Source organism: Lactococcus sp. KTH0-1S (genome assembly GCF_052544945.1).
On sequence record NZ_CP195165.1, the window covers coordinates 1960828 to 2016002 of the forward strand.

The 55175-nt window shown below is 36.6% G+C and carries 67 protein-coding genes, 8 tRNA genes, 3 rRNA genes, 2 pseudogenes and 1 riboswitch (1 of these 81 running past the window's edge); of the genes and pseudogenes, 8 read left to right on the forward strand and 72 right to left on the reverse strand.

Features of this window, described 5'->3' with window-relative positions; genetic code table 11:
- The 17 genes from ACRYLU_RS09435 to ACRYLU_RS09515 all read right to left on the reverse strand — a co-directional run.
- On the reverse strand, positions 1-422 hold the start of the coding sequence (locus ACRYLU_RS09435; protein ID WP_445080908.1) for a phage tail tape measure protein. It extends 3670 nt beyond the left edge of the window; only the first 422 of its 4092 coding nucleotides appear in the window; its start codon is at positions 420-422; the stop codon falls past the left edge of the window.
- Between the two features lie 112 nt (positions 423-534).
- A complete protein-coding gene (locus ACRYLU_RS09440; protein ID WP_098403449.1) occupies positions 535-1332 on the reverse strand; it encodes an FxLYD domain-containing protein in 798 nt (265 codons plus the stop codon).
- 101 nt (positions 1333-1433) lie between these two features.
- Positions 1434-1646 carry a hypothetical protein gene (locus ACRYLU_RS09445; protein ID WP_098403450.1) on the reverse strand — a complete coding sequence of 71 codons (213 nt, stop codon included), beginning with the start codon at positions 1644-1646 and terminating at the stop codon, positions 1434-1436.
- Entirely contained in the window at positions 1643-1960 is a 318-nt protein-coding gene (gene gpG / locus ACRYLU_RS09450; RefSeq protein ID WP_023189088.1) for a phage tail assembly chaperone G, read from the reverse strand. Before gpG ends, ACRYLU_RS09445 begins: the two co-directional genes overlap by 4 nt.
- Positions 1961-1963: 3 nt before the next feature.
- A complete protein-coding gene (locus ACRYLU_RS09455) occupies positions 1964-2578 on the reverse strand; it encodes a major tail protein (protein WP_118263429.1) in 615 nt (204 codons plus the stop codon).
- Between the two features lie 18 nt (positions 2579-2596).
- A complete protein-coding gene (locus ACRYLU_RS09460) occupies positions 2597-2986 on the reverse strand; it encodes a hypothetical protein (RefSeq protein ID WP_118263428.1) in 390 nt (129 codons plus the stop codon).
- Positions 2983-3387, reverse strand: a complete 405-nt coding sequence (locus ACRYLU_RS09465) for an HK97 gp10 family phage protein (protein WP_098403453.1) — start codon at positions 3385-3387, stop codon at positions 2983-2985. Before ACRYLU_RS09465 ends, ACRYLU_RS09460 begins: the two co-directional genes overlap by 4 nt.
- On the reverse strand, positions 3380-3766 hold the full coding sequence (locus ACRYLU_RS09470; RefSeq protein WP_098403454.1) for a phage head-tail adapter protein: 387 nt from the start codon (positions 3764-3766) through the stop codon (positions 3380-3382). The genes ACRYLU_RS09465 and ACRYLU_RS09470 overlap by 8 nt, the downstream gene beginning before the upstream one ends.
- Positions 3763-4068 (reverse strand): hypothetical protein, encoded by a 306-nt coding sequence (locus ACRYLU_RS09475; protein ID WP_098403455.1) that lies wholly within the window; start codon positions 4066-4068, stop codon positions 3763-3765. The genes ACRYLU_RS09470 and ACRYLU_RS09475 overlap by 4 nt, the downstream gene beginning before the upstream one ends.
- Before the next feature lie 9 nt (positions 4069-4077).
- Positions 4078-4233, reverse strand: coding sequence for a hypothetical protein (locus ACRYLU_RS09480; RefSeq protein ID WP_179884686.1), 156 nt, complete (start codon positions 4231-4233; stop codon positions 4078-4080).
- A gap of 10 nt (positions 4234-4243) precedes the next feature.
- Positions 4244-5389 (reverse strand): phage major capsid protein, encoded by a 1146-nt coding sequence (locus ACRYLU_RS09485; RefSeq protein WP_098403456.1) that lies wholly within the window; start codon positions 5387-5389, stop codon positions 4244-4246.
- Positions 5390-5391: 2 nt separating this feature from the next.
- Positions 5392-6177, reverse strand: a complete 786-nt coding sequence (locus ACRYLU_RS09490; protein WP_182407464.1) for a head maturation protease, ClpP-related — start codon at positions 6175-6177, stop codon at positions 5392-5394.
- Positions 6164-7357 carry a phage portal protein gene (locus tag ACRYLU_RS09495; RefSeq protein ID WP_179884688.1) on the reverse strand — a complete coding sequence of 398 codons (1194 nt, stop codon included), beginning with the start codon at positions 7355-7357 and terminating at the stop codon, positions 6164-6166. The genes ACRYLU_RS09490 and ACRYLU_RS09495 overlap by 14 nt, the downstream gene beginning before the upstream one ends.
- A 191-nt stretch (positions 7358-7548) precedes the next feature.
- Positions 7549-9288: a terminase TerL endonuclease subunit gene (locus tag ACRYLU_RS09500; protein WP_098403459.1), complete on the reverse strand. Its 1740-nt coding sequence runs from the start codon at positions 9286-9288 to the stop codon at positions 7549-7551.
- On the reverse strand, positions 9278-9589 hold the full coding sequence (locus ACRYLU_RS09505; protein WP_023189099.1) for a P27 family phage terminase small subunit: 312 nt from the start codon (positions 9587-9589) through the stop codon (positions 9278-9280). Before ACRYLU_RS09505 ends, ACRYLU_RS09500 begins: the two co-directional genes overlap by 11 nt.
- Positions 9590-9731: 142 nt before the next feature.
- Entirely contained in the window at positions 9732-10031 is a 300-nt protein-coding gene (locus tag ACRYLU_RS09510; protein ID WP_098403460.1) for an HNH endonuclease, read from the reverse strand.
- Between the two features lie 48 nt (positions 10032-10079).
- Positions 10080-10271, reverse strand: coding sequence for a hypothetical protein (locus tag ACRYLU_RS09515; RefSeq protein ID WP_445080909.1), 192 nt, complete (start codon positions 10269-10271; stop codon positions 10080-10082).
- Between the two features lie 349 nt (positions 10272-10620).
- On the opposite strand from ACRYLU_RS09515, the pseudogene ACRYLU_RS09520 reads away from it, so the two are divergent.
- Positions 10621-11778, forward strand: a pseudogene (locus tag ACRYLU_RS09520) (IS3 family transposase).
- Positions 11779-12121: 343 nt separating this feature from the next.
- Here ACRYLU_RS09520 and ACRYLU_RS09525 read toward each other — a convergent pair.
- Positions 12122-12358: a hypothetical protein gene (locus ACRYLU_RS09525; protein ID WP_445080910.1), complete on the reverse strand. Its 237-nt coding sequence runs from the start codon at positions 12356-12358 to the stop codon at positions 12122-12124.
- Between the two features lie 514 nt (positions 12359-12872).
- Here ACRYLU_RS09525 and ACRYLU_RS09530 point away from each other — a divergent pair.
- Complete coding sequence (locus ACRYLU_RS09530; protein WP_445080911.1) at positions 12873-13106, forward strand: hypothetical protein; 234 nt, start codon at positions 12873-12875, stop codon at positions 13104-13106.
- A gap of 134 nt (positions 13107-13240) precedes the next feature.
- Here the strand turns inward: ACRYLU_RS09530 and ACRYLU_RS09535 are convergent, their stop codons facing one another.
- The 16 genes from ACRYLU_RS09535 to ACRYLU_RS09610 all read right to left on the reverse strand — a co-directional run bounded on the left by ACRYLU_RS09535 (position 13241) and on the right by ACRYLU_RS09610 (position 20989).
- Entirely contained in the window at positions 13241-13558 is a 318-nt protein-coding gene (locus ACRYLU_RS09535) for a hypothetical protein (protein ID WP_058208328.1), read from the reverse strand.
- Positions 13559-13562: 4 nt separating this feature from the next.
- Positions 13563-13877, reverse strand: a complete 315-nt coding sequence (locus tag ACRYLU_RS09540) for a hypothetical protein (RefSeq protein WP_445080912.1) — start codon at positions 13875-13877, stop codon at positions 13563-13565.
- Complete coding sequence (locus ACRYLU_RS09545) at positions 13874-14029, reverse strand: hypothetical protein (protein WP_445080913.1); 156 nt, start codon at positions 14027-14029, stop codon at positions 13874-13876. The genes ACRYLU_RS09540 and ACRYLU_RS09545 overlap by 4 nt, the downstream gene beginning before the upstream one ends.
- Positions 14010-14327: a hypothetical protein gene (locus tag ACRYLU_RS09550; protein ID WP_445080914.1), complete on the reverse strand. Its 318-nt coding sequence runs from the start codon at positions 14325-14327 to the stop codon at positions 14010-14012. Before ACRYLU_RS09550 ends, ACRYLU_RS09545 begins: the two co-directional genes overlap by 20 nt.
- A gap of 2 nt (positions 14328-14329) precedes the next feature.
- Positions 14330-14749 carry a dUTP diphosphatase gene (locus ACRYLU_RS09555; RefSeq protein ID WP_445080915.1) on the reverse strand — a complete coding sequence of 140 codons (420 nt, stop codon included), beginning with the start codon at positions 14747-14749 and terminating at the stop codon, positions 14330-14332.
- On the reverse strand, positions 14746-15261 hold the full coding sequence (locus tag ACRYLU_RS09560) for a DUF1642 domain-containing protein (RefSeq protein ID WP_445080916.1): 516 nt from the start codon (positions 15259-15261) through the stop codon (positions 14746-14748). The genes ACRYLU_RS09555 and ACRYLU_RS09560 overlap by 4 nt, the downstream gene beginning before the upstream one ends.
- Positions 15254-15463 carry a hypothetical protein gene (locus tag ACRYLU_RS09565; protein WP_445080917.1) on the reverse strand — a complete coding sequence of 70 codons (210 nt, stop codon included), beginning with the start codon at positions 15461-15463 and terminating at the stop codon, positions 15254-15256. Before ACRYLU_RS09565 ends, ACRYLU_RS09560 begins: the two co-directional genes overlap by 8 nt.
- 8 nt (positions 15464-15471) lie before the next feature.
- Positions 15472-15981, reverse strand: a complete 510-nt coding sequence (locus tag ACRYLU_RS09570) for a hypothetical protein (protein ID WP_445080918.1) — start codon at positions 15979-15981, stop codon at positions 15472-15474.
- 10 nt (positions 15982-15991) lie between these two features.
- The gene (locus tag ACRYLU_RS09575; RefSeq protein ID WP_445080919.1) at positions 15992-16324 is read right to left on the reverse strand and encodes a DUF7339 family protein; all 333 of its coding nucleotides are present in this window, start codon (positions 16322-16324) and stop codon (positions 15992-15994) included.
- A gap of 104 nt (positions 16325-16428) precedes the next feature.
- Positions 16429-16839, reverse strand: a complete 411-nt coding sequence (locus ACRYLU_RS09580; RefSeq protein WP_025017293.1) for a hypothetical protein — start codon at positions 16837-16839, stop codon at positions 16429-16431.
- Positions 16829-16993 carry a hypothetical protein gene (locus ACRYLU_RS09585; RefSeq protein ID WP_445080920.1) on the reverse strand — a complete coding sequence of 55 codons (165 nt, stop codon included), beginning with the start codon at positions 16991-16993 and terminating at the stop codon, positions 16829-16831. The genes ACRYLU_RS09580 and ACRYLU_RS09585 overlap by 11 nt, the downstream gene beginning before the upstream one ends.
- A gap of 8 nt (positions 16994-17001) precedes the next feature.
- On the reverse strand, positions 17002-17892 hold the full coding sequence (locus ACRYLU_RS09590) for an ATP-binding protein (RefSeq protein ID WP_445080921.1): 891 nt from the start codon (positions 17890-17892) through the stop codon (positions 17002-17004).
- A gap of 9 nt (positions 17893-17901) precedes the next feature.
- Positions 17902-18702 (reverse strand): phage replisome organizer N-terminal domain-containing protein, encoded by an 801-nt coding sequence (locus ACRYLU_RS09595; RefSeq protein WP_445080922.1) that lies wholly within the window; start codon positions 18700-18702, stop codon positions 17902-17904.
- Positions 18703-18929: 227 nt separating this feature from the next.
- Positions 18930-19844: an AAA family ATPase gene (locus ACRYLU_RS09600; protein WP_445080923.1), complete on the reverse strand. Its 915-nt coding sequence runs from the start codon at positions 19842-19844 to the stop codon at positions 18930-18932.
- Entirely contained in the window at positions 19844-20650 is an 807-nt protein-coding gene (locus tag ACRYLU_RS09605) for a PD-(D/E)XK nuclease-like domain-containing protein (protein WP_445080924.1), read from the reverse strand. The genes ACRYLU_RS09600 and ACRYLU_RS09605 overlap by 1 nt, the downstream gene beginning before the upstream one ends.
- Positions 20651-20752: 102 nt before the next feature.
- Complete coding sequence (locus tag ACRYLU_RS09610; protein WP_445080925.1) at positions 20753-20989, reverse strand: DUF1408 domain-containing protein; 237 nt, start codon at positions 20987-20989, stop codon at positions 20753-20755.
- A gap of 101 nt (positions 20990-21090) precedes the next feature.
- On the opposite strand from ACRYLU_RS09610, the gene ACRYLU_RS09615 reads away from it, so the two are divergent.
- Positions 21091-21480: a hypothetical protein gene (locus tag ACRYLU_RS09615; protein WP_445080926.1), complete on the forward strand. Its 390-nt coding sequence runs from the start codon at positions 21091-21093 to the stop codon at positions 21478-21480.
- On the opposite strand, the gene ACRYLU_RS09620 is transcribed toward ACRYLU_RS09615, so the two are convergent.
- The 5 genes from ACRYLU_RS09620 to ACRYLU_RS09640 form a co-directional block, all read right to left on the reverse strand.
- Positions 21473-21637, reverse strand: a complete 165-nt coding sequence (locus tag ACRYLU_RS09620) for a hypothetical protein (protein ID WP_278215734.1) — start codon at positions 21635-21637, stop codon at positions 21473-21475. The genes ACRYLU_RS09615 and ACRYLU_RS09620 overlap by 8 nt on opposite strands.
- Positions 21638-21729: 92 nt before the next feature.
- Positions 21730-21999 carry a hypothetical protein gene (locus ACRYLU_RS09625; protein ID WP_023164536.1) on the reverse strand — a complete coding sequence of 90 codons (270 nt, stop codon included), beginning with the start codon at positions 21997-21999 and terminating at the stop codon, positions 21730-21732.
- A 12-nt stretch (positions 22000-22011) separates the two neighbouring features.
- The gene (locus ACRYLU_RS09630) at positions 22012-22755 is read right to left on the reverse strand and encodes a phage antirepressor KilAC domain-containing protein (protein WP_445080927.1); all 744 of its coding nucleotides are present in this window, start codon (positions 22753-22755) and stop codon (positions 22012-22014) included.
- A gap of 14 nt (positions 22756-22769) precedes the next feature.
- Positions 22770-22955: a hypothetical protein gene (locus ACRYLU_RS09635; RefSeq protein WP_445080928.1), complete on the reverse strand. Its 186-nt coding sequence runs from the start codon at positions 22953-22955 to the stop codon at positions 22770-22772.
- A gap of 11 nt (positions 22956-22966) precedes the next feature.
- Entirely contained in the window at positions 22967-23212 is a 246-nt protein-coding gene (locus ACRYLU_RS09640) for a helix-turn-helix transcriptional regulator (protein WP_445080929.1), read from the reverse strand.
- Positions 23213-23309: 97 nt separating this feature from the next.
- Between ACRYLU_RS09640 and ACRYLU_RS09645 the strand changes: the two genes are divergently transcribed.
- From ACRYLU_RS09645 to ACRYLU_RS09660, 4 genes are all read left to right on the forward strand, one after another.
- Positions 23310-23999 (forward strand): DUF4145 domain-containing protein, encoded by a 690-nt coding sequence (locus ACRYLU_RS09645; RefSeq protein ID WP_445080930.1) that lies wholly within the window; start codon positions 23310-23312, stop codon positions 23997-23999.
- A gap of 386 nt (positions 24000-24385) precedes the next feature.
- Positions 24386-24967: a helix-turn-helix domain-containing protein gene (locus ACRYLU_RS09650; protein WP_445080931.1), complete on the forward strand. Its 582-nt coding sequence runs from the start codon at positions 24386-24388 to the stop codon at positions 24965-24967.
- A 5-nt stretch (positions 24968-24972) separates the two neighbouring features.
- Positions 24973-25407 (forward strand): zinc peptidase, encoded by a 435-nt coding sequence (locus tag ACRYLU_RS09655; protein WP_445080932.1) that lies wholly within the window; start codon positions 24973-24975, stop codon positions 25405-25407.
- Between the two features lie 183 nt (positions 25408-25590).
- Complete coding sequence (locus ACRYLU_RS09660) at positions 25591-26772, forward strand: tyrosine-type recombinase/integrase (protein ID WP_445080933.1); 1182 nt, start codon at positions 25591-25593, stop codon at positions 26770-26772.
- A 299-nt stretch (positions 26773-27071) separates the two neighbouring features.
- Here the strand turns inward: ACRYLU_RS09660 and ACRYLU_RS09665 are convergent, their stop codons facing one another.
- The 15 genes from ACRYLU_RS09665 to ACRYLU_RS09735 form a co-directional block, all read right to left on the reverse strand.
- Positions 27072-27578: an Asp23/Gls24 family envelope stress response protein gene (locus ACRYLU_RS09665; RefSeq protein WP_012898444.1), complete on the reverse strand. Its 507-nt coding sequence runs from the start codon at positions 27576-27578 to the stop codon at positions 27072-27074.
- Positions 27579-27598: 20 nt separating this feature from the next.
- Complete coding sequence (locus ACRYLU_RS09670) at positions 27599-27787, reverse strand: DUF2273 domain-containing protein (RefSeq protein WP_012898445.1); 189 nt, start codon at positions 27785-27787, stop codon at positions 27599-27601.
- A 10-nt stretch (positions 27788-27797) separates the two neighbouring features.
- Positions 27798-28358, reverse strand: coding sequence for an alkaline shock response membrane anchor protein AmaP (gene amaP / locus ACRYLU_RS09675; protein ID WP_038602014.1), 561 nt, complete (start codon positions 28356-28358; stop codon positions 27798-27800).
- Between the two features lie 27 nt (positions 28359-28385).
- A complete protein-coding gene (locus ACRYLU_RS09680) occupies positions 28386-28628 on the reverse strand; it encodes a GlsB/YeaQ/YmgE family stress response membrane protein (protein WP_038602017.1) in 243 nt (80 codons plus the stop codon).
- 175 nt (positions 28629-28803) lie between these two features.
- Positions 28804-29763 (reverse strand): methionyl-tRNA formyltransferase, encoded by a 960-nt coding sequence (gene fmt, locus ACRYLU_RS09685; protein WP_038602020.1) that lies wholly within the window; start codon positions 29761-29763, stop codon positions 28804-28806.
- Positions 29760-30224: a VOC family protein gene (locus ACRYLU_RS09690; RefSeq protein ID WP_003131474.1), complete on the reverse strand. Its 465-nt coding sequence runs from the start codon at positions 30222-30224 to the stop codon at positions 29760-29762. Before ACRYLU_RS09690 ends, fmt begins: the two co-directional genes overlap by 4 nt.
- A complete protein-coding gene (locus ACRYLU_RS09695) occupies positions 30190-30711 on the reverse strand; it encodes an NUDIX hydrolase (RefSeq protein WP_038602023.1) in 522 nt (173 codons plus the stop codon). The genes ACRYLU_RS09690 and ACRYLU_RS09695 overlap by 35 nt, the downstream gene beginning before the upstream one ends.
- Positions 30712-30723: 12 nt before the next feature.
- Positions 30724-31098, reverse strand: coding sequence for a nuclear transport factor 2 family protein (locus ACRYLU_RS09700; protein WP_038602026.1), 375 nt, complete (start codon positions 31096-31098; stop codon positions 30724-30726).
- Positions 31099-31156: 58 nt separating this feature from the next.
- The gene (locus tag ACRYLU_RS09705; protein WP_445080934.1) at positions 31157-33496 is read right to left on the reverse strand and encodes a primosomal protein N'; all 2340 of its coding nucleotides are present in this window, start codon (positions 33494-33496) and stop codon (positions 31157-31159) included.
- A gap of 137 nt (positions 33497-33633) precedes the next feature.
- Positions 33634-33987 (reverse strand): DNA-directed RNA polymerase subunit omega, encoded by a 354-nt coding sequence (rpoZ, locus tag ACRYLU_RS09710; RefSeq protein WP_038602031.1) that lies wholly within the window; start codon positions 33985-33987, stop codon positions 33634-33636.
- Positions 33988-34167: 180 nt separating this feature from the next.
- Positions 34168-34785, reverse strand: coding sequence for a guanylate kinase (gmk, locus tag ACRYLU_RS09715; protein ID WP_003131468.1), 618 nt, complete (start codon positions 34783-34785; stop codon positions 34168-34170).
- 146 nt (positions 34786-34931) lie between these two features.
- Positions 34932-36527 carry a ribonuclease Y gene (gene rny / locus ACRYLU_RS09720; protein WP_195927991.1) on the reverse strand — a complete coding sequence of 532 codons (1596 nt, stop codon included), beginning with the start codon at positions 36525-36527 and terminating at the stop codon, positions 34932-34934.
- A 230-nt stretch (positions 36528-36757) separates the two neighbouring features.
- Positions 36758-37471 carry a glucosamine-6-phosphate deaminase gene (locus ACRYLU_RS09725; protein WP_038602035.1) on the reverse strand — a complete coding sequence of 238 codons (714 nt, stop codon included), beginning with the start codon at positions 37469-37471 and terminating at the stop codon, positions 36758-36760.
- 275 nt (positions 37472-37746) lie between these two features.
- Positions 37747-38946: a methionine adenosyltransferase gene (gene metK, locus ACRYLU_RS09730; RefSeq protein ID WP_104141435.1), complete on the reverse strand. Its 1200-nt coding sequence runs from the start codon at positions 38944-38946 to the stop codon at positions 37747-37749.
- A riboswitch (SMK box riboswitch) is annotated at positions 38944-39078 on the reverse strand. Its footprint overlaps the gene before it by 3 nt.
- Positions 39079-39228: 150 nt before the next feature.
- Positions 39229-40422, reverse strand: a complete 1194-nt coding sequence (locus ACRYLU_RS09735) for an SAM-dependent methyltransferase (protein WP_012898453.1) — start codon at positions 40420-40422, stop codon at positions 39229-39231.
- A gap of 252 nt (positions 40423-40674) precedes the next feature.
- On the opposite strand from ACRYLU_RS09735, the gene ACRYLU_RS09740 reads away from it, so the two are divergent.
- Complete coding sequence (locus ACRYLU_RS09740) at positions 40675-41427, forward strand: biotin--[acetyl-CoA-carboxylase] ligase (protein ID WP_445080935.1); 753 nt, start codon at positions 40675-40677, stop codon at positions 41425-41427.
- Between the two features lie 106 nt (positions 41428-41533).
- Here ACRYLU_RS09740 and ACRYLU_RS09745 read toward each other — a convergent pair whose 3' ends face one another.
- The 18 genes and pseudogenes from ACRYLU_RS09745 to thrS all read right to left on the reverse strand — a co-directional run bounded on the left by ACRYLU_RS09745 (position 41534) and on the right by thrS (position 55174).
- On the reverse strand, positions 41534-41998 hold the full coding sequence (locus ACRYLU_RS09745; RefSeq protein ID WP_003131461.1) for a PspC domain-containing protein: 465 nt from the start codon (positions 41996-41998) through the stop codon (positions 41534-41536).
- A gap of 28 nt (positions 41999-42026) precedes the next feature.
- Entirely contained in the window at positions 42027-42230 is a 204-nt protein-coding gene (locus ACRYLU_RS09750; RefSeq protein WP_003131460.1) for a PspC domain-containing protein, read from the reverse strand.
- Positions 42231-42292: 62 nt separating this feature from the next.
- Entirely contained in the window at positions 42293-43408 is a 1116-nt protein-coding gene (locus ACRYLU_RS09755; RefSeq protein WP_038602047.1) for a DUF4097 family beta strand repeat-containing protein, read from the reverse strand.
- A gap of 213 nt (positions 43409-43621) precedes the next feature.
- A pseudogene (locus ACRYLU_RS09760) lies at positions 43622-45189 on the reverse strand (amidase domain-containing protein).
- A 345-nt stretch (positions 45190-45534) separates the two neighbouring features.
- A complete protein-coding gene (locus ACRYLU_RS09765; protein ID WP_038602049.1) occupies positions 45535-46431 on the reverse strand; it encodes a class II fructose-bisphosphate aldolase in 897 nt (298 codons plus the stop codon).
- Between the two features lie 162 nt (positions 46432-46593).
- Positions 46594-46679: transfer RNA gene (locus ACRYLU_RS09770), tRNA-Leu, on the reverse strand.
- Between the two features lie 35 nt (positions 46680-46714).
- Positions 46715-46786 (reverse strand) — tRNA-Gly (locus ACRYLU_RS09775).
- Between the two features lie 25 nt (positions 46787-46811).
- A tRNA-Thr gene (locus ACRYLU_RS09780) sits at positions 46812-46884 on the reverse strand.
- Between the two features lie 12 nt (positions 46885-46896).
- A tRNA-Leu gene (locus tag ACRYLU_RS09785) sits at positions 46897-46978 on the reverse strand.
- Between the two features lie 8 nt (positions 46979-46986).
- A tRNA-Lys gene (locus ACRYLU_RS09790) sits at positions 46987-47059 on the reverse strand.
- A 17-nt stretch (positions 47060-47076) separates the two neighbouring features.
- A tRNA-Asp gene (locus ACRYLU_RS09795) sits at positions 47077-47149 on the reverse strand.
- Positions 47150-47178: 29 nt separating this feature from the next.
- Positions 47179-47251: transfer RNA gene (locus ACRYLU_RS09800), tRNA-Val, on the reverse strand.
- 3 nt (positions 47252-47254) lie between these two features.
- Positions 47255-47370 (reverse strand): 5S ribosomal RNA (rrf, locus tag ACRYLU_RS09805).
- Positions 47371-47453: 83 nt separating this feature from the next.
- A 23S ribosomal RNA gene (locus ACRYLU_RS09810) occupies positions 47454-50354 on the reverse strand.
- 138 nt (positions 50355-50492) lie between these two features.
- A tRNA-Ala gene (locus tag ACRYLU_RS09815) sits at positions 50493-50565 on the reverse strand.
- Between the two features lie 93 nt (positions 50566-50658).
- Positions 50659-52205, reverse strand: a 16S ribosomal RNA gene (locus ACRYLU_RS09820).
- The 16S, 23S and 5S rRNA genes sit together here with 8 tRNA genes alongside, the layout of an rRNA operon.
- Positions 52206-52467: 262 nt before the next feature.
- Complete coding sequence (locus ACRYLU_RS09825) at positions 52468-53127, reverse strand: trimeric intracellular cation channel family protein (RefSeq protein ID WP_038602051.1); 660 nt, start codon at positions 53125-53127, stop codon at positions 52468-52470.
- Positions 53128-53233: 106 nt separating this feature from the next.
- The gene (gene thrS, locus ACRYLU_RS09830; protein ID WP_038602053.1) at positions 53234-55174 is read right to left on the reverse strand and encodes a threonine--tRNA ligase; all 1941 of its coding nucleotides are present in this window, start codon (positions 55172-55174) and stop codon (positions 53234-53236) included.
- Position 55175 lies beyond the last annotated feature (1 nt).

Genomic DNA, 55175 nt, shown 5'->3' on the forward strand with positions numbered 1-55175 from the left:
CCACCACTTACTTTTTGAAATCCTGTCGATAGCTTAGGTAACAGAGATGTTTGTTTATACTGTTCCTCTGCTGCTAACTTTAACTGTGCTTTAAATTGAGCCATCTGAGCACTTGCTCTTGAAATATCAGCCGCATATTTTTGAGTGCTAGAGCTTGCTTTCCCATCAACAAGTGAACCGTCATAAGATTTTTTGAGTAAATCTAATTGTCTTTTTTGTGTCTCAATGGATTTTGTTAGAACTTCCATTGGACTTTTAACTCCGTCAACACCTTTCCCAAATGTTGAAAATGATGTTTGAGAAGTTTTTAAATCATTTTTTAAGGCGGATAATTGCTTACTAACCCCGGTAACACCCTTTGCAAAGCTGGAATCATCAAAGCCCATTTCAATTATCATTTTCCCTAAAGGTGTATCTGCCATTGCTTTCTCCTTGAACTTTTTATCGTTAATTCAAGGATAAACAAAAAACGCCCTTAAAAAGTAGCGTTTTTTAATTAATGTATATAAGAAAGTGTTAAACAAGGTTTTCTATTTACTGATCGGCTAATGTATATTCTGGAGTAATAACTGTTTTATCAAATGTTTTATCTGTTGTAAAATCAAAGAGAACCTTTGAACCAGATTTCCAGTTTTGAGCAGAAATGTAAGCATCTCCAACTGTAACACCGTTTGAATCGACAAGATTTACTTGTCCACTAAAACTAGATATATCGGAACCTGTGGTATTTTCTACAGTAGCTTCATATTTTTTATAAGTATCATCATATTCCTGAGCTTTATAACTAAATACTATTCCATTTACTAATGCAGTTATTTTTTCCTTTACTTCATCATTTTTAACTGCTTTTTGTCCATCTTTTTCTAAGTCAGAAAGATAAGACTTATATTTCGCGTCAACTTTTAAATGATAATTATTTTTAAAATCTACTAGTAATTTTGTTCTAGAATTATAAGCATCACTCCATTTTTTCATTCCCTCTAATGTATTTATTGAATTAATTGATTTTTTTGAATCATCTAAAACATTGAGATACTGTAAAACTAGAGCGTGCAACTTTGAGTCTTTAAATTTTTTATCTTTGTATGAACTTATAGCATCCAACTCATCTTTTATGAATTTATTATAATATTCCTTAGTTTGTGAGTTGCTGGGATCTTTTATCTTATCTAATTCATCTGCATCTTTCCACCTATTTTCGAGTCCGCGAGCAAGATCTGATATAAATGCTTTATCTGCATATTCAGTTTTATTGCTTGAAGTATTACCACATGCTGACAAAGTCAATAACAAAATACCAAAGCTAAATAAAAAAATTGATAGTCTTTTCATAATTTTCTCCTTATTTTTATAATTCATTATACTCTTTTAAAATAAAATATTGCAAGCGTTACCTAAAATAAAACTAAAAAAACAGCTCATAAGAGCTATTTTTATTTTAATGACTGCCCAAATTCCCAAAGCGATAACACTTTTTCTTGTTCAGGCTCATCTACGCTACCATCTTTTGATATAATTTTTGCACCAACCACAGAAACAACTGTAGAAAAATCATTACTAAGGATATCTGCTAAAGTATATGAACCAGTCGATACTAGCGTTTTTACAAAGTCTAGAAATTCAGAACGAGCTTCTGAGACTGTCATTGTTCCTTTTTTTCGTCACCCGTAACTTCTTTTGAACCAGTAATCGTTTCAAAAACATCTTTAATGAAATTTTGCAATCCCCAAGCAGGTACACTTGCCAAAATTGATTCTTCCGTTACTTTTGAACTATCGAATAAACCAGCAATGAAATTAATACGTTTTTTATAAACGTCTGAAATAGACATCTTATCAACGTTTTTTTCAATTTCAACTGCCATATCCCAATAATCAAGAAGTTTTTGACCGCTAACATGTTCTTGAGTAACAGTAAACTCACCATCTTTATCACGAAGAGTAATTGACAACTTAGTCATTTATTACTCACCTCCCCCAGTTCCTGAACCGCTTGATGCTGGTACCATTTGAGCATCAGTTTTAATCTCTGTAATACCAGCTGCATCAGTAGATGTTCCTGTTCCAACAAAAGTAGAGTAATACAAACCATTATCATCAGAACCAATCGCAAAACTGATGGCTTCTGATGGAAGTTCTCTTTGTTTACCTTGTACTGTATTAAACTCAAGACCATCAGAAGAGAACATTCCATCCACAAATGCCATTAAATATGGATTACCTTGAGGTGTTACATCCTCCAATAGAATCGAGCAATATGGAGAAGTGCGATCTGCAGTAGCTTTGTATACACCGTTAGTAGATGCGACAATTCCAAGCACTGCATTTTTAATTTTTTCAGGGAAGTCCATGATATCGAAATCAACTTTACCATCTCCAACTCCTTTTCCTGAAATGGAGTATACTTTATTTGAAGAATAAGATTTTACGGCATCAACCGCTAATCCTGATACTTTAGCGGAAACCATCCCACCATTATCTTTTTTTCCTTCGATAACAAACTGATTTGTCCCAAGAACTGGATCTTTACCATCTTTTACACGAATTGTTAAACGTTTAAAACCAATAGGTACTGACATTGTTTTTTCTCCTTATTTTCAATAATTTTCGTAAAGATTACTGTTGCCTTCATAAAATCGAGCATCCACATATCTCTTTGTTTCTTCAAAATATTCATCAAGGCCACCATTCATCTGAAAGAACCCTTTTGTTTTGAGAATATTTTCAACTTTTCTTTGAAGCTCCTTGCTTTCCATTCGATTAGTTGCCTCAATGCTGACCTGATAGACAAAATGTTTAGCGAATGAATCGTTGCTTCCTACCGCAGTTTGTTCTGGTGGGCCAGCAGGTATAACCGTTATACTTGTCAAACTTCCTGATAAATTTTCATACCTAGAATAACTTTTAAATCCACCCGTTTTTTGAATTGCTAGAATATCAGAGTCATTAGCTAAAGCTTGCATAAGTTCATTTAGCATATCATTCATTTTAACAACTCCTTCAAATTAGCTTGCGCTGTCTTAACAAATTTTTGTCCTTGAGCATTTGAAAATCTTTGTAAAGCGCCAAAACTTTTATAACGATATGATTTACCATTTCTGACAAAACCATTATTTTCAAGATGAACAAGTCTCCAATGCTTACCATTGTTACCTATCTTTATGACGGGGAATCCTGATGTTCTAGAAACATTCCCTCGAACAACCCCTGCTACTGTATCACCAGAATTTGCAAATTTAGAAAGAGTGCTCTTTAAATTAATTACAGCTTCATCTGCAGATGCTTTAAGCGCATCACTTTCTATCTTTCTTACTCGAGTTTCACTAAACTTTTCTCTCAATTTAGCTTCAATTTCTTCAAAGCCCCTAATAGTCATACCACTACTCATTAAGATTTGTACCTCCTAGTATTATTTTTAGGAAAGTACGATCATGGAAATCTGGCTGAATATCAATTATGTTCCAAACCTTATTGACGTACCTTGAGTCATCAATAATAACTTTGTCATCATTTTTGGGTTGATAACTTGTTAAGGGATCGCGAATTTTTATTGTTGCTCCATTTTTAACATTTTGATTCCCCAAGATTGTTAAATCTTTATTGCTAGGGGAATAAAGATCTGCGTAGGTTTTAAAAAGAACAATAGGATCACCACCTCTCCCGTCGAATGACGTATCAAGCCCTACTCCTTGAAATGTAACTTTAGTCCGCATCGTTCCGTTATTTGTACGATTAGATGATTTAAGTAATTTTTGCGATTTAATCATTGCGTCTCTCCTACATCATCAGTAGGCTGATTAGCTAGAAAAACATCACGGATATTTTGCTTATAATTCTCTTTGAATTCATCTAGCGCATCATTGTATGTATAACGCGAACGTTCGAAAATTAATTCCTTAACTTCTGGATCACTCGCATCAGATACTCCAATCAATCGTAGAATTGAAGTGTACGAGGCTGTGAGCATATCAGTTAAGTTAGCCAACTCATCCGAATCCTCAGTACTAATTCTCATTCTTTGTTTAAATGAACTAAGGTTATTAGTGGCCCAAGTTTTAGCGTCAGCCATAAACTCCTCCTATTCTTCTTCGTCACCCTCCATTTTTTCAACAAAGCCAGGGAGCTTTTTTTCAAGCTCCTTGAACCTAGTTGCAGTTGCTTCAAAAATTTCGCCGACATCTCGACGCACATTTTCTTTTACATCATCAAAAACTGCATTTACTTTAAGTTTCATGAGCTACCTCTTATCCTTTAGGAACAGCGGCAATTGTAACAAGTGCTGAAGCATTGTTATCTTTTGGTTTGCCCCAGTAGAATGATTTAGTTGTATAAAGTTGAAGATCTTCAAGAGCAAATGTTTGGTCAAATTCTTGCATTGTCATTTTTCCGCGATAAGCATTGTATCGATTTGCGACAAATACAATCCCTTTACCAGCGGGAACTGCCATTGATTGAACTACAGCAATATTGAAAGGTAAGATATCAACCCATACTCCATTAGCGTTCAAATACAAGAACATTGCGGTAAAATCATAATAATCTTGAGGATTAACCAAAATTTTTGCTTGTCCAGCAATATTAAGTGGAATTCCTTTTTCACTAACTGACATTTTTTTCATAATAGGTGCTAGAATTTTAGCAGCTTGTCGTGAAACGTCTTGAGAGTTTTCTAAAGCAGCAAGTGGCGAAAGGTCAGCAGATACTGTTTTATCTCCATATGTAGTAGTCCCATTTACAATGGTAGCATCTTTAATCAAACCAACGGGTTTGTTATTGCCATCACCATTAACCAAAGCCGCTTCAAGAGCAACTGCAATAGATTCTGACAATTGTAAGATGATAAAGGTTTTCAACCAATCATAGCTATAATCAAGGGCATCTTTAGGAATAACAGTAAATGCTGTAAGTTTATTTTGAGAAAAATCGTGTTCTCCAAAGTTTTGATTTAATTGACCTTGAATATCACCAGCAAAAGTTCCCCATACTGCTGTTCCACCATTGTAGATACCATCAGAGGTAATCGCTTTAGTGCGAAGCCCCATATCTTGGAAATTGATAATATCAAGCAACGGATGAGCATAAGTCAATTCGTCAAAAACTTGATTGATAATTTCAAGAGGCAAGGTTTTTTCTACATTTCCAACACCAGAAGTAATTTCGTTAAAGAATTTTGTTTCTTCTGCTGACATTACTTCTGCAGAACGAGATGACATTAGAGAGTTAATTTTTTCATTTGTTTGATCAGCAAGATTTTCAACAATTTCCGTCCCCATGACTTCCATAGACTTTGCAAATAATTTTTGTTGTTCTTTTTCATCGGCTCCATTAGCAACTGCATCTGTATATTTCCCAACAGCTGCTGTGTAATTAGGTAATTTTGTGTAATCCATTATTAAATTCCTCCTAGGAAAAGTGGTTTAAATTTTTGATTTTTAAGTGGCTTTTCTGCCGAGTTATCAGCTTCAAATTCTGCTTTTACTTCAGATATTTTTTCATCAATTAATTTACTAATTGAATCCATTTGTTTCTTGTCAAGAGAAACATCAATCGTGTAATTTTTCTTGTCATCTCCTTTAATCATGTTTTTAAATTGATTAATCTTATCAGGTGATAACATTGGTGAAAAACTTGCAACCATTTGAACAGATTGATTATTTTCAAAAAGAATTTCATCAACTATCCCCGATTCAACAGCTTGCTTTGCATTAAACCAAGTTTCGTTGTCCATTAATTTTTGAGCTTCCTCTGCTGAAATGTTCATTCGGTTAGCATAGAGATTTGCTAAATTTCCACTTGACCCCAATAAATAATCCGAGCTTGAAGCCATATCTCTATAGTCGCCTTGTTGAACCATTGATACGTTATGAATCATAACTTGACCGATGGGAGTTATCGCCACCCTATCAGCTGCTAAAAGGGGGAATGTCGCAGCACTTGCACAAAGACCAGAGATTTCAGCAATAACTTTACCTTGATACTTGCTTAAATCTGTGAAAATCTCACTCCCAGCAAATACAGAACCACCTCCAGAGTTAATTTGAATGGTAACATCTTCTCCATTAGCCTCGTTTAAGAAGTCTGCAACTTTTTGCGGAGTGATGCATTCCATACCAAACCAGTCATACACTTCTTCATAATCGTTATCGGCAACTACGCCATTAAACTTAAGTGTCTTCACTATTTTTTCCTTTCTCTTCATAATTTTTAGTCATAATAAATCTGTCCCCATCTTCTGTTGGTGGTAAATTGGCAGCCTCGCGAACTTCATTGACTTTTATAACACCACTAGACCCTGCTTTATCAATTGCATCTGCACGGTCAAGAATGTTAACTGTTTTAAATCCAGTCATTTGCAAGGTATTGCCAACTGAATATCCTGATTTTTTAATTAAAATACTTGCGAATCCTTCAGATAATTTATTGCCCAATGGAATCGCTGCGGATTCAATCGCCAAATCCAAGTTTTCAGAATTATTAGCAGTCTCTCCAAGCACCAATGCTGGAGGAATTCCAAGCAGCCCGGCTACTTCTCCAATGAATACTTTTTTTAAAGACCAAAAGTCAGTAATCTGATTTTGTAGTGTTGCAGACTTGCTAGAAGAAATTTCATCATACGAAGATTTTGATTTATCGTCAGCAGGAATAAATACCACTGGATCATTCATCATTTTGTCGTATAAAGTTGTTGCATATTGTTGCTGCAATTTTTTTCTCTCATTATCTTCAAGCTTGCTGTTGACTGGAATACTGATTTTTGCTCTAACTTGCCCTACACGGAGCTGGTTGGCAATTAAGATTCCGAATAGTTTTCCATAATCATCCCATAGACTATCAACATATTTTTTTATCCCAATATTGTCATTGTCTAAGTGAAAACAATCCACTCCTTGAATAAAGGTTCTATTAAAATATTTTTGAGCGTATGGTCCAGAATTAGGAACATTAGAAACTTTGCTATTGGAGAAGTTAACTGTCACTCCCGTGTATGTGTTCCCGTCAAGCGAATAGTTTGTTACAAAATTATCAGCAATATAGAACTGATCACCATCCTGTATGACTAATAGCTCACCATTTAACAACTTTTTTATCATTGAAATTTTGAATTCACTAGCTGTTTGGTTAGGATTTGGTCTCATATTTAAAGCATAATCAAATTTAGAATCTGTAATTGAGCTTTCGTTCTTAAATACAAATTTACCTTTAGAAACAATCCTTGCTAAGTAAGAAACACAAGATTCTAAAGCAGCATCCTTAATACCAAGCGTGACTTGTGCATTAAATAATGCGTCATACCCAGTTAAATCTGTTGTGCTTAATTTATCTTTTACAGATGACCAAATGTCTGAAAATAGTCCCACATTTTCTCCTTTCCGTACTTTTAATTCAAGTTTAATGGAAAAGTAGAGCGAAAAAGTAGCGTTTTTATAAATAAAAAGCCGCCATTTCTGACAGCTTTATTTGAGGGTTATCGCACCACATTACTAATATTTTATTGCTCACTCCTCTACAATATGAATTATGCTAGATTTTTACTCTCAAAAAGTATCGTTTATCCCATAAACCAACCCAAATTATCATAGAAATCAGTTGTATCTACTTCATTTAATAAATCAGCCTTGAACATCGCTGCTTCAAAAGCTTTAAATCCATCTGTTTTTCGTCTGACATCTTCTTTTTTGATATATTCCACATTTCCATCTTTTTTCAAGTGTCGAAGCACGTTATTTGTGTACCACCGCATCATGTCATTATCACCAAAATTAATTTTTTTATTGGCAAAACTATCCTCAATTACCGTTGATAATTGCGCATCAATGGCTCTAAAGTTACGAATAACTTCCACACGATAACCAAGCGGTTCTTCAAATTTGCTATTCCAAGAGACTTCAAACCCAGCTTCTTCAAATTTAGGTTGTAAATACTCCCTCATTTTATAGCCGTCTCCACAAATAGTTTGGAATTCATACCCTTCTTCATCACGCATACGAACAAACCAATCTACAACGTGTTGTGCATCCATTGACGGTTCATCTAATACTGTGAGCAACCCCTCATCTTCCCATTGTCTAATCGGGGCAAATCGTCGTTTACCATTAACATTTTCATTTGGCTTTGAATAGCTATATATTCTATCGACAAATTCTTTACGAACAAACGAATGAGATTTGAAAACATAATCCCCATCAACTTTAAACAAAGCACCAACTGCAATAAAGTCACGAGTAGAAGCAAAGTCAAATCCTCCAACTGCTGGTAAATTTCGGAGTTCCGGGAACTCTTTTTTTGTTGCTTTTAATTCTTCATAAGTGGCCACGCTTCTTTCAATATCTGTCACCGGCAGGTTCATCCGTTTAGTCATGAATTCATCACGGCCACTCGGGTTAACCTCTAGTTTTTTATATTGTTTTGTAACCTTTTTATACAATCTTTTCGCATAACTGCTCATTGGAAGAGTAAACATAGGATTAGCCATTTCCCAATTTGTTGGATCATCGACTTCTTGCTCATCGTTCAGTTTGCAAATAAAAGGAAATAATTCATCAAAATCAGCATCACCTTTGAGTACTTTATGAGCTAATTCCTTCATTTCATCAATGAATCCCTCGCGAACAAATCCATCTGTTCCGATATAGAACTCTCTTGGATTAGCAACTTTCCCCAAACCAGAAATATAAACATCTGTTACTTTGTGGTCTTCATATTGGTGTATTTCATCAAATACTACTGCACCGTCACGCAAACCATCTTTTGTATTTCCGTTACTTGTCTTATAACGAATAATAGACTGGGTTTTGCGATTTTTGATTTCTTTTTTACCCCAAGAAAACATTCTTTGAAGTTTTTCATTCATCTCAATTGTGTCGTAGATTTCTTCAAAGCTCATTTTAGCTTGATCTTCACTATTTGCGACAAGCGAAATATGATATTTGGGAATTCCGTGCATTGGAGTTTGCAAGTAGTTAGTTACTCCAGAGATTAAACCATTCTTACCACCACCACGCCCCATCATGATTAAAAATTGTTCAAAAACAATATCATCCCCATCACTCCAAAATAAAAAAATGAAACTAATAATAAATTTTTGAAAGTCCTCTAGTTTAAAATAAAATGTTTCGATATATCTGATGCATTTATTAATTTGGCTTTCATCGAAATAAATTTCTTTTCTTTCAAGACGAGGTTTAATTTCTCTAGCAATATATTCAACAAGTTCTATACGTTCCTTGTTAAGTTTTACTTTTTGAGCATGATAAGAATTGATATAATCACTGACATATTTAATCAGCATATAAATCTTCCTCATTAAAATCATTATTTTTGCCCTTTTCGGCTCGTTTTTCCTCGAAAAATTCATCCAATTTTATAAGAGCTGTATTAATTTTTACTTTCTCAGAAATGGCAGGGTTTGGTTTCAAAAATTCTTGATTACCATTAACGACTTTTATCATTGTTCCATCTTTAGAAATAGATTTATCAAGGTTTCTGGATATTCTAACCAAACTACAATATCTCTCCACCTTTTCAATTTCTGAAGCTGATTTTTCATTAATTAGCCCTAATAATTCTATTTCAAGTTTGCTTTTTGCCATGGTTACCCCCCCTTTCAAAAAAATGGCTTTATATTTGGTTAAAAAACCCCAACCGGTCTGTGGTAAATTCGGAATTTAACCCAATTATTTTAGACCCGGGGGTACTTTCATGAAAATTTTTCGTAATTTCCGAACAATAAAATCAGAATTCAAAAATTTCATCATCAAACTGCTTGTGTCTGTGTCTATCATGCCTCTTGTTGTGGCATTCGTGACATAAGGTACGCAGGTTACTAGGTTCTAGTGCAAGCTCTGGATGATAATCAAGTTCCTTGATATGATCTATCTCTAGTGTCGCAGTCTTAGCCGTTGTCACTCTGCCTTCTGCTTTGCACCACTGACATTCATTGTTATCGCGCTTGAGTATCTGTTCTCTCATACGCCTCCACGCTCCTGAGCAATAGAACCTGTGCCTTGCCTTTGGTGTGCTTACATCTATCATGATTCAATCGTAAAACAAAAACGCTACGAAAAAGTAGCGTTCTTTATACTAATAATCTTCTGCCAACCATTCCATAACTTTTGTATAAACTGTCAATTTTGTTTTATAATTTCCTTCTTCAACTTTGCGTAAAGTTTTCTCGCCAATACCAATAAGTTTATGAGCTTCTGATTTTGTCAGTCTTAAGTCAGCCCTCTTTCTCCGGACTGCTTTTGCTTGCGCTTCTGTTATCGTTAACATTATGCGGTTATCCTTTCTGTTATATTATTCATGAAACATCTTAAGTAAATGACCACCGTCATATTTCTCAGCAAACTGTTGCGTTGCTTTATTATTTCTTGCAATGACTGCGCTCTTAGAGTAATACATATTCATTGTAATCTTAATGATTCCCCAACCATCAATGTAATAACGTTTGAATATCTTACGATCATCTTCATCTTTAATATTATCTAATGCTTCATTGATAAGCTGAGATTGCTTGGCATTCTTCTTATTGCGAATGATAATTTGGAGCTATACTATAAAAGTGGACAGAAAATTGTGTGTTATAATCTGTCTATTAAGACACAAAAATGAAAGGACTTTTATGTCAGGTTTTAAACGTTACGACGAGGATTTCAAACAATCGCTCGTTAATCTCTATCAAACTGGTAAAACACAAACTGAACTCTGTAAAGATTATGGGGTATCTTCTTCTGCACTTGCAAAATGGATTAAGCAGTACTCTCAAGTGCGTCTTGAAGATAATACGGTGTTGACTGCTAAACAGATTCAAGAATTACAAAAAAGGAATGCCCAACTAGAGGAAGAAAATCTGATCTTAAAAAAAGCGAGTGCCATATTCATGCAAAACTCCAAATGAGATTAAAAGCCGTCTATCGACTCCGATTTGAACACACGACAGTTATGCTCTGTCGTGTTTTACATGTCAATCGTTCCACCTACTATAACTTCATAAACAAGAGGCCTTCGAAGCGTGAAGTAGAAAATCAACGCTTGAGAAAATTACTCCTTGAAATTTATATGAAAGCCAAGAAAAGAATTGGAACGAGAGCTTTTAAAATCATTCTTCTGCGTGATTATGGCGTTAATATTTCTGAAGGCCGTATCTTAAGACTTCTCAAGTCTATGACACTCCCTAAAATGTCAACCATCAAACCTCGTTTTAAATCAAATAAATCTCCTGTATTTTCTTCTGGTAATCTGCTTAAACAAGAATTTAACCCGAACTCCCCGAATCAAGTTTGGACAACTGATTTCACTTATATCTCTATAGGACCTAAGCGACATGTTTATCTCTGTGCTATCCTTGACCTCTACTCAAGGAAATGTATCGCGTGGAAAGTAAGTGATAGGATTGATGCCAAACTCGCCTGTGACACCTTAGAAACAGCTATAAATAAGAGGAAGCCTAAGGAACCAATTATCTTTCATTCGGATCAAGGAAGCCAATTTAAATCAGCTTCCTTTAGAAAGTTATTAGATGAGCATCAATTGCTTGCTTCTTACTCCAAGCCTGGATATCCTTATGATAATGCCGTCACCGAGGTCTTTTTCAAGTATCTTAAACAACGAGAAATTAATCGCAGAACTTATCACTCCATTCAAGAAGTTCAACTCTCTTGCTTTGAATACATCGAACAATTTTATAACAATTATAATCCTCATTCCGCCAACAATGGTTTAACTCCAAATCAGAAAGAAGAAAATTATTTTAAGAAAATATAGCTCATTTTGTGTCTAAATATTTGACATTAGTCCAATTCTTAGCGTCATTCGAACATCATGCCATTGTGCTTTCGTCAATTCTTTTGTCATATTCTAACTCCTGTTATGTTATAATAGTATTAGAATAAATCATTTGTAAAGCCCATTGCCGTGGGCTTTTTTGTTTATTTATTTAATTAATTTAAAATATAATGATATCAGAAACGCAATTCCAAATAATATATTAAAGGTTGCAGTTCCAACACTTATTGGGCTTCTTGGCTTCCCAATTGCGTAAGGTGTAACGAACAGTCCAAGAATCAGGAATAATACATAGGCTATGATAATTATATTTGCAATCATTTATTCAACCTCGATTCCTATTCCACCTTCCCCCCCAATACAAGATTTCCGTCTATTGTTGACATAACCCATATCCAATCTTTAGTTAAAATATTTGGTTGATCACTATTCTTCATTGCCATAATGATATCTTGGCTTTTAGAATACCACCATTGACTTTCCCCTATTAAAAATTCATTTAGCTTATGCTTTTTAAATTCTGCAACTTCTAGCAGCGTTCTTTGAATCAATGATACTTGTTTATTGTCTTTCATTATTTTCTCCTCCAGTTGAGTTTAGCGAGTTCCTAGCTCAGTATGTGATATAATATAACTGACCAAAAATATTAAAAAATATTATAATAAGTTGTTAATTCGTATTTCGCTCGAGCCTGGTCAACTCGAGCTTTTTGTTATAACTTATTTTTATTATGGTATAATGTAGTAGACCTAAATTTTAAGAATAAAATTTAAACCTAGAACATATAACTCGAACTTGGTCAGTTCGGGTTTTTTGCATTTATCCCATAACCTCTTACTTATTGATGTGATATAATATAACTGACCACAAGTAACACTTAAAGATGAACTGTTACATCTACATCTTTTCTACGATGGCTCAAGTTTGGTCAGCTTGGGCTTTTTTATATTTCCTTTTATTTAAATCATATTGCTTGTACTTGGTTAGTAATAGTTTTAAAATAAAATTGTATAACCAATACAAACTATTTGAAGGAGGACTAACTCATGAGCTATGTCGTAGATAAAAGTGGTGACTTCAGTGATTATCATGAAGTACACAAGGGAACTTGCCCTAATCGCCCAAAAGTTAATGATTCATATCTTATTGATGGGGATTTTGAAAATGATATCGAAGCAATGGAATACACTCGTAGAACTTATCCATCACTTCAAATTAGGCCGTGTTCATCTTGTATGGATATATCATCACGTTAACTTGTTATCCCTCAAAGCCCATATCATTGATTTGGGCTTTTTTTTGCGTTCAATTATCCTTCCATAAATATAGAAACATAATCAAGATATAAAGAAATCTCCTTGTTTCAACCAACCCCCAATTTCTTGATACGTATTCAAATATTAAGTAAAAGATAGATAAACAAGTTGCTCTTATTAGTCCTTTGATAACCTTATCTTTCATATCCACCTTTTTTCTCCTGTTTCTAAATTAGTAACGGAAATTTTTCCTAAAGTTCCGCCACCTACTTCGGTTAGAAGAGGGGTGAGTTCAGGTAAGTTTTTATTATGTATTTCTTTCCAAGTTTCAGAGTTATAAAATACTTTTCTCCGCTCCATCTTGTCTCTCACTTCCAAAGCCTTAATCATTGAGATGGGATTTTTCTTGTGCTTAAAGCGTGGAATGTTAACATAACCATAATGAGAAACATAAGAATCAATTTTCGTTCCATCTCCGCCGTAAACACTTGTTATCTCTGCTTTTCTCCGTCTTGTCATTTACTTACCTCAAATTCTTAAATCTGTCAGTGACTCTTTTTTGCTGTTCATCAAATTCTTTGTCGAGCTGCCCCATTTTTGATTTGTGCTCAGCAAGCTCTTCATCAATTTTTTGAAGTTCTTTATCCATTTGGTTGTTCAATATTACCCAAGTTATTGAGAAAATGACGGTACCCATAATCACAGCGATTAGCGTTCTAAGGGCAAGGTATTTAATTCCCATAAGTATTGCCACAATCAGCGTTGGCATAGATATAATAAGCGATACAATGCTCATAGCCATAATAATAAATAAAACTAATTTTGATGCATCTTTCATTCCACAACCTCCTCGATATAGGCAACTTTGAAAGCTCCGTTGGTGTCTGTAATCCAACCTGCATTACTTTTTGCTTCATTTCGTGTATCTGCAAAGGTAAGAGCTTGTCGTCCCTCATCATCCCAAGGGTTACTAATTATCCAAGCTTTCATCATCCCCTCCAATCGCTGCGAGTGCTTTTTCTAAATAAGGCAAAATCCAGTCTGTTTGAATAGTTTCTAAATGCCCATCATGTTTAATCGTTCCAATAACATGCTCGATATGCTTTTTCGCAGTGTTAAGCTGTTCTTGGAGTTTTTCAGCTCTGAGATATTCCATCAAGTGAGCACCAGAAGCTTCTGACCATTGAGTACGCCAGAATTCTGCATTTAAATTATATTTAGGGGGTTTAGGTACATCTTCTGACCTTCCTGTAGGTTGGAAACCGCAAAGTTCTGTTTCTTTCGTCATTCTCACACCTCCCCAGTGCTACCAAATCCACCTGTACGCTCTCCATTTGCGTTATCATCGTCTGTTGTAAGGTATTTGACAAATATCCCTTGCATTATTCTTTGACCTTTAGAAATGGTTACAGGCTCTTTTGAGATGTTCATAAACAAGCCTTTAAATTCATTAGGATAATAATCTGAATCGATAATTCCTACTGAATTAATCAATGCAATGCCACGCTTAACTGGATTACTTGAGCGGTCATATAATTTCAATACTTCATCATCTCCAAGTTGAACAGCTAGACCTGTACTTACCATTTTTATTTCATCAGGTTGAATCGTAACTGTTTCGCTTGCTGAAATATCATAACCTGCACTGTGTTCTGTTGCTCGTTCTGGAAGTGTCGCATTTTTATTTAGTTTTTTAAATTCTCTTTTCATTCTCCATCCTCCACAGGAACAAGCTCATAGCTCCCAGTATCTAGCTTATCAATTTCTTTCTGGGTGAATTTGTAATTCATGTAATTTTCGTCGGAATCGTTTGAATAATGAGAAGTGATTCCATACCAGTCAGTACCTGATTTGCGCAAATAATATCCCGTATTCTTCTCACACAAATAGAACAGCTGCGGTTTTTCGACTGTGTATCCATACAGCTTCATTTTACAAAGTAAATCCATACCTCCGTTTTGTACGAGCCAAATAACAGCTTTATCAGCTCCATCAACAGCATAAGCAGTAATAACAGCCGAAAATGTTCCATTCATGTGAAACTTATACCACTTATCAACACACTCAGGCACGACTGGCAGGGCTTGCTGTTCTTTTAATAAACCTGCATTTTCCAGTTCATTTAATAGATGTCGCATTTGCATACTACCAGCAGTATTTCCGTAAGATTTCATGCTAGCTTTTTCGTAGGCTTCTTTTTTCTTCTCTTCAAACTTAGTCATTTTTCGTGTCCTCCGTAAATACTGAATCAATAGCTCGTTTAATCATATCGTCAGATACAGCACCGCCGCTATTTAAGATTATCGCTTCTCTAACACATTCTTTTGCGTACTCTTGCATTTGCTCTGCTGTGTAAAGAGCATGGCGATCTTCGTCATAAGCAGTAAGCAAATAACCTACCGCTTCAATCTCGCTTAGTTTCATCTCATCCCTCACTTCGTCGCATTGACAGCGTCGTCTGACAAGTCTTTGGTTTGTTGCGCATCAGTTACAGCCTGTGATAACTCGTCAGTCTTTTGTTGAGCGGCAGTTAGCTTTGAGTTCAAATCACTAATCTGTTCCCCCATGCTCGCCTTATCTTGGTTCGCTTGATTTAATTGTCTAGTGACTTCTTCTTTTTGCTGGTTGAGTACGTTTAGTTGATTTTGATAGCTAGCAGCTTGATTTTGCAAGTTCGAGTTATCTTGATTGATTTGGTCTTTCAACTGGTCAATTTGGTTGTTCAATTGATTAAGTTGGTCTGCATATTGCTGTGAGCTATTATTTGCCTGTTTAAGCTGTTCGTTTCTGTCTAGCAAGCGTTGTTTCAAGATAGAGATATTCTGTTGCACAGCGACCATATTTTGATGCCCTGCCCACGCATTAGCTGCATAAGCTCCAAAAGTTCCTGAACCAAAGATTCCTGCTGCGACTACTGCTGTTGTGATTAATTTTTTATTCATTGTTTTTCCTTTATTTAGTTGTTCTTTGTAATTTGCGTCTCATTCGTTGTTTTTCTCTCATCTCTTTCGATATTTCGAGTGATAAGATAAAATCATCAACTTCTCTAATATCATGCAAACTTGTTGGGAGTACACAGAAAGTTGTAATTAATTCGTATAAGACATCATCACTAAGAATATTTTTGAGCTTAACCATTTTAATGGCTGATGGAATTTTATGCCTGTCTTTTCTAACCTTTAAATATCCTGGCCTAAAACATAATTCATTGTTTAATTTAGTCAAGCTCATATTGTTCTCTTTGAGATATTTATCAATTAAATCCCAAAATTCTAATGATTTCATTTATGCCTACAAACTCCTTTCTAAGCGCTTTTAGATTGTTCGTGATAAATTATCCATGAAATAGTTTAAGCGCTCAATGTAACCGTAATTTTCATGAATTAGAGCTATTCTGTCAGTTCTTTCACTACTAACTCAACTTTCCACATCTTTGTATCTCCAGAAAGCCCGCCATGTTCAAAACTTGTTCTGCGAATAACATTGTAATTATCATCATTCCAAATTCCAGCATCTGTCAGTCCATCAATTAATGCCTTAGAAGTTGGTTCATAATTTGGTGGATCATATTTAAAGCGCTTGGGTGGATAAATAACAACAAATACATCACAACGGTGTTTCTCATGGAATTGCTCAAATACTTCGTCTGACTGGTCTAGCCATTCATGAGCTGTTCGACATGCAATCCGTCTTAAACGCTGTTTGGTGTTATTGGCAGCAATTCTTGAACCATAAGTTGTGCCCTTGTTATCATTCTCATTTATCATTTCTTTTCTGAGAAAGTTAAATTCAAACTTCACTTGTTTCTCCAAATCTAGCAATTGCAGGCATCTGAGCCATACGATTAAGAATAAAAATAATCTCATACTCAGTTTTCTCTGCCAGCTTCTGCTTTTTAATTCTTCCAAGTGGGTAATGTTCGTTTTCCCACTGCTCAATGATTATTGTTTTCATTGCTTCTCCTAGAATGGCAATTGACTAACACGTTTATCTTTAATATTTTCAAAATTGAATGCTTTTTTTCCAATACCTCTGAACAAACGGCTATATGTCCTGTTATGATATTTTTTTCTTATTTCGTCACTTTTTAGGTTAGTGGTGATAATAGTCTTAGTCCTTGCATCCAAAACTTCTGTCAGTAAAGACATGGACCATTCTGTTATTTTTTCACTTCCAATATCATCAATAACTAATAAGTCAGTATTTCTAAAAACTTCCATGAAGTATTCAGTTGAATAAAAGCTGTCTTTATTATCAAAACTATCTTTGATTAAGTGAAGAACTTCTGACCAACTTGCAAAAATAACGGTCAAATCTGTATGCTGCAAACAATCTTTTAAGATGCTCATGGCTAGATGACTTTTCCCTGTTCCTGCTGGTCCGCTCACTACTGTGTTTCCTTCACCGCCAGTATAATAATATTCAGATACTTCTTTTGCGAACGCTAAAGCTCTCTTTTCTTCGTCAGTTACTGCATTAAAATTTTCAAAACTTGCTTTTTTTATTGTCATATCTCTCACAATGCTATTGCGATTAAGCCTTTTGACAAACTCAGCTTTTTTCCTACGTTTAATCACTTCTTCAGTCTCACGATATACAACATCGGCATAACCATAATTCATAATCAAAAATGGTTCATGCCCGTTCATTGTTGTTTTTTCGTTATTCTCAAATTTATTTTTCTCTTTAAGATATTCGTAGAATTTAGAATAACTTTTTGAAACTTCATCGCTAGTCATGTTATTGTCTAAAATAAATTTTTCAATTTCTGGATGGCTTGTTACATCATTTGCCATTGACCTAAATTTATCCATATCAACAAATTTTCCGATAACATCTCCGATACTTTCCATTTCTTCCTCCTAAAATGGCAATCCAAGATCATCATAAGGCTGTGCTTGTTCTTGGTGCATTGGTGCCTGGTTAAGGTAATTATCAAACTTCGTTCCAAACAACGTTGAAGGTTGTAAGTATTTTTCTGCTGGTTGCCCGTTTATTGTTTTACCTGTCCAGTCAGCAACTTTATTATCAACGACCCTCTTAAAGTCATCTAGTTTATAATCCTCGTTCCACCTCGCTTTGATAAAACGTTTGTGAGCTTCAGTAGTTTTAAAACTTCGCCCTGCTTTTTCATTCAAGTAAGAAATAATTTCAGAATAAGGAATAACATCGTCAGATTTATCTGACATAGTATTATTATTCTTTTTCTTATTCTTATTCTTATCTTCTTCTGTTGCGTCACGTGACGTCACGCTAACGTCACTATTTTCTAAAAGTTTCTTCCGCTCCCGATACTTCTTATTACGCTCAGCATTTAACTTTCTGATTTTCTCCATTCCATCAATGTTTTGGTGCTTTTCCCAATTACTGATACCAATCATGTTGTTATCATATATCTCAATCAACCCAAAATCTCTGAATGTTTTAAGAGCCAATCTTACAGTAGAAACAGGCCTATTACACAAAGCAGAAATCATTTCATCAGTATATGGAATATGATTACTTAAATAGACAAGCCCAGAATCATTTGTTTTTCCTGCCAAACTAAGCAAGTAAACCCATATTCTAAAAATCGCATCATTTTCTGGCATTTCATCAATCAATTTCATTTTTTCATCATCAAAAATATTAACGCTCAATTTAATCCAACTAATTTCAACCATTCGATCTCCTTTCTTCTATATTTATTTCAAGTTTTATTTTTCAAATTAAAAGCTGGCGATGAGTGGTTATGTGTAAACACTAAATACTCATTGACTTTACGGCTCGTTCCGCCACCCTCCAGCTTTGACTAAATACGAAACCACCGCCCAAGGTAGTCTTGTTTAAAGTTGAATTATTTCTAATTCTACTGCTCAGGATTAGTGAGGACTGCAGTTTGCTCATAAGTTTAGTTTTGACCTACTGGAAATAATTCATCCACAATTGGCTCTTCTTCATCAACGACTGACTGAGCGGATTCTTTAATTCTTACCCAATCAGAAATTGACATAATTGCCTCATAAGGTTCCATGTTTTCCCAATATTCCAGATCCTTATCACTAGCCCCACGTTCTTTTGCGGCTGCAAAAGCTTTATCATATTGTGCTTTTAATTTTTGAGCTTTTTCTTGCGCTTCTTGTTGCTCTTTTGGGTCAATGGCAGGTTGAGGAATCTCAAACTGCTTAGCAATAATTTGTTGGAGCGTCCCTTTAGTTTCTTCATACCGTAGATTAGAAATGTCGAATTGTCGATTATGATTCCTGTCAAAATAAGCTCGAATCTCTACATCTTGGTCTTTCAAAATAATATTTTTCATTGCTCGGCGTAGTGCTGGAGTATAACCAATAATCTCGCCTGTTTTTTTATCAAATTCTTCTACATCACGGCTAAGCAAAATAATCGTTTTATCCCGAAATTTGCTCATTAATAAACTTTGCATGTCTTTAAAAAGACTATTTATTTTCCCCCATGCCCGTTGTGCTGATTTTTGATTACTAAATTCATTACGCAATAAGCTTTGAGTCCGCTCGTCAAAATCTTCAATTAAGTCAATAACAAGAACCTCCCAGCTATCAGAGCTTTGTTCTGCTATATTTAAAGCTTGAAGAAAATTAGTAACAACCTGCTCTGCTTTTTGCGGAAATTCGAAGTCAATTGCCATATATCCTTGGCGATTTGCATTCCCGTCTGTGCTAATGAACAAAGCTCGTTCTGGGCTGCTTGCGAACTTAGCTGCTAAAGTCGTCTTACCAGAACCACCACAACCTGAAATCAATATGCGATTCAGTTTAGGTTTCCTAATTCCTGCAGGTTTAATTTGCATTACCATACTTCTACCTCTAATTCTTCGTATTTTTTATTTTGGATACAGCAGTCACAGTTATGACAAAAGTATCCATCCATTCCCTCATGCCCAATATTATGAGCGATATTATCCAACTCAGCTAACACAGTTTGAACAAGAATTTTATCTGAAATGTCAGCAAGTTTTCCAAAATCCATCGTAATCGTCTTAATGTTTACTGGAAGTTTCTTGGTAAAACCTACAATTTTCCCAACTACTGTATAATCTAGTTTCATATAATCAGAGAATTCTTGAGCAACTAACCACGCATATAAAGCCAATTGCTCTCTATAATGGCTGTACCATTCCAAATAAGCTCTGATATTTTTATCAAATATATCTTCAAAGCTTGCGGCAGTTTTCCAGTCGATGATTTCAATCGTTTTGTTTTCATGGTCAAACCTTAAGACATCAATTCTTCCACTAATCACAAAATCATCATAATCAGCTCTGATATAGAGTTCTTTGTGAGTATGTAAAGTATCGAAAGACTGATAAGTTTCAGTTTTTTTCACTTCATTGACTGCCATCACAATATCTTTAAAAACTTTTTTAATGGCTTGATTCTTCTTACCAATATTGCCCATCATATCCACAGAGTGCTCTTGAACAAAGTCATCAGTACTTTTATCTCCTTCAAGCATTGCATGAGCATAAAGACCAACTAGCATAGCTTCCGTAGGAGATTCAGCGTATCTTTTTGCTTTTCTTTCCCTTAATCTAAAAGGGCATTCCTGAAAAGTTCTAATATCAGAAAAACTAAATCTTGGTTTTTCTTCCGTCATTTAATGTTCTCCGTTTCTTATTTTTGTTGAAACGTGATATAATCTAGTTATAAAATTTTGTAGACGTATCACGTCTTAGTCCGCATTCCCGTGCGGGCTTTTTTATTTCCAAACTTTTTTCCAGTCTGAAACACATTCGTTAAGCATTGCAGCTTTATCAGTAGCAAGCTCTTGCTTATTCTTTTTGCGTGAAGTCATATAAAGACTTCCATCTGGACGTTGCCAAGTTTCAAAGACTACTACTCCACGATTTTCTCGTTTGATTAAATCATGATAGATTTGTCCAATTGACGTTGGCAACACTCGAACTTTGCGTCCATTTATAATTGTTGTTTCCATTAGTTCCCTTTCTATGTATGCGTTTTAATCCTCCGAGTGCTATAATTACTGTGAGCAGATATTTGCCGTATTTGCTTAGTTTTATGGAAAGGAGGAAAAGTATGGTTAATAAAATTAATTTTTTCTATGCTAGTCATAATAATGGAATCCCATCTACAATATTTACTGTAGATGATTACCCAAAAGAACCGATTATGGATACTGTTTTTAAAGTAAAAGCAGATTTGCTGTTAGATAGTGAGCCAGATGATTATTCTATTCAATTAACTTCATTAAAAGATGAAATGAAACAAGATTTAATTCCAGAACAAGCTTTCCCTGATGAAAAAATCACAATGGAAACTGGTCAAAAAAATTTAACAGCACTAGGATTATCATTTGACATAACTATCCCAGTCATACATAAAAAAGAGTTTTTTACTTTAACTTTGACTTTAAGAAAAAATGGAAAAATTGTAGACACTGCTGAAACTAGCTTATTTTTCATATAAGCTTCACTTTTTTTAAAGTATCTGCTCGCAAGTTAGTAACAATGAGTTTGTTTTCATCCAAACTTTTAGCTAATTTCTTTTTATCAAGGACGGTTACAAATTTTTGTGACTGTCTTTTATTTTGTCTATCTCTTGAATATTTAGGTATATAGTGCATTTTTTGCCTTTCTAGCGGAGCGCCGCATTTAATGAATTAACTTGGTATGTGGAGGTAGTCGTTTTCTCTTTAATCATGCCTTGCCCGACATTTTAGTAATAAAAATCATGTAAATCTTCCAAGAGATAGAAGACTGAACCACCTCGATTTATCGAAGGTAATCCGTTTTCTCTCCACTTTTTCAACGTATCTGATGACATGTGGAATTCTTTCAACAAATCAACCTGCCTGATTTCTCCAGTCTTACTTTCATATTTGAACAGCTCCTTTTGGAATTTCAGCCATTCATTCGTCATCTTACGAAACTCTTCCAGAACGCCATTGGCTAGATACGCAGCCATTGGATCATATCGTTCTCCCATAGATTTTCCTTTCTAACTAGCCTTACCATCTTCATCTCGTTCAGAAATAGGTAAATATCCGTTTTCTTTCAGCAGTTCATAAATAAACTTCATTCCTTTAACTGTCCATTTCATACTAGGGTGCAAATGATCGATATCAGTTGGGCTAAAAATTGTATCTGAGTAACCTTTGTCATCGTATTTTTTATATAACACCCAACATTTACCTTGTTTAAACTGAACTCCATGTTTATGCAACCAGTCATTAAGCCAAACTGCTGTTTTACCATACTTTTTAGCGATTATTGTTGGGGTTACTAATCCTTTTGTTTGCAAAGCCCATTCAAGAAACGGCAATTTTTTATTTGCTTCAGCAAGTTCTAGATTAAGGTGATTATTTTCAATTTGAAGTGCAATAACTCGCTTATCAGCAATTTGCAAAGCTCGCTTCATAACCATATCTGGACTATTCCATGCTTTTTCAACTTGGATGAAATACGTTCGGTACTCACGACCTTTTTCAGTTTGGCTTTGCATTGCTAAATGTTTTGCTGTATCAATTGTTAAGGCGTAGTCTTGAAGCTGTCTTTTTGCGCCATTATTAACAACCGTACCTGAAAGTACACTTGTAAAATCTTCATTTTCAATAAGAAGTTTTGAGTTTTGTTCCCACCATATTGAAAATCTTTTCTTAAGACCTAAACCTTTATGCAATTCTCTTGCGCTTACTACTTGTTCGCCATTTTCATTTGACGAAATTTTAATTAATTCGTTCATTTATGAACTCCTTTCTAATCTAATTCAATTCCTAAAAGTTCAGCTACTAGCCAAATCTTTTGACCAACTAAGTCAGCAAATTCTTTTCTAGTAATTTGCTCTCCGTCTTCATTTTGAATTCCATAATCCGAGAAGACTGCTTTAATTAATTCGTTCGCCTCAATAAGTGATGACTTAACCGTTACTTCTTGTTCGTTCATGTTTCACCTCTTTAGCTAGCTTTTTCTTTTATACCGTTTAAATCGTACGTTTTTCCTAAAAAAATAAAATCCATAGGATAATGATATATTTCAGACAACTCAATTAGCAATCCTGTTGGAATGTTCTCACTATCCTTTTCATAACTTAGAATAGTTTGGTAGTGCTTTTTGACAATTTCTCCAACTTCTTTAGCTGTTAATCCAGCGTTGACTCGTGCTGCTTTTAATGTAATTTTGGGTGGTGTTTTCTCTGCCATATTGGCTCCTTTCTGTGTATGTATTTTTAAAATCATTTCTCTATTTTATATCTCCGCCAAGAAATGATATAATTGGAAGAAAACGGAGAAAAAAACAATGGATTATATCAAGCAACAAGTAGGTATTCTATCAGGTAATACACTATCAGGTAGAAATGTAGATACTCCAACCGAATGCTTATACTGCCACAGTATAGTAGGGGCTCTGCATATTTCAGAAGATTATACACGGCATCAGCCTATGCTTTATCATGATTTATCATCTGATACTTATACTATGACTGTACGTTGCCCAGTTTGCAAGAGACATTTCACATTAGAGTATGATAAAGAATTCAAAATGTTAGAAAACAGATTGATTCCAACACCTTCAAAAGACATTCCAAAGGATATCGCAGATTTATCTCCGGATTTCAAAGAAATATATATACAAGCTAAACTATCTGAGGACTATCAATTAGATAGAATCTCCGGAGTTTCTTATAGAAAAGCTCTTGAATTTCTTGTAAAAGACTACGCTATACTAAAAAAACCAGATAAAGAAGACGAAATCAAAAAGATGTTTTTAGGAAAAGTAATTGAAAATTTTCTCGAAGATTTTCCAAAAATACAAACTTTGGCAAAGGCTTCCACTTGGATTGGTAACGATGAGACACATTACGAACGGAGACATACAGACAAAAACATTGAAGATTTGAAGCGCTTATTATTAGCTACTGTTAATATCATATCTGCAGACTTGCTTGTTGCTGAAGCTTATAAGTTCATTGATTCTGATCAAAATTGAATGATTGAATAATATTGTCTAGTTTATTATTTACAATTTCTAATTGCTTCAGAACTTCTTCTAGCGCAATTTTTTCTACTAAATTTTCCATATCAAACGCCTCCTCACCCCTCTGGGGCTTTTTATTTGCCAAACTTGCTACTTACGTCGCGGTAGATACGTCGTGTACCGTCATTTGAGCCCGTTCCGTCTGCCGTACTGATTGCTCCATGATTGTTCGCTTGTTTGCCTTTATGAGTTAATTATACTACCGTTTAAACGGTATGTCAAGACGGAAATATTAATAAGTACGAAAAAAACCGTATTTTTCACAAAAAACTGTTGCTTTATACTGTTTAATTCGTTATAATAACGATATAATAAAATTCAAGAAAGAGATTCATACAATGGGCAGAGGAACTTTAACACCTCAAGAAGAGGAATTAAAAAAGGTTATATCTAATAATATTAGAACAAAAATAAAAGAAGAAGGCATCTCTCAAGCTGAGTTTGCTAGAAGAGCTGGAATACCTCCAACAACTTTGTCTGGATATATAAAAGGTGTAACTAGACCTAATGCTGGTAACCTTCAAAAAATTTCGGACACACTTGGCCTCCTAAAGTCTGATATTGACCCTTCATATAAACAAGGTTACTCATTCGAAGATTGGAACAACAATAAAAAACAATCTCATTTGGTGAAAAAAATCACTGAAATCAGTTCTCAACTTGAAGAACCAAGACAACAAGCTGTCCTTGATACAGCTTCTTCTCAATTGAAAGAGCAAGAAAAGTCTAAAAGAGCTGTTAAATCAAAACCAAAAGTAACTCCTCTGTTCGATATAACTTCTCCGCTTACTGACGAAGAGCTTCAAGAAGCCGTCGACGAAGCTGTAGCTTTTGATGGCGTGCCTCTAACAGATAGAGAAAAAGAACTTTATAAACATTTGCTCCGTGAAGCATGGGAAGAAGACCATGGCAGGGGGTAAAATATATGTCAGTTATAAGGGAGTTACTTTCAGAACTCGCACTAAAAATAAAATACTATAATCCTTCAGATTACCCTCATCTTAAAGATGGAATGAAATTTAATATTAGAGGAACAACTTATATTTTTATTGATATATTCAACAGTGAAAAGGTAACTCAGAATATATTACTTCACGAAATAGGTCACGTTTCCTTTGGCCATAGACATCTTGATTGTCGTTCTTCTGGTTGGGACAGAAGGCAAGAAAGAGAAGCCGACCGCTATATGATTGAACATAGAGCCGATGAATGGCTTGCTCAGTTCGACTGGGAACCGGATGTTATTGATTATGATAAATTTATTGAGCATTTTGAGTTAGAAAACCGTCATTATGAGTTAGTTGTTGAGGTGTTTGATGAAATAATCGGCCATCCTCAACTAAATAGCCGCTGTTTATAGCAAGGAGTGAAAATGGATTACACAGAATTTAGAAAGTATGTTGAAGAAAACATTCGTGCACAAGGTAAGTTTTTAGAAAACTTTACTGACAGTATCGATGATATGGAATTTGAATAAATAAAACTTTAATACTATCGCTTTCTCCTTAATCATGTCTTGCCCGACAATAGAACAGGAGAAAAAATGAATATTAAAGAAGTCAAAAAAAAAGACGGTACAACCGTCTATAAAGTAAATGTCTATCTTGGTGTAGATAGCCTAACAGGTAAGCAAGTGCGCACTACGGTTACAGCCAAGAACCGTAAAACGTGCGAGAACAAAGCTCACCAAGCTATGAATAAGTTTATCAAAAATGGCTCTACTGTTGCAAGAGAAAAAGTTTCATTTGATAATTTTAACGCCTTAGCCTCTAGTTGGTTTGATTCTTATAAATTGACAGTAAAAGCAAACACTATCAGAATTAATAGTAATTTTTTAAAAAATTATATTTTGCCAGCGATCGGAAACTATAAAGTTGAGAAAATTACAACTGTACTATTGCAAAATATTGTTAATGACTGGGCTAGAAATGCCAATACTGCTGAAATAGTTAACGGTAATCGTGAGAAGGGAAAAAGCAAAGACTATAAGCTGTTACTCAATATCATCAAACGCATTCTTGATTATGGTATGCAACTAGGTGTCATCTCAGACAATCCAGCTATAAAAGTATTTTCTCCAAAACTCAAGACAAGAACAGTCAAAAAAATAAAATATTTTAATAATGATGAACTTAAACGTTTCTTGGCTTACCTTGACTCATTACAATCTACCACAACAAATAAAAAGAGCACTACTTTATACAAGTTTTTACTTGCTACTGGTTTACGTATCTCTGAGGCTTTAGCATTATCTTGGTCTGATATTGATTTTGTTAATAATACCGTTAGTGTAACTAAGACGCTTATACAATACAACAATGAGATACAAGACAGTGCTAAAACTAAAGAAAGCAATCGTTTAGTATCTTTAGACAGCGAGACAATTGCAATGTTGAAAGAGTGGAGAAAATCCCAAAATGATGGGGCTATATCTCTGCATAATTCTTTAGTCTTCTCATATCATCAAAAAATGAGAACTTACGAACTCGAAAGACAGCACTTAGTTCGACACTTTAAAAACGCTAAAGTTCCCAACATTGGATTTCATGGTTTTCGTCACACTCACGCAAGCTTACTAATGAACAATGATGTAAATCCTAAAGAAATTCAAATGAGATTAGGACATGCAGATTATTCAATCACAATGAATTTGTACAGTCATCTTGCTAAAGAGAAAAAGAAAGAAACCGCCGAAAAGTTCGCTAATATACTTAAAGCACTATGATTTTTCGAGTTTTTTCCCGAACGTAACTAAAAACGTAACTAACTGATATAACGACATCTGAAATCCCTTTATATAAGGGGCTCTAGGGATTTGTTGTGATACAGAGCTATTATACCTTTAGTAGTCAATGACTGTCAATGACTTTCGTCAGATGATTTTCCTTAAATTTCTTAAAAATACTCTCTTTCATGATTCATTTGTACTATATATAATACTTAACCGTTTTCTATTTAAAGTAAAATTTTCTTGAAAGTAACAAAAAAACTGACATCTTGTCAGTTTTTTTGTTAAATTGATTCTTATTTTACACGAGCATCATCACCCATATCATCAACTTTTTCTTTTACTTTGTCTACTTGATCAGATGTAAATTTCCCTGTTGTTTGAGCTGCGCCAACCACGCGATCTTGTAAACTTTTTTCATCATCTTTTTGTTGTTCTTTTGTTTTAATATCAACAACTGTAACATTAACTTCAACAACTTCTAAATCAGTCATATCAGAAACTTCTTTACGAATGACATCCTTAATTTTTTGATAAATATCAGGAACATTCTTCTTGTACTCTGTAACTACTTTTAGGTCCACTGCAACTTGTTTTTTACCAACTTCTACACCGACACCTGCTGTAACATCATCTGTATTTACTAGTTTTCCTGTCAGATTTGAGAAAAATCCTCCATCGACAGACAATAGTCCATTGACAGATTCAAGGGCAAGTCCAACAATTTTTTGAATCACTTTATCTTCGTAAGTCAAGCTACCTTTAACTTCAGTTACTTCTGTTTTTGTGTTTTCTTGTACCATAATTTCCTCCTAGTATTTTCTTATTTTTTCTTTAATAGTTGTTCAATGATTCCCGTACGTTGAAGATAAAGGCCAACGAAAATTCCTAAGCCAATAAGTAAGAAGAGAAGAATCATTTTCCAAAATCCGATTGTGAAGATACAAATAGCTATAATTAAACCTACTATTCCTCCAATTATCGGATAGCGATATCTTTCTAAAAGATTCATTTCCACCTCCTTATTCTACACGACGACTTGTCGAACTTTTATTTTCAGCAAGTGAGCTAACTTTTATTTTTAATTTTAAGTCATAGTTTATACCAAAGAAATTTTGGATACTTTCTTTAATTTCTTGCTCAATTTCTTTTGTTTTTTCGACAATCTCAACTCTGGGAATAATTTCTCCTTTAACATCAATTTTTATTTTGGCTTGATATAAAGTCACATTGATTTTTGGATTTCTGATATAACCGTTGTTACTAACAATTTCTCTGACCAATCCTTCGATTGCTGAAACTTTTAAAGTTAGATTTCCTGTTTTATCATCTAGTCGAACTTCCTGATAAGTTTTTGGATAAAAAATAAGAATCAGCAAACAAATTAACAATAATGCTCCTAAAATTGAAGAGCTGATAAATATATATTGGGAAAGATGATTCCCAATGTAAGGAATTTCTGATGAGGGCATAAGCTCCCAACGAAAATTCATATAATTAAAGTAATCCCATAGTATGGGGATAAGAATGGTGAGAAAGAATAAATCAGCCAAAACAAATATAAATTTTTTTCCTTTTGACACGATACCTCCTCTCTTTTGTTGCTTTACCTAGTTGTTAGCTCTACCTAAGAAGAATGAAACAACAGCAACAACGATGACAGCACCAACAATAGAAGGGATAAGTGCCATACCAGCTAAACTTGGACCCCAAGAGCCTAAAAGTGCTTGTCCTACTGCAGAACCAACAAGACCGGCTAAAATATTAGCAATCCACCCCATTGATTTGCCTTTATTTGTAATTGCTCCTGCAATTACACCAATAATAGCTCCAACAATTAATGACCAAATCATAAATACCTCTTTCTAGTACAGTTCCTGTACATTTTTAATATATCAAACTTCAAGCAACTTTTAAAGTAATTCGCTTTCTTTTTATTACACTCTAACTTATTTACCATATTTTGATGTAAAAAAAGTTCTATCATTTAAAAATGATAGAACTTTTAATTTATTATTGTGGATAAATTTAGTCGCCAAACTTATCTCCAACTTGTATTTTTTGACCTAGACCGTTAAGAAAGCTAACGATATCCATCTTAGGTTTACCGGCTGGTTGAACAAAAAGAAGTTCAAGGAGGCCCTCACCTGTGGCAACTTTTAATGATTTCTTCGTTTTTTCCACAATTTCACCAGCTTGTAAGTCACTGGCAGAATCATCAGCAACTTTTGTTTCATAAATCTTGAAACGTTCACCATTCCATGTGGTATGAGCCACTGGAAATGGATTCATTCCACGAACTTTATTGAAAATTTCACGTGCAGATTTATTCCAGTCGATTTTTTCTTCTTCTGGCGAAATATTAGGACTAAAAGTCACTTCATCTTCGTTTTGAACTTGAGCTTTGAGTTCGCCAGCCAGATATTTTGGCAATGTTTCAAGCAACAAATCACGTCCAACAAGGGCTAACTTTTCAAACATAGTGCCAACATTATCTTCTTCGAGAATTGGTGTAGAATCTTGAGCAATCATGTCACCGGCATCCATTTTACGAATCATTTCCATAATGGTGACACCAGCTTCTTTTTCGCCATTCATAATAGCATAATGAATAGGTGCCCCACCGCGATATTTTGGTAGTAAAGAAGCATGAGTATTGACTGCAAATTGAGCAACATCTAATAATTTACCTGGCAAAAATTGTCCAAAGGCGGCAGTCACAATTCCAACTTCTCCTGATTCAAGGAGCGTCATGATTTGAGTCATTTCTACTGAGCCAGAAAGTTTTTCTGGTTGAAGAACAGGCAAGTTAACCGTTAAGGCAAGTTCTTTAACTGGTGTCATTCTTAATTCCTGTTTCCGACCAACCTTACGGTCTGGTTGAGTCACTACTGCTAGAATTTCATATTGATTAGAATCAATCAAACCTTTTAAAACGGTCGCAGCAAATTGTGGTGTCCCCATAAAGATAATTTTTGTTTTTGTCATAAGTTTTCAAACTCCTCGATAATAATTTTCTTTTGTTTCATTAATACTTGAACGGCCTTATCGCCTTTTGCCATTAACTGTCCAAGATTTTCTGGAATAATTTGCCAAGAAATACCAAATTTATCTTTGCACCAACCGCATTGTTCGGCTTCTTTAACATGAGAAAGTTTTGACCAATAATCGTCAATTTCGGCTTGATTTTTACAAGTCACAGTAAAACTAACTGCTTCATTAAATTTGAAAATTGGACCGCCATCAAGGCAGATAAAGTCAAGGCCATTCAGACTAAATTCACCATTTAATACTTTTCCAGACATTCCTACGAAATGCTCATCTAGCTTTTCATCAGGATAATATTCGATGTTTTTGATTTTTGAATTTGGAAATACAGATACATAATAGTTCATTGCTTCTTTGGCATTGTTATCAAACCAAAGACTTGGGATAATTTTTGCTTCCATAGTTGACCTTCCAATCTCTGTAAATTTCGGCTTTATCCACATGGGGATAATTATTGATTTCGGCAATTACTTTTAGGACAAGTGGAGATGAATTTTCTACTGACAAGTTTTTAATCGATGTCCAGACTGCTCTGTCAGAATCATTTTTTCCGTCTGCAACAAATTGTGGTAATTTTTTGGCTACACTATTTAATTTTACATCAAAAAGGTTGAAAATGTGGTGTGTGAGGACTCGACGGTCATTTTCATAAATCCAAGCCGAATACAGGCGATTATTAGTACTTGCAAGAACCGTAAACCCTGTTTCTTCAAGAACTTCTCGCTCTAATGTGTCAACCATTGATTCACCAACTTCTTGCGAACCGCCAGGTAAATCATAGCGATTTTGATAGGGACCTGAATTTTTTTCAATGACAAGTAATTTCTCATTGTCAATTGCCACACCATAGACTCCAAAATGCTTCCATAACTCGAATTTCTCAAACATATTTACCTCATTTCATTTCAAAAATGGTCGAAATTTTTCATGTTTTTGTTCAAATTCTTGAATTTCACAAATTTGATTTCCAGAAAATTTAACAAGAGAAATTCCGTCAAGAATGCCTTCTTTGCCTTCATAAAAACACTGGAAAGTCCATGTGAATAAAGCAGTCTCATTATCCACATAATATTTATCCACAGTCCATGACTTAACTTTGTTTTCCACAGGATTATTCCACTGACAGAACCATTTTTCAATTTCAGCTTTTCCTTGATACTGAGCCCCGAAATATTCTGTCCATAAAATATCTTCTGATAAAACATTTAGTAACTTTTCGAGATCTTTATTCAACCATGCGTCAATTGTTTGTTGAAAAAGTTCTATTTTCTGCATTTTCCACACCAACTTTCTTTTGTTTTCAATTTTTTAACTTTTCCACCTGTGGAAATTTTTATACAAAATTTTGTGGCTCACTATCAATCAATACTCGTAAATTTTTGTTATCCCGAAGTTGGGTTAATTCAAGCACTTGATTCAAAGCTGATTCTAATTCTTCTTCAAAACGATATTTAACTAAGATTTGATAATGATAAAGGTTATGTGTTCTGGCAATTGGTCTAGCGGTTGGCCCTAAAATTTTAGCTTTTTCTGTCAAATTTTGCTTGAGTAATTGAGCAATCTCATAAGATTTTTGAATGGCAACTTCTTCATCTTGATGAGAAACAAGCACTTGAACGGTGAAATAATAAGGCGGATAGGAAAGTTCACGACGAAATCTCATTTCCATTTCATAAAATTTTTCGTAATCTTGAGCCTTGGTCATTTCAATGGCGTAATGATGTGGATTGAAAGTTTGAATTAATACTTCACCTTTTTTATCTGCTCGTCCAGCTCGTCCAGCCACCTGCATCAACAATTCAAAGGAACGCTCACTCGCTCTAAAATCAGGTAGATTTAGGCCAGTATCTGCGTTAATGACACCCACTAAGGTTACGTTTGGAAAATCTAAACCTTTGGCAATCATCTGAGTTCCTAAGAGGATATCAGCTTCATGATTACCAAATTTTTCAAGAATTTTTTCATGAGCATTTTTTGTCCGAGTCGTATCTACATCCATTCGCAAAACTCGTGCTTCAGGCATAATTTCTCGAAGTTCTTCTTCGATTTTTTGCGTTCCTGAACCGTAATAACGAATTTTTCGCGAATGACAATTGGGACAAGTTTGAGGAATTCCTTCGACATGACCACAATAATGACAATTCAAAGTTCGGGTATCCATGTGAAGGGTCAAGGAAATATCGCAATTAGGACAATCAACAACAAAACCACATTCGCGACACATGACAAATGAAGAATAACCCCTTCGATTCAACATCAAAATGACTTGTTCATCTTTGTCAATTTTTTCTTTTATTTTTGTCAGTAAAGATTGTGAGAAATTAGCAGATTGGTCAGAAATTTCACTGCGCATATCAATGATTTTTATTTCTGGCAGGATTGCTGCTTCATTTGCCCTTTTTGTCAGTAATAAGAGCTCATAAACGCCGCGCATGGCACGTGCTCGCGTTTCTAAACTTGGCGTTGCAGAACCTAAAACAAGCCTTGCACCATGCCATTTTGCACGCAAAAGCGCAATATCTCTTGCATGATAACGGGGACTTGAATCTTGCTTATATGAAGTTTCATGTTCTTCATCAATGATGATAATTCCCAAATTTTCAACAGGTGCAAAAATAGCTGAACGTGCACCGACAACTACCTGAGCTTTGCCAGATTTAATTTTTCGCCATTCATCATATTTTTCACCATCAGATAAACCAGAATGCATAATCGCCACTTTATCTCCAAAACGAGCAATAAATCGATTAGTAATCTGTGGCGTCAAAGAAATTTCTGGCACAAGCATAATTGCTGTTTTACCGAGTTTGAGAAAATGGTCAATGGTCTGTAAGTAAACTTCTGTTTTACCTGAACCAGTAATTCCTTCCAACAAAAATGGTTTGTCAGAAGATGCAATTATTTTTTCGTAAGCTGCATTTTGTTCGGAGTTGAGAATTTTAGCACTGTCATTTTCCACATCTTCAAATTTTTCTTTCGTCCTCGAAATTTCAACTTCTTCAATTTTGACTAGGTCATGCTCAACGAAAAATTTAATGATTTGTGAAGAAAAATTTAATGATTTGACAGCAATTTTTTCTTCTTGAAGTCGTAATAGAAAATATTTCAACTCTAAGCGTTTTTTAGCTCTCTTTTCAATTTCAAATTCAGCTAGTTTTTCGATATCTGGAATAGATAAGAATTTTTCTGTTTTTCTATTTTCTTTAGATTTTGCTAAATATTCTACTGACAGCTGACCCAAACGTACAGCCTTTGCTGACGAGATTTTTTCTGCTTCTGTCAGTTGTGACCATTTGACAGAAGTTCCGTCAGTCAATTTTAGGAGCTTGTCATAATTAGAATTCAAAAGATTAGGTAACATGGCTTTTAGACATGAAATTTTATAAGAAAATACTGAATGACGCATTTCATCTGCCAACCAAAGCTGTTCATCCGTTAGGACTGGCTCAACGTCAAGTAGTTCAGAAATTCCTTTCAAATTTACTGACGGCTCAAGTTCTTCATCTTCAAATCCAATGACGATTCCTTGGACAAGCCGGTTTCCACTTCCAAAAGGAACATGAACCCGCATGCCCACTTCAATCAAATTTTCAAATTCAGCTGAAAGGCTGTAAGAAAAGGGTTTATCCGTCTGCATCAGAGGTACATCAACGATGACTTTAGCAATTTTCATTTATTTTTGACCTCCGGTTTCTTATCTTTAATTATAACAGAAAAGCATTTTTCCTGCTTTTGACTTATCCGCTTCTTACTGACAAAGCTGTCAGTAACTTTTAGAAATAAAAAAAGCGCCAATTGACGCTTAAAAATTTATTCTGCTGCTGCTGCTTTTGCGGCACGGCTAGTTTTTTGTTTTGCTTCTTCTTCAGCTTCTTCTTTAGCAATTTGCTCTTTGATGAGTTGTTCTTTCATCTTAGCTTGCAAACGTTCCAATTCGCGTTTTTCAACTAAAGTTTCACGTTTCAATTCAGGTGATGGGTGAATTTTAACTGTTCCATCAGCAATTTCTTCCAAAGCACGCAAAGTATTTTTTACAGCTTTAAATTCTTTTGTTGGACGTTCTTTATCACGCAATTCATGCGCACGTTTTGCTTCCAAAACTACTAAAGAATATTTTGAATCAACTTGGTCCAATAACTTGTCAATTGAAGGTTCTAACATCATAATTCATTACCTCATTTTCTAAACTTTTCATTCTATTTTTACTGACAGACTTGTTATCGTCAAAATAAAATTCTGTCAGTAAAATTTATCAACTTTATCATTTCTGGCAGGACTATCAGTAGAACTGATAGCTCTTTCGCATTAAACCAACAAATCTGTCAGTAATTTTTTCCAATTAAATCAAACTTTCACATCATCAATCATATGAACGTAGCGTTCAATCACGCGGTCCACACGGTAATGTTCAGCTTCAATAATCTTCTTAACACGTTCGGCAGCAAGTTCAACTTTGTCATTAACGACGGCATAATCATATTCACTCATCAAGCGAATTTCTTCTTTTGCTTTTTCAAGTCGTGAAGCAATGACTTCAGCCGAATCTGTCCCACGTCCAACTAAACGTCCACGCAATTCTTCCAAATCTGGTGGAGTCAAGAAGACAAAAACACCATCTGGAACTTTTTCCTTCACTTGAAGCGCACCTTGCACTTCAATTTCTAGAAAAACATCTTTTCCTTCGTCCAATGTCTGATTGACATAAGTTAAAGGTGTGCCATAATAATTTCCAACATATTCAGCATATTCCAGCATCTGACCATTGCGAATCATTTCTTCAAATTCATCACGTGTCCGGAAATAATAATCTTTTCCATCTACTTCGCCAGGACGTTGCTTACGCGTTGTCATTGACACTGAATATTCAAAGTTGTTTTCACTCTCAAAAATTTTAGCACGAACTGTTCCTTTTCCAACACCAGAAGGTCCAGAAAAAACAATTAATAAACCACGCTCACGCATTTTTTCCTCCGATATATCTCTAATTCCATCTCTTAATCAACGATTAAACTCATTCTATCAAAAGCTAGCTCTTAAAACCAGCTTTTGTAACAAAAAAGAAATATAATTTCGTAATAAGACACAAAAAACTGTCAAAAGACAGTTTTTTATTTTGCATAGTCAATCGCTCGAGTTTCACGGATAACAGTAATCTTGATATTACCAGGATAATCCATTTCATCCTCAATTCGATTTTTCACATCACGCGCCAAAATCACAATTTGGTCATCCGTTAATTTTTCTGGTTTAACCATTACACGAATTTCGCGTCCAGCTTGCAAGGCAAAAGCTGTTTCCACACCTTCAAAGCTTGTTGAAATTGCTTCAAGGTCTTTCAAACGTTTGATGTAATTTTCAATTGATTCACGACGAGCTCCAGGACGTGCTGCTGACAAAGCATCAGCCGCTGCAACAAGTACCGCAATGTTACTCAAAGGTTCTGTATCACCGTGGTGACTCGCAATTGTATTGATGACAATTGGATTTTCCTTGTACTTACGCGCAAGTTCTGTTCCAATTTCAACGTGGCTTCCCTCAACTTCATGGTCAAGTGCTTTACCAATATCATGCAAGAAACCTGCACGTTTAGCAAGTGCCACATTTTCTCCCATTTCGCCAGCCAAATTACCAGCAATATGAGCAACTTCAACTGAGTGATCAAGTACGTTTTGTCCATATGAAGTACGGAAATGCAAACGTCCCATAATCTTCATCAAGTCAGGATGCAAGTTATGCGCCCCAACTTCAAAGGCTGCTTGTTCACCATATTCACGCATTTTATGATCAAGTGCTTTGCGGTTTTTCTCAACCAACTCTTCAATTCGCGCTGGATGAATTCGGCCATCTTGAACTAATTGTTCAAGAGTCATACGAGCAATTTCACGACGAATTGGATCAAATCCTGAAAGTACAACTGCTTCTGGCGTATCATCAATGATGACATCTATCCCAGTCAAAGCTTCAAAAGTACGAATATTACGACCTTCACGACCAATAATCCGACCTTTCATACCATCGTCTGGTAAATTGACAACCGAAACAGTTTGTTCAGCTACAGAATCAGATGAAACGCGTTGAATAGCAAGTGAGATAATATTTTTAGCTCGCTTATCTGCTTCAACTTGAGCTTTTTCTTCGCTTTGACGAATAATTTGAGCCATTTCTTTTGTCAAACCATCTCGAGTTTCACTCAAAATAATTTCACGAGCATCATCTGTGCTCAAATTTGAAATACGCTCCAATTCTAGTCGTTTCTTTTCTTCAATATGCGCTAATTGTTCTTCTCGCTTACTGAGCGTATCAGTTTTTCTAATGAGGTTCTCCTCTTTAGAATCTAAGTTTTCTTCTTTTTTCGTTAAGGTATCATCCTTACGGTCTAAGATTTCTTCACGTTGTTTTAGGCGCTTTTCAGTCTCCTTTAACTCCTGACGTTCTTGCTTAAATTCATCTTCGATTTCACGACGCTGCTTTTGTTCTTCTTCACGAAGGGTGTAGCGGGCTTCTTTTTTGAAGGCTTCAGCCTCCATTTTCAAAGACTCCGCCTCACGTTTAGCATTCGCCATCACCTCATTTGCTTTATTTTCAGCTTCATTAAAAAGAGATTCAGCATCTTGCTTATTTTTCTTTATATTTTGAGCGTAAAAAATAAATGCGACAACTAATACAACCAATAAGACCAAGAGAACGATAGAAATAATGTCCATTAGTCTCCTCTAAAGTCAGTAGTAATTCCAATAAATTCTACTCACAGTTTGATTATAAATTAATGTATTTTACATAGTAAAACACTCATTTATTATATCATTTTAAGGTTAATTATTCAATGAAAGATAGTGTAACGCTTTCAGAATAATTTAGAGTCAATTATGTCATCATAAATTGACATTCTTCATGAATAAATAAAAACAGTTATTTTACTAACTGTCTTCATCAACTAATTTTCAAGTAAAGCAGCGGCTTCTTCATCCAAAATAAAAGTAACATTTGGATGCGCCCGTAAAATAGAAGCTGGAATTTCTTCTGTGATTGGACCCTCAAGAACTTTTTTCATAATCTCTGCTTTCTTTTTTCCGTCAGCAAAAACTAAAAGTTGCTTGCTTGCTAGAACTGTTCGTGGACCAAAAGTGACGTAAGGAGAAGCCGGTTCTTTATCTGTCAAATTTTTGATTGACTGATAAATCTCATCCCCTTCTTCAAATGGAACAGCAAAAATTTCTCGCTCAAAGCTTGTATGTCCTGGCATATTTGCACAAAAATGACCATCTTCTCCTATCCCCATAACAATCAAATCAATCCCACCGTCCTGTAAGATTTTTTGGTCAAAAACTTGATTATTTTGAGCATTTAATTCATGAAGATTACCATCATCAATATGTACTCGATCATAGAAAGCTGTCTTTAAAGCACTCATTGTTAAACCATATCGTTCACCAGCAAGTGGTACTTCATCAAAATTGTAATAATGGATATTTGAGCGATCAAAATTCATTTTTTGGAGTTTATCAATAAGAATTTCATACATTCCAAGAGGGGTATTTCCAGCTGTAAGCGAAAGATTTACCCTTTTTGAAAGCATCATCTTATCAAGAACAATCGCTGCAGCAAGTTCACTCATTGTGGCGTAATCTTTAGTGATTATTTTTTTCATAGAAGCTCCTTTTTTCTTGTTACTTCTATTTTACAGGATTAAGTATTCTATTTAAAGCAATTCTACTCGTTGAAAATAAAAAAAGCGGAAATCCGCCTTTTTCATTATTTTTTAAGAGCTGTTTCAAGTTCTTCAACCTTATCTGTTTGTTCCCATGGCAATTCCACATCTGTACGGCCGAAGTGCCTTTCGACTTTGGGCTTTAGCCCATTAGCGAGAAAGGACAGCGGAGGAGACAATGGCGACGTAGACCGAACGAAGGTCGGCGAGGCCAATTATTTACCTAAAATGGATTTAAGCTCTTCAACCTTATCTGTTAGTTCCCATGGCAATTCTACATCTGTACGGCCGAAGTGCCCGTAAGCTGCTGTTTGTCCGTAAATAGGACGGAGTAAGTCAAGCATTTGAATAATCCCTGCTGGGCGAAGATCAAATACTTTACGAATTGCTGCTAAAAGTTCATCATCTGAGACTTTACCTGTACCAAAAGTTTCAACATTGATTGATGTTGGTGTCGCAACACCAATAGCGTATGAAAGTTGAATTTGCGCTTTTTCTGCAAGTCCAGCTGCCACAATATTTTTGGCTACATAACGTGCTGCGTAAGAAGCTGAACGGTCAACTTTTGTTGCATCCTTACCAGAGAAAGCTCCACCACCGTGGGGAGCATACCCACCATAAGTATCAACAATAATTTTACGACCAGTCAAGCCTGAATCCCCTTGAGGACCACCAATAACAAAACGTCCTGTTGGATTGATGAAGTATTTAGTTTCATCATCTAAAAGTTCAGCTGGAATAACAGCTTTGATGACTTTATTAATCACATCATCGTGAATTTCTTCGTTTGTTGCTGACGCAGCATGTTGAGTAGAAATAACGACTGTGTCAATGCGTTTTGCTTTGCCATTATCATCATATTCTACAGTTACTTGTGATTTTGCATCAGGACGCAAGTATGAAATTTCACCTGATTTCCGTAAATCAGCTAATTTTTTAACTAATTTATGTGAAAGTGAGATGGCGAGTGGCATATATTCGGCAGTTTCGTTAGTCGCAAAACCGAACATCATTCCTTGGTCACCAGCACCAATCAAGTCAAGCGGGTCAACTAATTGGCCATTTTTATCGCGAACTTCTTCGGCTTCATTTACCCCTTGTGCAATATCACTTGATTGCTCAACAAGTGAGACGTGAACGCCCACTGATTTATAATCAAATCCATTTTCGCTATCTGTATAGCCAATTTTTTTGATTGTTTCACGAACGACATGAGCAATATCAACATAAGCTGATGTTGAGATTTCACCAAATACATTGACTGTCCCTGTATATACGACCGTTTCACAAGCAACGTGTGCATGTGGGTCTTGTGCGAGAATGGCATCAAGAATGGCATCTGAGATTTGGTCTGCAACCTTATCTGGATGGCCTTCTGATACTGATTCTGATGTAAATAAATGTTTTTCTGACATTAAAAATGTCCCCCAATCTAAATTTTGGTTACAAGGCGTCTTTAAACTTATCTAATATTTGCTGACAGAATACTTAAAAACCTATCAGTAATTTTTAAAATAAATCAAATCCTTTCGGGACTCGTAACTCTTTTATTTTACCTCTTTTTCGGAAAAAATGCACTCTTTCCTTTACATGATTCTAAAATAAATCTACTGATAAATTTTAAATAAGTTGTCCTTATGATAATTCAAACCCGAAATGCTGAACGGTCTTGTTTTTCAACTTATCAATTGTCAAACTTAATGTTTTTTAAACATGTACTCGCGGGTCATTGGCAAACCTTGACCTGAAGCACCCTTAGTCAAAAGATATTGAACAACATCAATATTTCCGGCTTCAAAACTTGCAGCGCAGGCTTGAAGATAAAGTGTCCACATCCTTGCAAATGGTCTACCCATTTCTTTTTCTACTTCATCAAAAACTTCGAGATAATTTTCATTCCAAATTTCAAGCGTTTTTTGATAATGACGACGAAGGGGTTCAAGATCATCCATTTGCAAACCAGCAGTCATAATATGTTCAACATTTTCAGCGATGTTTGGAATATAACCTCCAGGGAAAATGTATTTTTCAATAAATGGATCCACACCAGCACCGCGATGTTGTCCAGTAATACCATGAATCAAGGCACGACCGTTTGGTTTGAGATAATCAGAAACTTTTTGGAAATACATTTCCAAATTTTCTTTCCCAACATGTTCAAACATTCCGACAGATGTAATGTAATCAAAAGGTTCTTCTTTGAGATCACGATAATCAACCAAATAAACTTTCACTTTATCAGAAAGTCCCAAATCATCCGCTTTTTTGCGAACATAATAATACTGTTCTTCTGAAAGTGTCACTCCGACTGCTGAAAGGCCATATTCTTGAACAGCCTTAAACATCAAAGTTCCCCAGCCACAACCAATATCAAGCAAACGTCCCCCAGGTTTACTATCGAGTTTGTCCAAAATATGATGAACTTTAGCAATTTGTGCTTCTTCCAAAGTCATATCTTCATGTTCAAAATAAGCACATGAATAAGTCATCGTTGGGTCAAGCCATTTGTTATAAAAGTCATTCCCAATATCATAATGACTATGAATATCTTCACGAGATTGTTTTTGAGAATGATTTCCCAAAAGTTTTATCATTGATTTACCAAAACCAGATTGGTCTGTTAAAAAGCTACCAGCCTTACGATATGCTGAGGTAACAAGCTCTTGAATGCTCCCCTCAATTTCAATTTCTTCATTCATGTAAGCTTCAGCCAATACTAAGGTTGGCATTGAGCTCAATTCACTAAATGAGAATTTTTTATTAAAAGTAATGTGAACTTGCGTTTCTCCTTCACCATACTTTTCTGTTTTTCCATCCCAATAAGTTACTGCAATGGGGATATCGAAAGCAACTGCAAGTGCTTTGTTCAAAACTGTTTTTTCAAATACCAAGTTATTCTTCCCTTTCCTAACATTGTTCTAATAAAACTATACTCCGTAGATTATTGAAAGTCAAATACTTACTATCGTTAGATTTTTCTGAAAATTTTCATTGTCAGTAAATTGACAAAGATTTTGCCTATAACCGAAGTCAGCCTCCTAGACTCTAGAAAATAGATAGCTTTGAACTTGCGCAAGTTCAGAAACGTAATTTCCTAATTTTCCCTCTCGCTTGCAGTCGACTTCACATGGTATAATAAAAAAATGAACGACAAACTTGAAAAATCTATTATTTTACAAAAAAATCCTTGGCTGACTGATGTAAAAATTGTCGCTGAATCTGAATCAACTCAAAAAGATGCTAAATTAGACGGACAAGAAAATTGTCTTTATTTAACTGAAAGACAAAATAAAACTTATGGTCGTTTTGGCCGTCAATATTTTGCTGCGCCGTCTGGCGGAATTTATATGAGTTTGTCACTCAAACCTAAAGTTGAACTAGAAAAACTTCCAGAGTTCACTCTGCTGACAGGAGCTGCCATTGTGTCAGCAATCGAAAAATTAACTGACAAAAAGCCTCAAATTAAATGGGTTAACGATATTTATCTAGACGATAAAAAATTTGTTGGTATTCTTGCCGAAACTTCACTTAATCCAACTCAAGAAGCTCAAGTTATTATTGGTGTCGGAATTAATTTTTCTATTTCCCAATTTCCAACTGAAATCGAAGAAAGAGCCACTTCTTTATTTTATAATGAACAAGCAAGCATCAGTCGTTCGGAATTAATTGCCGAAATCTGGTCTGAATTTCATCGTTTATCAGAGGATTCATTTTTTGAAATTTATAAATCTCACTCATTTATTCTTGGCAAACAAGTTGAATTTGTTCAATCTGGACAAACTTTTTCCGGAAGGGCTACAGATTTAACCTCTAAAGGTGAGCTTATCGTAAATTTACATAATGGTCAGCAAAAAATACTTTCCAGTGGCGAGATCTCACTAAAAAAATGGACTTAATCAGTCCATTTTTTCAGTTATTATTATTATATTATATAGGAGGCCAGTTTTAGGTCATGGTGGACCAGAATTATTTTACTGACAGAACTTTCTGTCAGTAACTTTTTTAGAAATCTGACCAGTCATCTTCTTTTTCTTTTTCAACTGGTTGTGCTTCCTTAGTCTTACGACTTTTTGGTTCATCCCATGGATTTCCCCATTGGTTTGAATCTTGTTGATTTTGACGTCCTTTATCTTCATAACGACGTGCCCAATTATTCATTTTATCTGAATAACGTTCTGACCAACGATCCATTTTTTCATCAAAATGTTGCGCTTTACGATTCCATTTTTCTTGATAATCATCTTCTGAATCATCATAGTAATTTCGTGGTCTAGCACTTGGAATAATCCAACTTGCTACGAAATACAATGGAATCAATCCGCCCCAGCTTCCGAAAGCTAGAACAACAAATAGGATACGTAGAATCGTCACAACATCACGACCCAGACCAAAATATTCTGCAATCCCTGCAATGACACCACTGACTCTACGATTTGTCACTGATTTTGTTAATTGTCTTTGAGACATAATTTATCCTTTCTTCATAATCGTTGAATTAACCTTGTGACGGTGTCATCAATAGACTCGCAATCACATAAACAATGAGTAATGTTCCCCAACTTCCGAAAGTACCAAGCACAATCAGAACCCGAATTACATTAATTACTGTACGGCTCAAGCCAAAGTATTCACCAAGTCCCCCGACGGTTCCTGCGATGACTCGATTGCTACTTGATCTTTTCAGAGTTTTTTTAGCCATTTCTCACCTTTCTTTTCAAATTTTACTGACAGAACTCTTATAAAATTTCTGTCAGTAAAATTTTATTCAGTTTCTTCTTTGTCAGTAGTTTCAGTATCTTTAAGCCAAATCGTTCCTGATTTTGTTTCAAATTCAAAGGTTAATGACTCAGCACCTTGACGGACAATCGCTGCTCCATTACGGCCAGCTTCAAAAGGACTATCAAGATTTAACCGTGTCTTATATCCGCCAAAGATTGTGCGAACATGACCAACCAAACCCAAACTTTCTGGTACAGAAACTTTGATATCGCCATTCACATTTTTAAGATTTAATTTGTGAGCCGTTCCTGTTTTTTCGGTCAGCAAAATATTTCCGTTTACGAGTGAGACATCACCAGATTCAAAAGCAGTTGTAATTCTGATATTACCATTAACTCCAGTTAATTCTAAATCTGAATTCGTGCCATCAATTACTTTGATTTCACCATTCTTATTGTTAATCTTCAACTCATCGCTGTTTACTTCAAGCACTTCAGCATTTCCGTTCATAAGATTAATATTCATTTTTTGACTGGAAATTTTTTCAACTTTAAGTTCTGCATGAGGTGTATTAATCTCAATATTTTCATATTCTTTTACTGGTAAGTAAAGTTCAATATCCGCAGAAATTCGACCATTTGCTTCAATTTCAAGCACATCATCTTCAACTTCAAGTTTAGTTTTTTCAGCAATGTAAGCTTCTACATTACCATCTTCAACTGCCCCGTAAATTTTATATTCTACTTTTACATGGGCATTTTCACCCGGTAAAATATTTACTTTACCACTCTTAAGATTAAGATTAACATTTTTGAAATCTTCGTTGATATCTTTTTCTATAGTGTGAGAAATTGATTTAACCTTAGGAAATCCTTTTGAAAAATCAATATTATCATCAACAGATTTTGCAACCCCTTGGAAAATTTCTTTACCTCTAGCAAACAAACTTTCTGCAACATTTTTCATTGCATCAGGAAAATCTACATCGTGATTAACATATCCTTCTTTATCTGTATATGTGAATTCTTTGTTCTCAGTTTTATCATCAGAAGCTTCTCCATTCACTGAACCATTTTTTTCAAGTAATTCTAAAGCTTCATCTTCCGTGATAATTCCACGACGCATCAAATCCATAATTCTATCTTTTTTATTAGCCATTTTTTTAGATCCTTTCTCTGCTCATTCAAGCATTCAATATCTTAAAAACTTTTTTTATTGAGATTATCTTTATCTCGTACACTTATTATCTCAAACTTTTACCAAATAAAAATCAGCCTTTGGGCTGATTTTTAACATCTTCTTTTTTAAACTAAATAAAAGATTCAACACTCCTGTTTTACTGACAGAACTACTAATTAATTTTGTCAGTAATTATTTAGGTTGAATATAAGTTGCCAAAGCAGCTACACCAGCAGAAATATGGCGTTCGCTGACAATATTATTACCTTTAACATTCATCTCTGAAACGAGAATAGAGTTATCTGAATAAACCTTTTCAACAAAAGCTACGTGCCCATATTCAGAACTTGAACCAGCTACTCCTGGTGGGAAGCTGACAGCATAACCCTCAGTTGGAACAGTTGTTGTGAAATAACCTTGAGCCTGAGCATTAATTCCCCATTCTCCACCATTACCCATGTGGGTACCAATTTGTCCACCAAGTTGAATAATTCGATTATAAACATACTGCGTACAGTTACCAAAAGCATAACTATCCGCCCCAGGATATTCCACACTATTATAATCTGGATAAGCGGAGTTATCCAATTTTGAAGCCACTAGTGGGCTTTCTGGAACTTTAGCATCTACAACAGCTGTAGTACTGTCCACATTATCATAAAAATTCAAATTATATTCTTGAATAATTTCGATTAATTTTTGAGCATACTCGGGATCAGTTGCAAAAACTCCTTGCAATGCCTGTGCCGCTTCTTGATAAGTTTTAGCCTGTGACTTCCAAGCTCCAGCATAAATTTCAGAATTCCAGGTCGTTCCTTTAATCATCAGATTAATATAATCATCTAAGGCTTGGTCATAGTTACTATAAATTCTAAAACTTTGTTCAAGATAGAACGGATTATTTCCAGAAAATTCTTGTGTTTTAAACGAAATTGATTTCCCTAAATATGCACCTGTAATATTGAAAATATTAAAATATTGCTGACTCATATTACTTTGACCAGAACCAGATTCTAAAATAGCCTGTGCCAAAATAATTGAAGCATACAAATTATTCTTGCCAGCCAAAATTCTTACTCGGTCTGCAATACTTTTGATAAAAGCTTCCGTACTAGACGAATCAATTTTTTAAATCGGTTTAGCAGCTTGAATTTTCTTCAAAACAGGACCGTATAAACAGATACAGCTGAATCAGATGAAGAATTAGGACTCTGCATTACAGTTGACGCTTGATAGTAAGAATTATCCTGCGAATAGTTTGAATGTGCAGACGTAGATAGTGAAACCGAGGGTCCTGTTGTAGAAACAGATTTTGATGGTACTTGAGTGGTTATAGAAGACTTACTATCTGAACTGTTATTCGCTGATGAATTTGAATTATTTGGTTTTGATGTTGACTCAGAGCTATCCGGTTTTGAAGATGAGCTTGAACCATTTGAATTTGATGGAGAACTTGAGCTTGAACTGCTTGAGCTTGATGAAGCATCTGAGCTACTTGAACTCAAACTACCTGAGCCTGACGACGCGTCTGAGCTAATAGATTCAAATGAAGCATTCGAATTATTTGAACTAAACGTAGAACTTGAATCGCTTGTATCTAATGTTAACGGTGCAACTGATCCACTTGTACTATTCGCACTTGACGTCTCTATACTTGAACTACTTACAGTTGTTGGCGCATCCGAAGTTAGCTCTAAAGTATCACCAGAATTTGCAACAGTGACCTCGTCAGCATGTCCAGCTACGCCAAAAGCAGTCATTCCCAAAATTAGTGCCGTCCCTGCAATAAATTTATCTTTTTTCAAATGCGTTATTTTAATACTATTAATCAATTTTAACTTATCCTCCACACCAAACATAATAATTTCAACATTGTCCTCTCAAAGACATCGACTCTAACATAATTGTAACATTCAAAGCTACATAAGTCAAACTAATCACTCATATTTATGGAACATAAATTTAAAAAATAGCAAATTCTTTTAAAATAAGAATAAATCCAAATATATTTTTATTGCCATCCACATCATATTCATTTTTTAAAATTATAAAAAAACGCCTGTCAAAAATGACAAACGTTTATTTAATCATATTTTAAAAGATGATTAAGCTTTGTTTGCTGAACCGAATACGTCGATACGTTCTTCAACAGACGCAGTAATTGCATCGAAACCAGGTTTCAAGAATTTACGTGGGTCGAAAAGTTTTTTCTTCATGTATTCTGCTTCATTAGCATCAAATTCATTAACGAATTTACGAGTAGCAGCTGCGAAAGCAAGTTGGCATTCAGTATTAACGTTAACTTTAGCTACACCATTAGCGATAGCTTCTTTGATTTGATCATCAGGGATACCAGAACCACCGTGAAGTACGATTGGCACATTGTGTCCCATAGCTTCAACGAGTGCTTTGTTCAATTTTTCAAGGTGATCGATGTGAAGACCTTTCCAGTTTTCTGGGTAAGGACCGTGAATGTTACCGATACCTGCTGCAAGGAAGTCAACACCAAGTTTAGCCATTGCAACTGCATCATCAATAGGAGCAAGTTCACCTTCACCAACAATACCGTCTTCTTCACCACCAATTGAACCAACTTCACATTCAACTGAGATGCCTTTAGCATGAGCTTTAGCGATTACTTCTTCAGCAAGTTTAAGGTTTTCTTCGATTGGAAGATGTGAACCGTCAAACATCAATGATGAGTAACCAACTTCGATACATTCCAAAGCATCATCAAAATGACCGTGGTCAAGGTGAATAGCAACTGGAACTGTGATTCCCATTGATTCTACAAGAGTTTCAATGAGGAGTTTACACATTTTGTAACCACCCATGTATTTAGCCGCACCCATAGAAGTTTGGATCAATACTGGAGTCTTTTTAGCTTCTGCTGCACGCAAGATAGCTTGAGTCCATTCAAGGTTGTTTGTGTTGAAACCACCGATAGCGTATCCGTTATCACGAGCGGCTTGTACGAATTTTTCTGCTGAAACGATTGCCATTTCAAAATTCCTCCGAATATTTTATTACTTACCTAGTATAGCATTTTGTGAAGTATTTTTCTAGTCCAAGCTCGCAAAAAACCAAAGTAACCGCTTTATTAAGCCATTCTTAAAGAAAGATAAAAAAAGATTAATAGTTTAATAACTATTAATCTTAGCATATCCCGAGGACCGGTTTCGAACCGGTACGAAGGTTACCCCTCGCAGGATTTTAAGTCCTGTGCGTCTGCCAGTTCCGCCACCCCGGGTATTATACAAAAACTCCCACTTGGGAGAATTATCAAGCGAACGACGAGATTCGAACTCGCGACCCCAACCATGGCAAGGTTGTGTTCTACCCCTGAACTACGTTCGCACTTAAACTTTGTGTCTTCCGACAATGCCGACTACATGATTCGAACACGCGACCCTCTGATTACAAATCAGATGCTCTACCAACTGAGCTAAGTCGGCTAATACCTAGTATGCGGATGAAGGGACTTGAACCCCCACGCCGTTAAGCGCTAGATCCTAAATCTAGTGCGTCTGCCAATTCCGCCACATCCGCTAGGATTATGACCCGTGCTGGGCTCGAACCAGCGACCCTTTGATTAAAAGTCAAATGCTCTACCAACTGAGCTAACGAGTCATTAGTATTTCTACTAACGGTTCTGACGGGAATCGAACCCGCGATCTTCGCCGTGACAGGGCGACGTGATAACCGCTACACTACAGAACCTTTATTCACTTAATGGCTGAAACAACCAATGGGAGTTAACGGGATCGAACCGCTGACCCTCTGCTTGTAAGGCAGATGCTCTCCCAGCTGAGCTAAACTCCCAAAACTTGGCCACTCGCCTATCTCCCAGGGGGCAACCCCCAAGTACTTCCGCCGTAGATGGACTTAACTTCTGTGTTCGACATGGGAACAGGTGTATCTCCATCGCAATGATGACCAAATCATTAAATGTTACCTTGAACATTCAAAACTAAATAACAATTCTTCTAACTTTTAAACCATAAGCCTATTATATTTGACTCTTTTGGTAAAGTCCTCGAGCGATTAGTACTGGTCCGCTCCAAGTCTCGCAACTCTTCCACTTCCAGCCTATCTACCAGATCATCTCTCTGGGCTCTTAATTCTTACGAATGGGTAATCTCATCTTGAGGTGGGCTTCGCACTTAGATGCTTTCAGCGCTTATCCCTTCCCTACATAGCTATCCAGCCGTGCTCCTGGCGGAACAACTGGTACACCAGCGGTAAGTCCATCCCGGTCCTCTCGTACTAAGGACAGATCCTCTCAAATTACCTACGCCCGCGACGGATAGGGACCGAACTGTCTCACGACGTTCTGAACCCAGCTCGCGTGCCGCTTTAATGGGCGAACAGCCCAACCCTTGGGACCGACTACAGCCCCAGGATGCGACGAGCCGACATCGAGGTGCCAAACCTCCCCGTCGATGTGAACTCTTGGGGGAGATAAGCCTGTTATCCCCAGGGTAGCTTTTATCCGTTGAGCGATGGCCCTTCCATGCGGTACCACCGGATCACTAAGTCCTAGTTTCCTACCTGCTCGAGTTGTAGCTCTCGCAGTCAAGCTGGCTTTTACCTTTACACTCTACGATTGATTTCCAACCAATCTGAGCCAACCTTTGAGCGCCTCCGTTACTCTTTAGGAGGCGACCGCCCCAGTCAAACTGTCCGTCAGACACTGTCTCCCTGGCCGATTATGCCAGCGGGTTAGAGTAACCATAAGTCAAGGGTAGTATCCCAACAACGCCTCAATAGAAACTAGCGTCCCTATTTCAATGGCTCCTACCTATCCTGTACATGACTTACAGGTACTCAATATCAAACTACAGTAAAGCTCCATGGGGTCTTTCCGTCCTGTCGCGGGTAACCTGCATCTTCACAGGTACTAAAATTTCACCGAGTCTCTCGTTGAGACAGTGCCCAAATCATTACGCCTTTCGTGCGGGTCGGAACTTACCCGACAAGGAATTTCGCTACCTTAGGACCGTTATAGTTACGGCCGCCGTTTACTGGGGCTTCAATTCATACCTTCGACTTACGTCTAAGCACTCCTCTTAACCTTCCAGCACCGGGCAGGCGTCACCCCCTATACATCACCTTGCGGTTTAGCAGAGAGCTGTGTTTTTGATAAACAGTTGCTTGGGCCTATTCACTGCGGCTGGCTTTTACACCAGCACCCCTTCTCCCGAAGTTACGGGGCTATTTTGCCGAGTTCCTTAACGAGAGTTCTCTCGATCACCTGAGGCTACTCGCCTCGACTACCTGTGTCGGTTTGCGGTACGGGTAGATATGACTTTACGCTAGAAGCTTTTCTTGGCAGTGTGACATCAGAGAGTTCGCAACCGTAGTTGCTTCCCCATCACAGCTCAATGTTAAAGAGAAATGCATTTGACACATCTCACACCTCACTGCTTAGACCAGAATCCATTAACTGGCATCTCTTAGCCTACTGCGTCCCTCCATCACGATCATATCTAGTACTGGAATATCAACCAGTTGTCCATCGACTACGCCTTTCGGCCTCGCCTTAGGTCCCGACTAACCCAGGGCGGACGAGCCTTCCCCTGGAAACCTTAGTCTTACGGTGGATAAGATTCTCACTTATCTTGCGCTACTCATACCGGCATTCTCACTTCTTAACGCTCCAGCACTCCTCACGGTATACCTTCATCGCGGTTAAGAACGCTCTCCTACCATTGATAAAATATCAATCCAAAGCTTCGGTAATATGTTTAGCCCCGGTACATTTTCGGCGCAGGGTCACTCGACTAGTGAGCTATTACGCACTCTTTGAATGATAGCTGCTTCTGAGCTAACATCCTAGTTGTCTGTGCAACCCCACATCCTTTTCCACTTAACATATATTTTGGGACCTTAGCTGTTGGTCTGGGCTGTTTCCCTTTCGACTACGGATCTTAGCACTCGCAGTCTGACTGCCGAACATGTGTATTAGCATTCGGAGTTTATCTGAGATTGGTAATCCTAGACGGACCCCTCACCCAAACAGTGCTCTACCTCCAATACACTTACATTTCGACGCTAGCCCTAAAGCTATTTCGGAGAGAACCAGCTATCTCCCAGTTCGTTTGGAATTTCTCCGCTATCCACAAGTCATCCAAACACTTTTCAACGTGTCCTGGTTCGGGCCTCCAGTGCGTCTTACCACACCTTCACCCTGCTCATGGATAGGTCACTAGGTTTCGGGTCTACATCATGATACTAAGTCGCCCTATTCAGACTCGGTTTCCCTACGGCTCCGTCTCTTCAACTTAACCTCGCATCATAACGTAACTCGCCGGTTCATTCTACAAAAGGCACGCTCTCACCCATTAACGGGCTCGAACTTCTTGTAGGCACACGGTTTCAGGTGCTATTTCACTCCCCTCTCGGGGTTCTTTTCACCTTTCCCTCACGGTACTGGTTCACTATCGGTCACTAAGGAGTATTTAGGGTTGGGAGATGGTCCTCCCGGATTCAAACTGGATTTCGCGTGTCCAGCCCTACTCAGGATACTGCTAGGTATAAGCGCTATTTCGTCTACGGGATTATTACCCTCTTTGATTAACCTTCCCAGGTTATTCGACTATAATGCTTAAGTCCACGTTGCAGTCCTACAACCCCAAGAAGCAAGCTTCTTGGTTTGCCCTTCTTCGCGTTCGCTCGCCGCTACTTACGAAATCGTTTTTACTTTCTCTTCCTGCAGGTACTTAGATGTTTCAGTTCTCTGCGTTACCTTTACATGAGCTATGTATTCACTCATGAATAACTGCTAGTAGCAGCTGGGTTTCCCCATTCGGAGACCTAGGGATCAAGGCGTACTTACTGCTCCCCCTAGAATATCGTCGTTAGTCACGTCCTTCATCGGCTCTTAGTGCCAAGGCATCCACCGTGCGCCCTTATTAACTTTGCCATGATGATTTATAATCATCGTTTTTCAAGTATAAGTTTGTAAATTCTTTAAAATTCACAGCTTTTGGTTTATTTATCGTTATTAGATATTGTTATTTAGTTTTCAATGTTCAAGTGATTTTAACGTCTTGTCTGACAATGGAGCCTAGCGGGATCGAACCGCTGACCTCCTGCGTGCAAAGCAGGCGCTCTCCCAGCTGAGCTAAGGCCCCACAATCAAGAATTTGATTCTTGCTTAGGTTTATCACTAAACCCCTCAAAACTGAATAAAGTTGAATGCTCACGTCTTTGTATATATTCCTTAGAAAGGAGGTGATCCAGCCGCACCTTCCGATACGGCTACCTTGTTACGACTTCACCCCAGTCATCGGTCTTACCTTAGGAAGCGCCCTCCTTGCGGTTAGGCAACCTACTTCGGGTACTCCCAACTCCCGTGGTGTGACGGGCGGTGTGTACAAGGCCCGGGAACGTATTCACCGCGGCGTGCTGATCCGCGATTACTAGCGATTCCGACTTCATGTAGGCGAGTTGCAGCCTACAATCCGAACTGAGAATGGTTTTAAGAGATTAGCTAAACATCACTGTCTCGCGACTCGTTGTACCATCCATTGTAGCACGTGTGTAGCCCAGGTCATAAGGGGCATGATGATTTGACGTCATCCCCACCTTCCTCCGGTTTATCACCGGCAGTCTCGTTAGAGTGCCCAACTTAATGATGGCAACTAACAATAGGGGTTGCGCTCGTTGCGGGACTTAACCCAACATCTCACGACACGAGCTGACGACAACCATGCACCACCTGTATCCCGTGTCCCGAAGGAACTTCCTATCTCTAGGAATAGCACGAGTATGTCAAGACCTGGTAAGGTTCTTCGCGTTGCTTCGAATTAAACCACATGCTCCACCGCTTGTGCGGGCCCCCGTCAATTCCTTTGAGTTTCAACCTTGCGGTCGTACTCCCCAGGCGGAGTGCTTATTGCGTTAGCTGCGATACAGAGAACTTATAGCTCCCTACATCTAGCACTCATCGTTTACGGCGTGGACTACCAGGGTATCTAATCCTGTTTGCTCCCCACGCTTTCGAGCCTCAGTGTCAGTTACAGGCCAGAGAGCCGCTTTCGCCACCGGTGTTCCTCCATATATCTACGCATTTCACCGCTACACATGGAATTCCACTCTCCTCTCCTGCACTCAAGTCTACCAGTTTCCAATGCATACAATGGTTGAGCCACTGCCTTTTACACCAGACTTAATAAACCACCTGCGCTCGCTTTACGCCCAATAAATCCGGACAACGCTCGGGACCTACGTATTACCGCGGCTGCTGGCACGTAGTTAGCCGTCCCTTTCTGGGTAGTTACCGTCACTTGATGAGCTTTCCACTCTCACCAACGTTCTTCTCTACCAACAGAGTTTTACGATCCGAAAACCTTCTTCACTCACGCGGCGTTGCTCGGTCAGACTTTCGTCCATTGCCGAAGATTCCCTACTGCTGCCTCCCGTAGGAGTTTGGGCCGTGTCTCAGTCCCAATGTGGCCGATCACCCTCTCAGGTCGGCTATGTATCATCGCCTTGGTGAGCCTTTACCTCACCAACTAGCTAATACAACGCGGGATCATCTTTGAGTGATGCAATTGCATCTTTCAAACTTAAAACTTGTGTTTAAAGTTGTTATGCGGTATTAGCATTCGTTTCCAAATGTTGTCCCCCGCTCAAAGGCAGATTCCCCACGCGTTACTCACCCGTTCGCTGCTCATCCAGTCGGTACAAGTACCAACCTTCAGCGCTCAACTTGCATGTATTAGGCACGCCGCCAGCGTTCGTCCTGAGCCAGGATCAAACTCTCAAATAAAGTATTTAAGTCACCTAGGTGACTGGCTTGTCTTTCATTATTGATTGACAGATTTTTGATGTATCTTACTACATCACATGAGTCATTCTTCTTTATTCAGTTTTCAATGGTCTAGCTTATCGCTTCAAGACCCTCGTCTCTTGCGACAACTATTATATTCTATCAAACCTACTTCTCATTGTCAAGAATTAACTGTGACTTTTATCCCTTTTTTTATCTTACATCCGGAAAACCCCGCGGTTGTCATGTTTTATTAAATACATTAATATTCAATTCTTGGTAAATTTAGTTTTCTTTGTTCTGAAATGATTCTGATGAGAACGATAAAGATGACAGAAATAAATAAAGCAAAGTTATGGCTGATTACCGATTGAAGGTATACATATAGAATTCCACCAATAATACATGGTAGGGCATAGATGTTTTCTCTAAAAATCATTGGAACTTGATTTGCAATCACATCGCGAATCATTCCACCACCGACACCTGTCAATACTCCTAAGAATACAATGAAGAAGATATTTTGTGAATAACCATGTGCTATTCCAGCATCAATCCCTAATACTGTAAAAATTCCTAAACCTATTGCGTCAGAAACCAGGAGAAGATTATTATAGAAACGTGCTGCTTTAAAAATACTCAATGCTTCTCTTCTTGATTTAATTATTAGTGCTACAAGCATAGCTACTATTGATGCAATAATCGAAATAACTATAAAAAATGGTGATTTTAATGCTGTAGGCGGTGTTGCTCCTAAGAGTAAATCTCGAAATATCCCACCACCAACTGCTGTTATTACTGACATCACAAGAATACCAAAAATATCTAGTTTATGATTGATCCCCACTACGGTCCCCGAAATAGCGAATGCTACGGTTCCTAAAATTTCCAAAAATAAATAAAAACTGCTAATCACTTCCATATTTCTTTATACTTCACCTTAATAATCTTTTTAATACAATTTATTATACCCTATAATTCTCCAATATAAATAAAAAAGAGACTGATTTTCAACAGTCTCTTTTTCTTTAATCAACGCGGCTAAAATTAGCAACATCTGCGCTGATATTTTCAATAAATTCTTCAAGCGGAATGACTTTTGTTTCTTTTGAGCCATAACGACGAATATTTACAGTTCCATCAGCTTGTTCTTGGTCTCCAATAACAATTTGATATGGAATTTTATGTGTTTGTGATTGACGAATCTTCCAGCCCATTTTTTCATTGGCTTCATCGACAACAACGCGGAATCCTTTATCTTGAAGTTCACGTTGAATTTTCCATGCATAATCGGCATGAATTTCATTATTTACTGGGATAATGGTTGCTTGAGTTGGAGCGAGCCATGTTGGGAAAGCACCTTTATAAACTTCGATAAGGTAGGCAATGAAACGTTCAAGGGTTGAGATTACACCACGGTGAATCATTACGGGGCGATGTTTTTCCCCGTCAGCACCGATATATGAAATATCAAAGTTTTCAGGATTAAGGAAGTCTAACTGAATAGTTGAAAGTGTTTCTTCATTACCAAGCGCAGTTTTAACTTGAATGTCAAGTTTAGGACCGTAAAATGCTGCTTCCCCTTCTGCTTCAACGTAGTCAAGATTCATGTCATCCATTGTTGCTTTAAGCATGGCTTGAGATTTTTCCCACATTTCATCATCTGGGAAATATTTCACTGTATCTTTAGGGTCACGGTAGCTAAGTCGGAAACTGTAATCATTGATTCCAAAGTCACGGTACATGTCCATAATCAATTGAAGGATTTTACTAAATTCTTCCTGAACTTGTTCTAACATGACAAAAGTATGACCATCATTCAAAGTCATTTCGCGGACACGTTGAAGTCCTGAGAGTGCTCCTGATTTTTCATAACGGTGCATCATCCCAAATTCGGCAATACGAATTGGGAGTTCACGATAAGAATGAACGTGATGTTTATAGATAGCAATATGGCTTGGACAGTTCATTGGACGAAGTTCCATTTCTTCGCCATCACCCATATCCATTGGTGGATACATATCTTCATGGTAATGTTGCCAGTGACCTGATTGTTTATAAGTATTAAGGTTCATCATGACTGGTGTGATAACGTGTTGATAACCGTTTTTCACTTCTTGGTCAACGACAAAACGTTCAATAATTCGACGAATTGTTGCTCCAGCTGGGAGCCAGTAAGCAGTTCCTGCACCAAGTTCTGCGTCATTAAAGAACAAGTCAAGTTCGCGACCGAGTTTACGGTGGTCACGTTCTTTTGCTTCTTCACGAAGTTTAAGATTTTCTTCTAATTCTTCTTTTGTAAACCAAGCTGTACCGTAAATACGTTGCATCATCTTGTTATCAGAATTACCGCGCCAGTAAGCACCTGCAACGTTGAGAAGGTGGAAAAATTTGATGACACCAGTTGATGGAACGTGTGGGCCACGGCAAAGATCAGTGTACTCACCTTGAGTATAGATAGTAAGTCCACCTTCATCTTCATTGTGTTCTTCAATGAGTTCGAGTTTGTATGGATCATTTGCAAAAATTTCTTTTGCTTCTTCTTTGCTTACTTCTTTACGTTCTGATTTGAAGTTTTCTTTGACGATTTTCTTCATTTCAGCTTCGATTGTAGCCAAATCATCATTTGAAATTTGACCGGCTTCGTTATCTGTATCATAATAGAAACCATCTTGAATAGCTGGTCCAACACCCAAGTGAATATCAGGGAAATGGCGTTTTGCCGCTTGAGCAAAGAGGTGAGCAGCTGAATGTCGTAAAATTCCAAGTGCATCTTCATGGTCTGGTGTTACAATTTCAAAGTTGCTATCTTCATTGATTGCTCGAGTGGCATCAATTAATTTTCCGTTTACCTTACCTGCAAGTGTTTTTTTGGCAAGACTAGGTGAGATTGATTTAGCGATTTCAAATGTTGTTACGCCCACCTCAAATTCTTTTACGTTACCGTCTGGAAATGTTATTTTAATCATT

Bases quoted from the DNA above. Each gene is read 5' to 3' on its own strand.
- ACRYLU_RS09440 (WP_098403449.1), bottom strand. From the start codon at position 1,332: ATGAAAAGACTATCAATTTTTTTATTTAGCTTTGGTATTTTGTTATTG.
- ACRYLU_RS09445 (WP_098403450.1), bottom strand. From the start codon at position 1,646: ATGACAGTCTCAGAAGCTCGTTCTGAATTTCTAGACTTTGTAAAAACG.
- gpG (WP_023189088.1), bottom strand. From the start codon at position 1,960: ATGACTAAGTTGTCAATTACTCTTCGTGATAAAGATGGTGAGTTTACT.
- ACRYLU_RS09455 (WP_118263429.1), bottom strand. From the start codon at position 2,578: ATGTCAGTACCTATTGGTTTTAAACGTTTAACAATTCGTGTAAAAGAT.
- ACRYLU_RS09460 (WP_118263428.1), bottom strand. From the start codon at position 2,986: ATGAATGATATGCTAAATGAACTTATGCAAGCTTTAGCTAATGACTCT.
- ACRYLU_RS09465 (WP_098403453.1), bottom strand. From the start codon at position 3,387: ATGAGTAGTGGTATGACTATTAGGGGCTTTGAAGAAATTGAAGCTAAA.
- ACRYLU_RS09470 (WP_098403454.1), bottom strand. From the start codon at position 3,766: ATGATTAAATCGCAAAAATTACTTAAATCATCTAATCGTACAAATAAC.
- ACRYLU_RS09475 (WP_098403455.1), bottom strand. From the start codon at position 4,068: ATGGCTGACGCTAAAACTTGGGCCACTAATAACCTTAGTTCATTTAAA.
- ACRYLU_RS09480 (WP_179884686.1), bottom strand. From the start codon at position 4,233: ATGAAACTTAAAGTAAATGCAGTTTTTGATGATGTAAAAGAAAATGTG.
- ACRYLU_RS09485 (WP_098403456.1), bottom strand. From the start codon at position 5,389: ATGGATTACACAAAATTACCTAATTACACAGCAGCTGTTGGGAAATAT.
- ACRYLU_RS09500 (WP_098403459.1), bottom strand. From the start codon at position 9,288: ATGCTGATTAAATATGTCAGTGATTATATCAATTCTTATCATGCTCAA.
- ACRYLU_RS09505 (WP_023189099.1), bottom strand. From the start codon at position 9,589: ATGGCAAAAAGCAAACTTGAAATAGAATTATTAGGGCTAATTAATGAA.
- ACRYLU_RS09510 (WP_098403460.1), bottom strand. From the start codon at position 10,031: ATGATAGATGTAAGCACACCAAAGGCAAGGCACAGGTTCTATTGCTCA.
- ACRYLU_RS09515 (WP_445080909.1), bottom strand. From the start codon at position 10,271: ATGTTAACGATAACAGAAGCGCAAGCAAAAGCAGTCCGGAGAAAGAGG.
- ACRYLU_RS09525 (WP_445080910.1), bottom strand. From the start codon at position 12,358: ATGAAAGACAATAAACAAGTATCATTGATTCAAAGAACGCTGCTAGAA.
- ACRYLU_RS09530 (WP_445080911.1), top strand. From the start codon at position 12,873: ATGAAGTACACAAGGGAACTTGCCCTAATCGCCCAAAAGTTAATGATT.
- ACRYLU_RS09535 (WP_058208328.1), bottom strand. From the start codon at position 13,558: ATGACAAGACGGAGAAAAGCAGAGATAACAAGTGTTTACGGCGGAGAT.
- ACRYLU_RS09540 (WP_445080912.1), bottom strand. From the start codon at position 13,877: ATGAAAGATGCATCAAAATTAGTTTTATTTATTATTATGGCTATGAGC.
- ACRYLU_RS09545 (WP_445080913.1), bottom strand. From the start codon at position 14,029: ATGAAAGCTTGGATAATTAGTAACCCTTGGGATGATGAGGGACGACAA.
- ACRYLU_RS09550 (WP_445080914.1), bottom strand. From the start codon at position 14,327: ATGACGAAAGAAACAGAACTTTGCGGTTTCCAACCTACAGGAAGGTCA.
- ACRYLU_RS09555 (WP_445080915.1), bottom strand. From the start codon at position 14,749: ATGAAAAGAGAATTTAAAAAACTAAATAAAAATGCGACACTTCCAGAA.
- ACRYLU_RS09560 (WP_445080916.1), bottom strand. From the start codon at position 15,261: ATGACTAAGTTTGAAGAGAAGAAAAAAGAAGCCTACGAAAAAGCTAGC.
- ACRYLU_RS09565 (WP_445080917.1), bottom strand. From the start codon at position 15,463: ATGAAACTAAGCGAGATTGAAGCGGTAGGTTATTTGCTTACTGCTTAT.
- ACRYLU_RS09570 (WP_445080918.1), bottom strand. From the start codon at position 15,981: ATGAATAAAAAATTAATCACAACAGCAGTAGTCGCAGCAGGAATCTTT.
- ACRYLU_RS09575 (WP_445080919.1), bottom strand. From the start codon at position 16,324: ATGAAATCATTAGAATTTTGGGATTTAATTGATAAATATCTCAAAGAG.
- ACRYLU_RS09585 (WP_445080920.1), bottom strand. From the start codon at position 16,993: ATGAAAACAATAATCATTGAGCAGTGGGAAAACGAACATTACCCACTT.
- ACRYLU_RS09590 (WP_445080921.1), bottom strand. From the start codon at position 17,892: ATGGAAAGTATCGGAGATGTTATCGGAAAATTTGTTGATATGGATAAA.
- ACRYLU_RS09595 (WP_445080922.1), bottom strand. From the start codon at position 18,702: ATGGTTGAAATTAGTTGGATTAAATTGAGCGTTAATATTTTTGATGAT.
- ACRYLU_RS09600 (WP_445080923.1), bottom strand. From the start codon at position 19,844: ATGCAAATTAAACCTGCAGGAATTAGGAAACCTAAACTGAATCGCATA.
- ACRYLU_RS09605 (WP_445080924.1), bottom strand. From the start codon at position 20,650: ATGACGGAAGAAAAACCAAGATTTAGTTTTTCTGATATTAGAACTTTT.
- ACRYLU_RS09610 (WP_445080925.1), bottom strand. From the start codon at position 20,989: ATGGAAACAACAATTATAAATGGACGCAAAGTTCGAGTGTTGCCAACG.
- ACRYLU_RS09615 (WP_445080926.1), top strand. From the start codon at position 21,091: ATGGTTAATAAAATTAATTTTTTCTATGCTAGTCATAATAATGGAATC.
- ACRYLU_RS09620 (WP_278215734.1), bottom strand. From the start codon at position 21,637: ATGCACTATATACCTAAATATTCAAGAGATAGACAAAATAAAAGACAG.
- ACRYLU_RS09625 (WP_023164536.1), bottom strand. From the start codon at position 21,999: ATGGGAGAACGATATGATCCAATGGCTGCGTATCTAGCCAATGGCGTT.
- ACRYLU_RS09630 (WP_445080927.1), bottom strand. From the start codon at position 22,755: ATGAACGAATTAATTAAAATTTCGTCAAATGAAAATGGCGAACAAGTA.
- ACRYLU_RS09635 (WP_445080928.1), bottom strand. From the start codon at position 22,955: ATGAACGAACAAGAAGTAACGGTTAAGTCATCACTTATTGAGGCGAAC.
- ACRYLU_RS09640 (WP_445080929.1), bottom strand. From the start codon at position 23,212: ATGGCAGAGAAAACACCACCCAAAATTACATTAAAAGCAGCACGAGTC.
- ACRYLU_RS09645 (WP_445080930.1), top strand. From the start codon at position 23,310: ATGGATTATATCAAGCAACAAGTAGGTATTCTATCAGGTAATACACTA.
- ACRYLU_RS09650 (WP_445080931.1), top strand. From the start codon at position 24,386: ATGGGCAGAGGAACTTTAACACCTCAAGAAGAGGAATTAAAAAAGGTT.
- ACRYLU_RS09655 (WP_445080932.1), top strand. From the start codon at position 24,973: ATGTCAGTTATAAGGGAGTTACTTTCAGAACTCGCACTAAAAATAAAA.
- ACRYLU_RS09660 (WP_445080933.1), top strand. From the start codon at position 25,591: ATGAATATTAAAGAAGTCAAAAAAAAAGACGGTACAACCGTCTATAAA.
- ACRYLU_RS09665 (WP_012898444.1), bottom strand. From the start codon at position 27,578: ATGGTACAAGAAAACACAAAAACAGAAGTAACTGAAGTTAAAGGTAGC.
- ACRYLU_RS09670 (WP_012898445.1), bottom strand. From the start codon at position 27,787: ATGAATCTTTTAGAAAGATATCGCTATCCGATAATTGGAGGAATAGTA.
- ACRYLU_RS09680 (WP_038602017.1), bottom strand. From the start codon at position 28,628: ATGATTTGGTCATTAATTGTTGGAGCTATTATTGGTGTAATTGCAGGA.
- fmt (WP_038602020.1), bottom strand. From the start codon at position 29,763: ATGACAAAAACAAAAATTATCTTTATGGGGACACCACAATTTGCTGCG.
- ACRYLU_RS09690 (WP_003131474.1), bottom strand. From the start codon at position 30,224: ATGGAAGCAAAAATTATCCCAAGTCTTTGGTTTGATAACAATGCCAAA.
- ACRYLU_RS09695 (WP_038602023.1), bottom strand. From the start codon at position 30,711: ATGTTTGAGAAATTCGAGTTATGGAAGCATTTTGGAGTCTATGGTGTG.
- ACRYLU_RS09700 (WP_038602026.1), bottom strand. From the start codon at position 31,098: ATGCAGAAAATAGAACTTTTTCAACAAACAATTGACGCATGGTTGAAT.
- ACRYLU_RS09705 (WP_445080934.1), bottom strand. From the start codon at position 33,496: ATGAAAATTGCTAAAGTCATCGTTGATGTACCTCTGATGCAGACGGAT.
- rpoZ (WP_038602031.1), bottom strand. From the start codon at position 33,987: ATGATGTTAGAACCTTCAATTGACAAGTTATTGGACCAAGTTGATTCA.
- gmk (WP_003131468.1), bottom strand. From the start codon at position 34,785: ATGCGTGAGCGTGGTTTATTAATTGTTTTTTCTGGACCTTCTGGTGTT.
- rny (WP_195927991.1), bottom strand. From the start codon at position 36,527: ATGGACATTATTTCTATCGTTCTCTTGGTCTTATTGGTTGTATTAGTT.
- ACRYLU_RS09725 (WP_038602035.1), bottom strand. From the start codon at position 37,471: ATGAAAAAAATAATCACTAAAGATTACGCCACAATGAGTGAACTTGCT.
- metK (WP_104141435.1), bottom strand. From the start codon at position 38,946: ATGTCAGAAAAACATTTATTTACATCAGAATCAGTATCAGAAGGCCAT.
- ACRYLU_RS09740 (WP_445080935.1), top strand. From the start codon at position 40,675: ATGAACGACAAACTTGAAAAATCTATTATTTTACAAAAAAATCCTTGG.
- ACRYLU_RS09745 (WP_003131461.1), bottom strand. From the start codon at position 41,998: ATGTCTCAAAGACAATTAACAAAATCAGTGACAAATCGTAGAGTCAGT.
- ACRYLU_RS09750 (WP_003131460.1), bottom strand. From the start codon at position 42,230: ATGGCTAAAAAAACTCTGAAAAGATCAAGTAGCAATCGAGTCATCGCA.
- ACRYLU_RS09755 (WP_038602047.1), bottom strand. From the start codon at position 43,408: ATGGCTAATAAAAAAGATAGAATTATGGATTTGATGCGTCGTGGAATT.
- ACRYLU_RS09765 (WP_038602049.1), bottom strand. From the start codon at position 46,431: ATGGCAATCGTTTCAGCAGAAAAATTCGTACAAGCCGCTCGTGATAAC.
- ACRYLU_RS09825 (WP_038602051.1), bottom strand. From the start codon at position 53,127: ATGGAAGTGATTAGCAGTTTTTATTTATTTTTGGAAATTTTAGGAACC.
- thrS (WP_038602053.1), bottom strand. From the start codon at position 55,174: ATGATTAAAATAACATTTCCAGACGGTAACGTAAAAGAATTTGAGGTG.